53 protein-coding genes and 1 tRNA gene (2 of these 54 cut by a window edge) are annotated in these 55652 nt (G+C 66.5%); 30 read left to right on the top strand and 24 right to left on the bottom strand.

Annotated elements, in window-relative coordinates; translation table 11 throughout:
* On the top strand, window positions 1-766 hold the 3' portion of the coding sequence (locus tag ACYQOP_RS03230; protein ID WP_461221118.1) for a 3-hydroxybutyrate dehydrogenase. Its footprint begins 20 nt before the window's first position; the window shows 766 of its 786 coding nt (coding positions 21-786); its start codon lies off the left edge, out of view; its stop codon occupies window positions 764-766.
* A 64-nt stretch (window positions 767-830) separates the two neighbouring features.
* Here the strand turns inward: ACYQOP_RS03230 and ACYQOP_RS03225 are convergent, their stop codons facing one another.
* From ACYQOP_RS03225 to meaB, 3 genes are all read right to left on the bottom strand, one after another.
* On the bottom strand, window positions 831-1175 hold the full coding sequence (locus ACYQOP_RS03225) for a CsbD family protein (protein ID WP_056423612.1): 345 nt from the start codon (window positions 1173-1175) through the stop codon (window positions 831-833).
* A gap of 127 nt (window positions 1176-1302) precedes the next feature.
* Window positions 1303-1935, bottom strand: coding sequence for a pyroglutamyl-peptidase I (locus ACYQOP_RS03220; protein ID WP_461221117.1), 633 nt, complete (start codon window positions 1933-1935; stop codon window positions 1303-1305).
* Entirely contained in the window at window positions 1932-2924 is a 993-nt protein-coding gene (meaB, locus tag ACYQOP_RS03215; RefSeq protein WP_461221116.1) for a methylmalonyl Co-A mutase-associated GTPase MeaB, read from the bottom strand. Before meaB ends, ACYQOP_RS03220 begins: the two co-directional genes overlap by 4 nt.
* Window positions 2925-3142: 218 nt before the next feature.
* Here meaB and ACYQOP_RS03210 point away from each other — a divergent pair, with 218 nt between their 5' ends.
* The 3 genes from ACYQOP_RS03210 to ACYQOP_RS03200 all read left to right on the top strand — a co-directional run bounded on the left by ACYQOP_RS03210 (window position 3143) and on the right by ACYQOP_RS03200 (window position 5376).
* Window positions 3143-4195, top strand: coding sequence for an alpha/beta hydrolase (locus ACYQOP_RS03210; RefSeq protein ID WP_056423623.1), 1053 nt, complete (start codon window positions 3143-3145; stop codon window positions 4193-4195).
* 237 nt (window positions 4196-4432) lie between these two features.
* Entirely contained in the window at window positions 4433-4795 is a 363-nt protein-coding gene (locus ACYQOP_RS03205; protein ID WP_018045358.1) for a hypothetical protein, read from the top strand.
* 206 nt (window positions 4796-5001) lie between these two features.
* Window positions 5002-5376 (top strand): VOC family protein, encoded by a 375-nt coding sequence (locus tag ACYQOP_RS03200; RefSeq protein WP_461221115.1) that lies wholly within the window; start codon window positions 5002-5004, stop codon window positions 5374-5376.
* A gap of 5 nt (window positions 5377-5381) precedes the next feature.
* Here ACYQOP_RS03200 and ACYQOP_RS03195 read toward each other — a convergent pair whose 3' ends face one another.
* A complete protein-coding gene (locus tag ACYQOP_RS03195; RefSeq protein WP_461221114.1) occupies window positions 5382-6908 on the bottom strand; it encodes a L,D-transpeptidase family protein in 1527 nt (508 codons plus the stop codon).
* A gap of 144 nt (window positions 6909-7052) precedes the next feature.
* On the opposite strand from ACYQOP_RS03195, the gene ACYQOP_RS03190 reads away from it, so the two are divergent.
* The 3 genes from ACYQOP_RS03190 to ACYQOP_RS03180 all read left to right on the top strand — a co-directional run bounded on the left by ACYQOP_RS03190 (window position 7053) and on the right by ACYQOP_RS03180 (window position 10348).
* A complete protein-coding gene (locus ACYQOP_RS03190; RefSeq protein ID WP_461221113.1) occupies window positions 7053-7883 on the top strand; it encodes an SDR family NAD(P)-dependent oxidoreductase in 831 nt (276 codons plus the stop codon).
* 168 nt (window positions 7884-8051) lie between these two features.
* Window positions 8052-9530, top strand: a complete 1479-nt coding sequence (gene zwf / locus ACYQOP_RS03185) for a glucose-6-phosphate dehydrogenase (protein WP_056423632.1) — start codon at window positions 8052-8054, stop codon at window positions 9528-9530.
* Between the two features lie 143 nt (window positions 9531-9673).
* Window positions 9674-10348, top strand: a complete 675-nt coding sequence (locus tag ACYQOP_RS03180) for a GntR family transcriptional regulator (RefSeq protein ID WP_207410388.1) — start codon at window positions 9674-9676, stop codon at window positions 10346-10348.
* A gap of 105 nt (window positions 10349-10453) precedes the next feature.
* Here ACYQOP_RS03180 and ACYQOP_RS03175 read toward each other — a convergent pair whose 3' ends face one another.
* Together ACYQOP_RS03175 and ACYQOP_RS03170 are read right to left on the bottom strand one after the other, a co-directional pair.
* The gene (locus ACYQOP_RS03175) at window positions 10454-12130 is read right to left on the bottom strand and encodes a methyl-accepting chemotaxis protein (protein WP_461221112.1); all 1677 of its coding nucleotides are present in this window, start codon (window positions 12128-12130) and stop codon (window positions 10454-10456) included.
* 128 nt (window positions 12131-12258) lie between these two features.
* Window positions 12259-12915: a GntR family transcriptional regulator gene (locus ACYQOP_RS03170; protein WP_056423636.1), complete on the bottom strand. Its 657-nt coding sequence runs from the start codon at window positions 12913-12915 to the stop codon at window positions 12259-12261.
* A 166-nt stretch (window positions 12916-13081) separates the two neighbouring features.
* Here ACYQOP_RS03170 and dctP point away from each other — a divergent pair, with 166 nt between their 5' ends.
* The 5 genes from dctP (at window position 13082) to ACYQOP_RS03145 (ending at window position 16815) form a co-directional block, all read left to right on the top strand.
* Complete coding sequence (gene dctP, locus ACYQOP_RS03165; RefSeq protein WP_461221111.1) at window positions 13082-14101, top strand: TRAP transporter substrate-binding protein DctP; 1020 nt, start codon at window positions 13082-13084, stop codon at window positions 14099-14101.
* Complete coding sequence (locus ACYQOP_RS03160) at window positions 14098-14742, top strand: TRAP transporter small permease subunit (protein ID WP_207410042.1); 645 nt, start codon at window positions 14098-14100, stop codon at window positions 14740-14742. The genes dctP and ACYQOP_RS03160 overlap by 4 nt, the downstream gene beginning before the upstream one ends.
* Window positions 14739-16091 carry a TRAP transporter large permease gene (locus ACYQOP_RS03155; protein ID WP_056423642.1) on the top strand — a complete coding sequence of 451 codons (1353 nt, stop codon included), beginning with the start codon at window positions 14739-14741 and terminating at the stop codon, window positions 16089-16091. The genes ACYQOP_RS03160 and ACYQOP_RS03155 overlap by 4 nt, the downstream gene beginning before the upstream one ends.
* Window positions 16092-16225: 134 nt before the next feature.
* Complete coding sequence (locus ACYQOP_RS03150; RefSeq protein WP_461221109.1) at window positions 16226-16501, top strand: BrnT family toxin; 276 nt, start codon at window positions 16226-16228, stop codon at window positions 16499-16501.
* Window positions 16498-16815 (top strand): BrnA antitoxin family protein, encoded by a 318-nt coding sequence (locus ACYQOP_RS03145; RefSeq protein ID WP_461221107.1) that lies wholly within the window; start codon window positions 16498-16500, stop codon window positions 16813-16815. The genes ACYQOP_RS03150 and ACYQOP_RS03145 overlap by 4 nt, the downstream gene beginning before the upstream one ends.
* A 57-nt stretch (window positions 16816-16872) precedes the next feature.
* Here the strand turns inward: ACYQOP_RS03145 and ACYQOP_RS03140 are convergent, their stop codons facing one another.
* A complete protein-coding gene (locus ACYQOP_RS03140) occupies window positions 16873-17469 on the bottom strand; it encodes an LOG family protein (protein ID WP_461221106.1) in 597 nt (198 codons plus the stop codon).
* A 214-nt stretch (window positions 17470-17683) separates the two neighbouring features.
* On the opposite strand from ACYQOP_RS03140, the gene ACYQOP_RS03135 reads away from it, so the two are divergent.
* From ACYQOP_RS03135 to ACYQOP_RS03120, 4 genes are all read left to right on the top strand, one after another.
* The gene (locus ACYQOP_RS03135; RefSeq protein ID WP_461221105.1) at window positions 17684-19378 is read left to right on the top strand and encodes a LysM peptidoglycan-binding domain-containing protein; all 1695 of its coding nucleotides are present in this window, start codon (window positions 17684-17686) and stop codon (window positions 19376-19378) included.
* A 129-nt stretch (window positions 19379-19507) separates the two neighbouring features.
* Entirely contained in the window at window positions 19508-21475 is a 1968-nt protein-coding gene (locus ACYQOP_RS03130; RefSeq protein WP_461221104.1) for an ABCB family ABC transporter ATP-binding protein/permease, read from the top strand.
* Between the two features lie 36 nt (window positions 21476-21511).
* Window positions 21512-21757 carry an ADP-ribosylglycohydrolase family protein gene (locus ACYQOP_RS03125; RefSeq protein ID WP_461221103.1) on the top strand — a complete coding sequence of 82 codons (246 nt, stop codon included), beginning with the start codon at window positions 21512-21514 and terminating at the stop codon, window positions 21755-21757.
* A 103-nt stretch (window positions 21758-21860) separates the two neighbouring features.
* Window positions 21861-23036, top strand: coding sequence for an MFS transporter (locus ACYQOP_RS03120; protein WP_419952035.1), 1176 nt, complete (start codon window positions 21861-21863; stop codon window positions 23034-23036).
* A gap of 29 nt (window positions 23037-23065) precedes the next feature.
* Here ACYQOP_RS03120 and ACYQOP_RS03115 read toward each other — a convergent pair whose 3' ends face one another.
* The 4 genes from ACYQOP_RS03115 to ACYQOP_RS03100 form a co-directional block, all read right to left on the bottom strand.
* Window positions 23066-23386 (bottom strand): hypothetical protein, encoded by a 321-nt coding sequence (locus ACYQOP_RS03115; protein ID WP_461221101.1) that lies wholly within the window; start codon window positions 23384-23386, stop codon window positions 23066-23068.
* A gap of 67 nt (window positions 23387-23453) precedes the next feature.
* The gene (locus ACYQOP_RS03110) at window positions 23454-24227 is read right to left on the bottom strand and encodes an ABC transporter ATP-binding protein (protein ID WP_461221100.1); all 774 of its coding nucleotides are present in this window, start codon (window positions 24225-24227) and stop codon (window positions 23454-23456) included.
* Window positions 24224-25264, bottom strand: a complete 1041-nt coding sequence (locus ACYQOP_RS03105; RefSeq protein WP_461221099.1) for a FecCD family ABC transporter permease — start codon at window positions 25262-25264, stop codon at window positions 24224-24226. Before ACYQOP_RS03105 ends, ACYQOP_RS03110 begins: the two co-directional genes overlap by 4 nt.
* On the bottom strand, window positions 25261-26358 hold the full coding sequence (locus tag ACYQOP_RS03100) for an iron ABC transporter substrate-binding protein (protein WP_461221098.1): 1098 nt from the start codon (window positions 26356-26358) through the stop codon (window positions 25261-25263). The genes ACYQOP_RS03105 and ACYQOP_RS03100 overlap by 4 nt, the downstream gene beginning before the upstream one ends.
* Before the next feature lie 307 nt (window positions 26359-26665).
* On the opposite strand from ACYQOP_RS03100, the gene ACYQOP_RS03095 reads away from it, so the two are divergent.
* Window positions 26666-27982, top strand: coding sequence for a UDP-glucose dehydrogenase family protein (locus ACYQOP_RS03095; RefSeq protein WP_461221096.1), 1317 nt, complete (start codon window positions 26666-26668; stop codon window positions 27980-27982).
* Window positions 27983-27995: 13 nt separating this feature from the next.
* Here the strand turns inward: ACYQOP_RS03095 and ACYQOP_RS03090 are convergent, their stop codons facing one another.
* On the bottom strand, window positions 27996-28982 hold the full coding sequence (locus ACYQOP_RS03090) for a M10 family metallopeptidase C-terminal domain-containing protein (protein WP_461221095.1): 987 nt from the start codon (window positions 28980-28982) through the stop codon (window positions 27996-27998).
* Window positions 28983-29182: 200 nt separating this feature from the next.
* On the bottom strand, window positions 29183-31159 hold the full coding sequence (locus ACYQOP_RS03085) for an acyl CoA:acetate/3-ketoacid CoA transferase (protein ID WP_207410065.1): 1977 nt from the start codon (window positions 31157-31159) through the stop codon (window positions 29183-29185).
* Window positions 31160-31671: 512 nt separating this feature from the next.
* On the opposite strand from ACYQOP_RS03085, the gene ACYQOP_RS03080 reads away from it, so the two are divergent.
* Window positions 31672-32592, top strand: a complete 921-nt coding sequence (locus ACYQOP_RS03080; RefSeq protein ID WP_461221094.1) for a bestrophin family protein — start codon at window positions 31672-31674, stop codon at window positions 32590-32592.
* 23 nt (window positions 32593-32615) lie between these two features.
* Here ACYQOP_RS03080 and ACYQOP_RS03075 read toward each other — a convergent pair whose 3' ends face one another.
* A complete protein-coding gene (locus tag ACYQOP_RS03075) occupies window positions 32616-33761 on the bottom strand; it encodes a type II asparaginase (RefSeq protein ID WP_461221093.1) in 1146 nt (381 codons plus the stop codon).
* A 351-nt stretch (window positions 33762-34112) separates the two neighbouring features.
* Here ACYQOP_RS03075 and ACYQOP_RS03070 point away from each other — a divergent pair, with 351 nt between their 5' ends.
* The 4 genes from ACYQOP_RS03070 to ACYQOP_RS03055 all read left to right on the top strand — a co-directional run bounded on the left by ACYQOP_RS03070 (window position 34113) and on the right by ACYQOP_RS03055 (window position 36624).
* Window positions 34113-34580 carry a MarR family winged helix-turn-helix transcriptional regulator gene (locus ACYQOP_RS03070; protein WP_207410392.1) on the top strand — a complete coding sequence of 156 codons (468 nt, stop codon included), beginning with the start codon at window positions 34113-34115 and terminating at the stop codon, window positions 34578-34580.
* A gap of 397 nt (window positions 34581-34977) precedes the next feature.
* The gene (locus tag ACYQOP_RS03065) at window positions 34978-35466 is read left to right on the top strand and encodes an NUDIX hydrolase (protein ID WP_461221091.1); all 489 of its coding nucleotides are present in this window, start codon (window positions 34978-34980) and stop codon (window positions 35464-35466) included.
* Window positions 35467-35526: 60 nt separating this feature from the next.
* A tRNA-Thr gene (locus tag ACYQOP_RS03060) sits at window positions 35527-35601 on the top strand.
* A gap of 363 nt (window positions 35602-35964) precedes the next feature.
* Window positions 35965-36624, top strand: coding sequence for a hypothetical protein (locus ACYQOP_RS03055; protein WP_461221090.1), 660 nt, complete (start codon window positions 35965-35967; stop codon window positions 36622-36624).
* 75 nt (window positions 36625-36699) lie between these two features.
* On the opposite strand, the gene argB is transcribed toward ACYQOP_RS03055, so the two are convergent.
* Complete coding sequence (argB, locus tag ACYQOP_RS03050) at window positions 36700-37611, bottom strand: acetylglutamate kinase (protein WP_056431748.1); 912 nt, start codon at window positions 37609-37611, stop codon at window positions 36700-36702.
* A 224-nt stretch (window positions 37612-37835) separates the two neighbouring features.
* Between argB and ACYQOP_RS03045 the strand changes: the two genes are divergently transcribed.
* Window positions 37836-38099, top strand: coding sequence for a hypothetical protein (locus tag ACYQOP_RS03045; protein ID WP_461221089.1), 264 nt, complete (start codon window positions 37836-37838; stop codon window positions 38097-38099).
* Window positions 38100-38295: 196 nt separating this feature from the next.
* A complete protein-coding gene (locus ACYQOP_RS03040; protein WP_056431754.1) occupies window positions 38296-38571 on the top strand; it encodes a hypothetical protein in 276 nt (91 codons plus the stop codon).
* Between the two features lie 30 nt (window positions 38572-38601).
* Here the strand turns inward: ACYQOP_RS03040 and ACYQOP_RS03035 are convergent, their stop codons facing one another.
* A complete protein-coding gene (locus tag ACYQOP_RS03035) occupies window positions 38602-39408 on the bottom strand; it encodes an MOSC domain-containing protein (RefSeq protein ID WP_461221088.1) in 807 nt (268 codons plus the stop codon).
* Window positions 39409-39609: 201 nt separating this feature from the next.
* Between ACYQOP_RS03035 and clpB the strand changes: the two genes are divergently transcribed.
* Window positions 39610-42240 (top strand): ATP-dependent chaperone ClpB, encoded by a 2631-nt coding sequence (gene clpB / locus ACYQOP_RS03030; protein ID WP_056431759.1) that lies wholly within the window; start codon window positions 39610-39612, stop codon window positions 42238-42240.
* Window positions 42241-42368: 128 nt separating this feature from the next.
* Here clpB and ACYQOP_RS03025 read toward each other — a convergent pair whose 3' ends face one another.
* Window positions 42369-42725: a hypothetical protein gene (locus ACYQOP_RS03025; RefSeq protein WP_461221086.1), complete on the bottom strand. Its 357-nt coding sequence runs from the start codon at window positions 42723-42725 to the stop codon at window positions 42369-42371.
* Window positions 42726-42914: 189 nt separating this feature from the next.
* Between ACYQOP_RS03025 and ACYQOP_RS03020 the strand changes: the two genes are divergently transcribed.
* Window positions 42915-44396 carry a short-chain fatty acid transporter gene (locus tag ACYQOP_RS03020; protein ID WP_056452022.1) on the top strand — a complete coding sequence of 494 codons (1482 nt, stop codon included), beginning with the start codon at window positions 42915-42917 and terminating at the stop codon, window positions 44394-44396.
* A gap of 80 nt (window positions 44397-44476) precedes the next feature.
* On the opposite strand, the gene ACYQOP_RS03015 is transcribed toward ACYQOP_RS03020, so the two are convergent.
* On the bottom strand, window positions 44477-45064 hold the full coding sequence (locus ACYQOP_RS03015) for a hypothetical protein (protein ID WP_419951115.1): 588 nt from the start codon (window positions 45062-45064) through the stop codon (window positions 44477-44479).
* Window positions 45065-45593: 529 nt separating this feature from the next.
* Here ACYQOP_RS03015 and ACYQOP_RS03010 point away from each other — a divergent pair.
* On the top strand, window positions 45594-46601 hold the full coding sequence (locus tag ACYQOP_RS03010; protein ID WP_461221084.1) for a calcium-binding protein: 1008 nt from the start codon (window positions 45594-45596) through the stop codon (window positions 46599-46601).
* A gap of 147 nt (window positions 46602-46748) precedes the next feature.
* Here the strand turns inward: ACYQOP_RS03010 and ACYQOP_RS03005 are convergent, their stop codons facing one another.
* The 5 genes from ACYQOP_RS03005 to rpmH form a co-directional block, all read right to left on the bottom strand.
* Window positions 46749-47162 carry a DUF423 domain-containing protein gene (locus ACYQOP_RS03005; protein ID WP_461221082.1) on the bottom strand — a complete coding sequence of 138 codons (414 nt, stop codon included), beginning with the start codon at window positions 47160-47162 and terminating at the stop codon, window positions 46749-46751.
* Window positions 47159-47809 (bottom strand): ribosome biogenesis GTP-binding protein YihA/YsxC, encoded by a 651-nt coding sequence (yihA, locus tag ACYQOP_RS03000; protein ID WP_056432386.1) that lies wholly within the window; start codon window positions 47807-47809, stop codon window positions 47159-47161. Before yihA ends, ACYQOP_RS03005 begins: the two co-directional genes overlap by 4 nt.
* A gap of 192 nt (window positions 47810-48001) precedes the next feature.
* Window positions 48002-49846, bottom strand: coding sequence for a membrane protein insertase YidC (gene yidC / locus ACYQOP_RS02995; RefSeq protein ID WP_311274252.1), 1845 nt, complete (start codon window positions 49844-49846; stop codon window positions 48002-48004).
* The gene (gene rnpA, locus ACYQOP_RS02990; RefSeq protein WP_311274251.1) at window positions 49839-50483 is read right to left on the bottom strand and encodes a ribonuclease P protein component; all 645 of its coding nucleotides are present in this window, start codon (window positions 50481-50483) and stop codon (window positions 49839-49841) included. The genes yidC and rnpA overlap by 8 nt, the downstream gene beginning before the upstream one ends.
* Window positions 50484-50550: 67 nt before the next feature.
* On the bottom strand, window positions 50551-50685 hold the full coding sequence (gene rpmH, locus ACYQOP_RS02985; protein WP_018045311.1) for a 50S ribosomal protein L34: 135 nt from the start codon (window positions 50683-50685) through the stop codon (window positions 50551-50553).
* 538 nt (window positions 50686-51223) lie between these two features.
* On the opposite strand from rpmH, the gene rcdA reads away from it, so the two are divergent.
* Window positions 51224-51751, top strand: a complete 528-nt coding sequence (gene rcdA / locus ACYQOP_RS02980; RefSeq protein WP_056431783.1) for a protease adaptor protein RcdA — start codon at window positions 51224-51226, stop codon at window positions 51749-51751.
* Between the two features lie 120 nt (window positions 51752-51871).
* Here the strand turns inward: rcdA and rpmE are convergent, their stop codons facing one another.
* Entirely contained in the window at window positions 51872-52126 is a 255-nt protein-coding gene (rpmE, locus tag ACYQOP_RS02975; protein ID WP_018045309.1) for a 50S ribosomal protein L31, read from the bottom strand.
* 188 nt (window positions 52127-52314) lie between these two features.
* Between rpmE and ACYQOP_RS02970 the strand changes: the two genes are divergently transcribed.
* Together ACYQOP_RS02970 and dnaE are read left to right on the top strand one after the other, a co-directional pair.
* A complete protein-coding gene (locus ACYQOP_RS02970; protein WP_461221081.1) occupies window positions 52315-54177 on the top strand; it encodes an ABC transporter transmembrane domain-containing protein in 1863 nt (620 codons plus the stop codon).
* A 108-nt stretch (window positions 54178-54285) separates the two neighbouring features.
* Window positions 54286-55652, top strand: partial view of a DNA polymerase III subunit alpha gene (gene dnaE, locus ACYQOP_RS02965; protein ID WP_461221080.1) — the 5' end (the start) only. Its footprint extends 2143 nt past the window's final position; only the first 1367 of its 3510 coding nucleotides appear in the window; its start codon is at window positions 54286-54288; its stop codon lies beyond the right edge, outside the window.

Below are 55652 nucleotides of genomic sequence, written 5' to 3'. Positions count from 1 at the left end.
CGCCATCGTCACGGGGTCCACCAGCGGCATCGGCCTCGCCTATGCCCGCGCCTTCGCCAAGGAGGGCGCCAACGTCGTCATCAACGGCTTCGGCAAGCCCGAGGACATCGAGAAGGAGCGCGCCGGGATCGAGACCGATTTCGGCGTGAAGGCGGCCTATTCCCCGGCCGACCTGACGAAGCCCGGCGAGATCGAGGGATTGATCCGCCTTGGCGAGGAGACATTCGGCTCGGTCGACGTGCTCGTGAACAATGCCGGCGTCCAGTTCGTCTCGCCGATCGAGGATTTCCCGCCGGAGAAGTGGGAGCAGATCATCGCGCTCAACCTCTCCTCGGCCTTCTACACCATGCGATACGCCATCCCCGGAATGAAGGCGCGGGGATGGGGCCGCATCATCAATACCGCTTCGGCCCATTCCCTCGTGGCCTCACCGTTCAAGTCGGCCTACGTTTCGGCCAAGCACGGCATCGCCGGCCTGACCAAGACCGCCGCCCTCGAACTCGCCACCCATGGCATCACCGTGAACTGTATCTCGCCAGGCTATGTTTGGACGCCGCTGGTGGAGGCGCAGATCCCCGACACGATGAAGGCACGGGGCATGACCAAGGAGCAGGTCATGAACGACGTGCTGCTGGCGGCCCAGCCGACCAAGCAGTTCGTCACGGTGGAGCAGGTGGCGGCCCTCGCCGTGTTCCTGTGCGGCGACGGTGCGAGCCAGATCACCGGCGCCAATATCCCCATGGATGGCGGTTGGACCGCGCAGTAGCGCGCAGCGAAAAGCCCGCCCCGTCGGCACGACGGGACGGGCTCGTTTCAAGCGGATATGGTGTTCAGCGGCGGCCGTGCAGGAGCAGGGCGAGGCCGTATCCGACGGCTCCGGCGATCACGAGGGCGATGAGCGGGTTCTCTTCGACACGGCTCTCCACGGCGCGGGCGCCATCGCGAACGTAGCTGCCGCCGCGGTCATAGGCGTCGCCGGCATAGTCGGAGACGTTGCCCGCCACGTCGCGAAGGGTGTCCTTGGCCTGACCGTAGACCTCCTGGGCGCGACCCTCCGCCTCGCGGTAGCGGCCTTCCGCCGAGGTCCGCGACGATCCGACGGCATCGCCGACGGCGCTCTGCACGCGGCCGCCGAGGTCCTTGGCCGTCCCGACGACTCGATCCGTATCAACCATGGGTCAACTCCTTCAGAATCGCAGATGCGTGAGCGGCGCTCCCAAGGCGGCGCCCGCATCCGATGGTCACAGAACGTGCGAACCGGCCAAGCGCACCATCGCAAGACAACTTTCTTGAGCGAGCGGTTTACGGGGTGTGTCGCTCCCGTGCTTCGATGAACAGCAGACGCCCCACCTCGGATACCGCCCTGGGAAGGACCGCCAGGGGATCGCGCCGTTTTCGCGCGGGCGACGCGGATCGCCGCCATGCCGCCCGGACGGGTGGGATGTGGAGGAACAGAACCGGGCAGGGCTCGGCCAGCGCCTGGAAGTAACTGGCGTTGCAAAGGTAGCGGCCAGCATTCCGGGATGGGATCGCCGAAATCCCCTGCCGTTTCAGGCAGACGAGGGCGCGGGCCGCGATGGGGGCTTCGCGCTGCGCTGGTCCCTGACGGTCGAGCCGCAGGGTGGTCGGAATCCGCCCCGATGCATCGGGAAACAGCCGGCTTGCCCGATTGAGGGCGCGAGCCTCGACGCGAACCCGTTTGGCGCGGCCAGCGACGCCGATCATCAGCACGGCGGCCGGGCTCTGGGCGAGGGCCGGCTTCAACGACTCGGAAAGAGCCGCATAGGCGGTGCGCAGGATGAGCGTGCGCACCGGGAACCCGGCGATGCCATGCCGGCCGAGATGTCCGACCTGCCGAGCGAGCGTTTCGCTCGGGTTGCGCGGCATGCCGGGGAAAGGGCCGAACCCGGTGACGAGGAGATGCCCCCCCGTCACAGCCCGATCAGCGTCGCGATGGCCTCCGCGCCGGCGGCCGGGGAGGATTCGCCTCGCGCCACGCCGGCTTCCGCCTCGGCCGTCTGCTTGCGCACTTCCGGCGAACCGACGAGCCGCTGGTGCAGGCGTTCGTGGACGAGGGCCCACATCCACTTCACGTCCTGCGCGCGGCGCTTCTTGGCGATTTCGCCTGTGGCGGTGAGCTTGTTGCGGTGGTCGACCACCTTGTCCCACATGGCGTCGAGACGCTTGTTCTTGAGGCCGGAAATGGTCACCACCGGCGGGGTCCAGGTCGAACTCGGAGCACTGAGGATATGGAGCGCCGCCCGGTATTCGCCGGCTGCCGCGTTGGCCCTGCGCTCGCCCTCGCCATCGTCGGCCTTGTTGACCGCGATCATGTCGGCAAGTTCGAGAATGCCCTTCTTGATCCCCTGCAACTCGTCGCCGGCGCCGGGCAGCATCAGCACGAGGAAGAAGTCGGTGAGGTCGGCCACCGCCGTCTCCGACTGGCCGACGCCCACCGTCTCCACCAGGATCACGTCGAATCCCGCGGCTTCGCAAAGAAGCATGGTCTCGCGGGTCTTGGCCGCGACGCCGCCGAGGGTGCCCGATGAGGGGGAGGGGCGGATGAAGGCGTTCGGGTCGAGCGCCAGCTGGGCCATTCGGGTCTTGTCGCCGAGGATCGACCCACCGGTGCGGCTGGAAGAGGGGTCGACCGCCAGCACCGCCACCTTGTGGCCGGCGGCGGTGAGATTGGCGCCGAGATTGTCGATCGTGGTGGACTTGCCGACCCCTGGCACCCCGGTGATGCCGACCCGGATCGCGGTGCCGGTCTGGGGAAGCACCGAATCGATGAGGCTGCGCGCTGCGGCGCGATGATCGGCCCGTTTCGATTCCGCCAGCGTGATCGCGCGTGCCAGGGCCGCGCGGTCGCCCGCGAGCAGCCGTTCGCGCAGGGAGTCGATGTCGAGAGAGGGAGGAAGCGCCATGAGCCCTTCATGCCGGGCCGGCTCGGTTTCGTCGAGGGGGGCACGTGTCCTCAGCACCGGACGGCCTGTACCCGACCGGCCACAGGCCGGCCTCTGCCCGCTATTCACATCGGCCCCCGCCACGCTCATGCCCTGCCATGGTCACGATCGTCACCGACACGGTAGGAGGAGGGGCCGGGACTTGAAGCGCCGGGCCGTCACGAGGCCGTCAGTACGCCATGATCCGAAACCACCTTGTTGGGGCATCCCTGCCGACCCGCCGCTCGCTGTTCCGCGCCGCCGCGCTCATGGGCGCTGCTAGCCTGACGCCGGGCCTCGCCGGCTGCGTCGCCGACGGGCTCGTCACCGGTGGGACCGGACCCGAGCGCCAGTCGAATCTCGACGTCAGCCCGATCCTATTGGTGGCGACGACGCGCAAGCCCGTGGGCAACCCGCCCAAGAGCCCGTATTTCAGTTCCGAGCGCGGCCGCGGCCTGAGCTTTGCCGAGGTGCGCCTCTCAGCACCGGACCGGTCGCTCATCGGCAAGGTCTCCTCCGTGGTGTCTGGCGATTGGGCGGTGACCGCCGTGCCGCAGGTGGAGACCGGGGCGGGCGCGGCGGCGGCTTTCACCCAGGCGGCCTTCGGGCGCGACGTGCTGATTTATGTCCACGGCTACCGAGAGAGCTTCGCCTCGGCGGCGGTCAGCGCAGCCCGGCTCTCCGACGGCATTCATTTCAGGGGCGCATCGGGCCTTTTCACCTGGCCGTCGGCGGCCGCCACCTTCGATTACGGCTACGACCGCGAGAGCGCGCTGTGGTCACGCGACGCGTTCGAGGACCTGCTGAAGTCGCTGGCGAGTTCGCCGAGCGGCGGGCGCATCAACATCGTTGCCCATTCCATGGGAACTCTCCTGACCCTGGAGACCATCCGCATGCTGCGTGCCGAGGCCGGCGAGGCGGCGATGGCGCGGATCGGTGCCATCGTCCTCGCGGCGCCTGATATCGACATCGACCTGTTCACCGGCGCGGTGGAGCGAATGGGGCCGGACGTCTCGAAGATCACGGTGATCTCTTCGACCAACGACCGCGCACTGGAACTCTCCGGTGCCATCGCGGGCGGCGTCGTCCGTGCGGGCGCGGCCGACCGCGAGCGGCTGGAGGCCCTGGGCGTGAGGGTGGCGGATGCGTCCGATTACGGCGGCGGCCTCATCAACCACGACTTGTTCCTGTCGAATCCCGAGGTCCAGGGCGTGGTCAAGCGCGCGATCGGCCGGGCGGCCGGTGGAGCCTGAGCGCAGCACCGCACCGGACAACGCGAGAGGTCTTGGTGTGAGGTCTTGGCTTGAGGTCTTGGCTTGAGGTCTTGGCTTGAGGTCTTGGCTTGAGGTCTTGGCTTGAGGTCTTGGCTTGAGGTCTTGGCTTGAGGTCTTGGCCTCGGCCCCGTTCGCCCCTACACGAGCGGCTGTCGGGCTGACGATTCCCACACCGACGCGGCCGCCTTCCGGCGCGCCCAGAACGAGGATTGTGCGATGTTCACTCTCGATATCGATGGCGTGGCCATCGCGGTCATCAACGGGACCGAGGAAACCGCTCGCGACCTGTTCACCTGCGACGGCTTCAAGGAAGACATCCAGGCGATGAAGAGCGACGGCAAGGTGCTGTGGAACGGCACGTCCGAGCTCAAGATCCGCCCCGCCACTGAGGATGAGATCGAAATCTTCGAGGATGCTCTGGCCGAGGACGATTCGGAGGAAGACGCTCCGTTCGAGCCCGACATGCGTCATGCCAAGAGCGCCGAAGAGCCCGATGAGGACGAAGACGAGGACGGCGAAGACGACGCCGACATCGTGTTCCTCGTGGATATCGACGAGGATGCCGGCCTCGATTCCTAAGGCCTGATCCCGCAGGATCATCTCACGCCGATCGCCTCGCCCGGACACGGGCGGGGCCTTGTATCGCGATCTCCCCTGCCAGCTGTTGACGGCGGCTTCTGCGAGCTATCCCTGATCCACTGGGGCATCTGCCGGGATCGGGCAAGGTCTCGAACACGGCGTGGGCTCGATGCCTGCGACGAGTCCCGGCACAGAGCGAGGACCGCATGACTTTCCGCTTCGAACACCTCCATCTTCGCAGTCAGGACGCCGTGACGGCGGCTGGTTTCTACGTGGAGACCTTCGGCGCCCGCGAGCTCACCCGTGACGGCGGCGCCACCGTGACCCGCGTCGTCCTCGACCTCGGTGGGCTCACCCTGTTCATCGAGCATGCACCGGAAGCCGGCCCTTCTGCCACGCCGCCTAACCGGGGCATCGAGCATATCGGCCTGGCGGTCGACGACCTCGACGGCACGGTCGCCGATCTGAAGCGTCGCGGCGTCGCCTTCGTCATCGACATCACCGATGTCCGCCCCGGGCTTCGCACCGCCTTCCTCAATGGGCCGGACGGGGTTCGGATCGAGCTGCTGCAGCGCGGCTGATCCGATCAGTTCGCGGCCGGTCGCGCCGCCTTGGCGGGTATCCTGCCGGGCGGGACCGGCGCGTCGCCCATGGCCTTGGCGGGTGCCACCGGCGCCGTCTTCTTCGGCGTGATGGAGCCCGTGATGACCGCATCCCGCATCGGTACCGCCGGCGAATCGATGCCGTAGATGTCGTCGCGGAAATGGGCGCGACCATCCGGCGTGGCGTAGCCGGTGAGATACACGAAGGTCACCGGGATCTGTTTCGGCAGCTTGATGTCGACCCGCTCGTTGGTGGCGATGTTGGCCTCGATCTCCATCGGTCCCCAGGTCGAGCCGGGGCCGTTGGGGCCGGGCGTACCCTCCAGCAGCCAGCCCGCCAGTTCCTTCACCTGAGCCACCCGCACGCAGCCATGCGAGTGGAACCGTACCTCCCGTGCGAACAGCGATTTCGACGGCGTGTCGTGCATGTAGACCGCCTGCTTGTTCGGCATGTCGATGCGGACCTGACCGAGGGAATTATCGAGGCCCGAATCCTGGCGAAGCGTGTAATTCGCCGCCTTCTCGCCCGCCCAGTCGATCGTCGTCGGATCGACCTCGACGCCGCCAGGGCCGAGGATGCGGATCCGCTCGCGGGCGAGATAGCCCGGATCCTCCCGCATCTTGGGGATGATCTCCTTCTTGATGATGGAGACCGGCAGGGTCCATGTCGGGTTGAGGTTCACGTCGGTGATGCGCGCCTCGATCCGCGGCGTCGCCTTGTCGGGCTTGCCGACCACGGCCACGTAGCGGCGCACGACGACGCCATTCTCCACCGCCTCCACGGCGGCGGAGGGAATGTTCACCACCACGTAACGGTCGCCATAGGGAAAGTTGGAGCCGATTTGCCGCGCGGCCGAGGCCGAGAGCTGGCGCTGGCGGGTCGCCGCCGGCACGTTGAGGGCGGTCACTGTCTGGCGGCCGATCATGCCGGTCTCGGGCAGGCCGTGGCGGGCCTGGAACGCCTTGACCGCCGAAACGAGGACGGGGTCGAGCAAGTCCGAACTCGGCACGCCGGCCGGCAGGTCCCCGGTGAGCACGAGGTGCTGTCGGAGTGCAGGGATGTTCGGGTCGCGGCCACCCGGCTTGATCGTCAGATCGGCGGGCAGCGTACCCCAGCCGCCGGCATCGACGATGGCCTGATAGCGCTCCGCCATGCGGAACGTGTCGAGGAAGGTCGAGGGGGCAAGCGTCGGCACCGGATCGTCGGAGACCCGCGCCACCACGAGGGGAGGGAGTTCCCGGGATTTCTTCGGCGCCGCCGGAGCCGGCTCCGCTCCCTGAGCCAGCGGGGCGGATTGCGGGGCCGCGTTCCCCGATGTTTGTGCGGATTTCGGGGCCGCGTCGGTTTTCGGGCTGGGCTCGGCCCTGGGAGCTGGCTTGGCGGTGGCGGGCGGGGCCTCCGGAAGGGATGGAGCCGGTTCGGCTCGAACTCCTGTGAGGCACAGCATCAGCGCGAGCGGCGACAGGCCGGCACGCAGGATCGACGGGAACACGACGCAACGCGACGACACAGGCAACCCTCGTGAGCAGAGAGGTCCGGATCATGCGGGCCGGATGGTTACCAAGTTCCCACCCATTCCCATCCGCAGGCCCTGACAAATCGGGACGCCTCGCCCTACCTCCAGCCCAATCCGAAACGTCGAGGAGGTCAGGCCATGATTCATCATCCCGCGATCCGGAGTGGCGGCACGGCCGTCGTGACGGGGGCCGCGAGCGGCATCGGCCTCGCCGCCGCCAAGCGGTTCGCCGCCTCGGGCATGAGGATCGTCCTCGCCGACCTGCCCGGCGAGACGCTGGAGACGGCGCGTGCGGAGATTGCGGCGACGGGCGCGCAGGTTGTGGCGTGCCCCACCGATGTCGGCCGGCGCGAGGACGTGGAGGCCTTGCGCGAGGCGGCGGGCGGGCCACCCGCCATCGTCATGCTCAATGCCGGCATCGAAGCGGGCGGCCGCCACTTCTCGGACGAGGCGACGTGGCGGCGCATCCTCGACACCAACCTCTGGGGCGTCGTCAACGGTATCCAGGCCTTTGCGCCCGCCATGGCCGAGGCGAGCGCACCCGGCGCGATCATCGTCACCGGCTCGAAACAGGGGATCACCACGCCGCCGGGCAACACGCCCTACAATGTCTCGAAGGCGGGCGTGAAAGTGGTCGCCGAGGCCCTGGCTCACGACCTGCGCGGGCGCGACGGGGCCAAGGTCAGCGTGCATCTCCTGATTCCAGGCTTCGTCTATACCGGCCTCACCAGGGCGCGGGGCGTGGCCGAGAAGCCCGACGGCGCCTGGACACCGGAGCAGACGGTGGAGTTCATGATCGAAGCGATGGGGCACGGGGACTTCTACATCCTCTGCCCCGACAACGAGACCACCCGCGCCCAGGATGAACGTCGCATCGCCTGGGCGGCGGGCGATGTGATCGAGAACCGGCCCGCTCTCTCGCGCTGGCACCCCGATTACGCGGATGCCTTCAAGCGCCATATGGGCTGAGCGGGGGCTCGGCCCTTTTATCGGCCGATTGGCCTGTTGAAGCTTGGGCGTGCGCTTGGTCCCGGCTATGGCGGGTGCCTTGCATGGTACGGGACGGATGTCGGTCCTCACGAACGCGATCCACGGCAACAGCCCCGTCATCGGGGATATCAGAACGGGAGCCGCCCTTTGGCCACCATCATCCCAGTCGCTTCCTTCGATTGCGTCGTGTTCGGCGCCACCGGCGATCTGACCACGCGCAAGCTGTTGCCGGCCCTGTACTACCGCTACAAGGACGGCCAGATCCCCGGCACCAGCCGCATCATCGGCGCATCGCGCTCGGAGATGAGCGCCGATGCCTTTCGCGAGCGCGCACGCGATGCGCTCAAGCGCTTCGTCCCGGCCCGAGATCTCGTCGAGGACAAGCTCGGCGCCTTCCTCGATCACCTCGATTACGTGGCCGTGGACGGGGCCGGCGACGACGGCTGGGAGGATCTCGCCGCCAAGCTCGCGGAGCGGCCGGACCAGGTCCGGCCCTATTATCTCGCCACTTCGCCCGACCTCTACGGCTCCATCTGCCGTAACCTGTCGGTCCACGGGCTCATCGGCGAGAAATCGCGGGTCGTGCTGGAAAAGCCGATCGGCAAGGATCTGAAGTCCGCCCGCGCGATCAATGACGCGGTCGGCGAGGTCTTCCCCGAAGAGCAGATCTTCCGCATCGATCATTACCTCGGCAAGGAGACGGTGCAGAACCTATTGGCCCTGCGCTTCGCCAACACGATTTTCGAACGTCTCTGGACGGCGGACGTCATCGATCACGTGCAGATCACCGTGGGCGAGACGGTGGGTGTCGAGGGCCGGGCCGGCTATTACGACACGTCGGGCGCGTTGCGCGACATGGTGCAGAACCACCTGCTCCAGCTTCTCTGCCTGATGGCGATGGAGAGCCCGCTCACACTCGATGCCAATTCGGTACGGGACGAGAAGCTGAAAGTGCTGCGTGCGCTGAAGCCGATTACGCCCCACGATGTCCAGTCCGTCACCGTGCGCGGCCAGTACGCGGCCGGCGCAGTGGACGGCAAGCCGGTCCAGGGTTACCGCGCCGATCTCGGCGGTGAGACGGAGAGCCGTACGGAGACCTTCGTCGCTCTGAAGCTGGAGGTGCAGTCCTGGCGCTGGGCCGGCGTGCCGTTCTACATCCGCACGGGCAAGCGCCTGCCCCAGAAGCTCTCCGAAATCGTGGTGCAGTTCCGCGCCTCTCCCTTCTCGATCTTCCCGGCCGAATCGTTCGGGCGCGAGCCCAACCGTCTCGTCATCCGGCTCCAGCCTGAGGAAGGGATCAAGCTCGAAGTGATGACGAAGGACCCCGGTCCGGGCGGCATGCGGCTGCGCCCCACCAACCTCGACATCTCGTTCGAAGAGACCTTCAAGCAGCGCTATCCCGATGCCTACGAGCGCCTCTTGATGGACGTGGTGCGCGGCAACGCCACCCTGTTCATGCGCCGCGACGAGGTGGAGGTGGCCTGGGCCTGGGCCGATTCGCTGCTGAAGGCCTGGGCCGACAGGCCCGAGCCGCCCCGCGCCTATCCGGCCGGAAGCTGGGGGCCAACCGCTGCCATCGCCCTGATCGAGCGGGATGGACGGACCTGGCACGAGGAGGTGCACTGACCGGAGGGAGGCTGCACACAGGAGAGAAGTTATTTGTGTGAGGCTAATAAAAACAACTAATCGGGCACTCCCTCGACAGGCCGTTGCCCGACGCCTACACGTCTGGAGAGTATCGCCCCTCCAACATCAAGACCTACGCCCCCATGGAAAAGCTCGACTCGGCGATCGGGATCAATCGTCGCTACCTCCATGACGAAGTCGTGGACCGGATGCGGGATCTGATTCAGTCGGGAGAGCTCGAACCGCGCGCGCGGGTGAATGAAAGCGAGCTTACCGAGCGGTTCGGCATCTCGCGCACACCGCTTCGCGAAGCGATCAAGATCCTCGCCACCGAGGGGCTGCTCGAATTGCTGCCGAACCGGGGCGCCCGGGTGGCCAGCCTGTCTCAGGCCGAAATCGAGGAGATGATCGAGGTCATCGCCGGACTCGAGGCGACGGCCGCCGATCTCGCCTGCCGCACGATCGGCGACGACGAGATCGCCGCCATCGAGCAGGACCATCACGACATGGTCAGGGCCTGGAAGGACGGCGAGGAAGCCACGTATTTCCGGCTCAACCGCGCGATCCACGAGGCGATCATGGCGGCCAGCCGCAACTCGGTGCTGGGCACCATCTATGCGAGCCTGTCCGGCCGCATTCAGCGATCGCGCTACGCTGTCCACCAAACCGCCGAGCAATGGAGCCGGGCCGTCTCCGAGCATGAGCGGATGATCGCGCTGCTCCACGCCCGTGATGGCGAGGCGCTGGCCACGGTCATGCGTGACCATATCCGCTCGAAGACCCCGGTCATCGCCGAGAATTTCGGCGCCGGCGAGTGAAGGACCGGGACTTGGTATCACCCCGGCATTCCGTGATCGGCAATCCCGAAGCTCCGCTATCCGGGCCCCGGGACGCCGTGGCGTAACGACGTTGGGCGGTGCTGCTCAGGCCGCGCGGATCGTTGCGAGGAACTGAGCCACTTCCGCGTTGAGATGCTCCGATTCGCGTGAGAGCTCGGAGGCCGAAGCTAGGACCTGGGAGGCTGCGGCGCCCGTCTCCTCGGCGGCCCCCGCCACGCTCGCGATGGTGGTCGTCACCTCGCCGGTCCCCTCCGCGGCCTGGTTGATGTTGCGCACGATTTCCTGCGTCGCCGCACCCTGCTCCTCGACTGCCGCAGCGATCGACGTCGCAACGGTGCTGATCTCGCGGATGCGGGCCGTGATGGTCTCGATGGCCGTGACGGCTTGACCGGTGGAGCCCTGGATCCGGCTGATCTGGCTGCCGATCTCGTCTGTCGCCCGCGCGGTCTGGTTGGCGAGTTCCTTGACCTCCGCCGCCACGACGGCGAAGCCCCGGCCCGCCTCACCGGCGCGCGCGGCCTCGATGGTGGCGTTCAACGCGAGGAGGTTGGTCTGGCCCGCGATGGTGGCGATCATCGCGACGACGTCGCCGATCTTTGCGGCCGCATCGCTCAGATCCTTCATCTGCGCACCTGTCCGCGTCGCATCCTCCACCGCACGGTGAGCCAAGCTAGTGGAGCCATCGACCTGACGGCCGATCTCCATGACGGACGAGCCGAGCTCCTCGGCCGCCGCCGCCACCATGGTGACGTTGGTGCCCGCCTGCTCCGCCGCTGCCGCCACGGAGACCGATTGCTGCGCGGTCTGCGTCGCCGTGCCCGACATGCTCTGTGAGGTCGCGCGCAACTGGGTCGCCGCCGCCGAGACGCGGGTCAGGATATCGCCGACCGCATTCTCGAAACCATCGGCCAATGCGAGGGCGGCGATCTTGCGCTGGGTCTCTGAATCGGCACGGGCCTGCGCGGTTTCGGCTTCCAGGATACGGGTCCGCACCAGATTGTCCCGGAACGTGTCGAGGGTGCCGGCCATCGCGCCGATCTCGTCGGTCCGCCCGATACCGGGGATCGCCACATCGGTCTCGCCGGAGGCCAGCCGGCGCATCGCCGCCGTGATCCGCTCGATGGGACGCGACACGCCGAGGAGAGCGAACGCCATGGCGGCCAGCGCCATGGCGACGGAAATGGCGAGCATCGTCCGTGTGGTGAGGACCGCCTCAGCCTGTTCTTCGCGCGCCGCCACGCTCGCGGCGGTCCCGGCCTGCCCATTGAGCTCTACGAGCTTGCGCGCGGCGGCGGTCGCGGCGAGGTACTCGGCATTCATCGGGCCGCGAAAGCGCTCGGTCAGCGACGCGCGCTGGCTGGTATCGATCTCGAGCAGGGCGTTCCAACCCTTCTGCAGGACCTGCCATTTGGCGGAGAAATCATCGAACAACGCCTGTTCCGAGGGCGAGCTGATGAGGGGAAGATAGGCTGCTCTGCCCTTCTCGGCGTTTTGAATCATGTCGCCGACGTTCTTGATGCTCAGGGCACGCTCGGCCTCGTCATCCGCCATCAGATACCGGAACTGCCAAAGGCGGGTCCGCATGACCAGCGCGCTCAGGCTATGGGCCGCATCGACGGAGGGGAGCGCGTTCGAGGCCAGCAATTCGATACGGCCACCGATGGCGTCGAGCTTCCGCAAGGCAACCACACCCTGCACCGTCGTAATGATGGCGAGCGCGGTGAAGAGGCCGATGAGCGTTGTCTTGATGGAGGGGCGCATGAAACGATCCAGGGTAACGAGCGAGTCTGTGCAAGAGCGCCGTAACCATGGGGGGCAATCCCTAATGATTATTTTGCCCCCGCCCGAAAGCCTCATGAGAGACATCAACTGTTGTCATCAGGCCGATCTCACGCTGCGTTGTTGATCGAGCGCAGATTGACCACCAGATCGGAAAAGCGGTCACCCTGCACGATAACGTGGGCACGCAGTCGGTCCGCCGCTGCGATCTCGTCGCCGGCGACGATGGCGGCGACGATAGCTTCGTGCTCGGCGAGGGATTGCCCGAGCCTGTGGCGCGCTCGCAACTGCATCCGGCGGAACGGGGTCAGGCGCCGGTGCAGGAGCCGCGCCTGCTCGCACAGGAAGTCGTTGCGGCAGGCCCGATAAATCACCGTATGGAAGACGTAGTTCTCTTGGTAGTAGGTCTCGGGGTCGCCATCCGCCGCCGCTACGGCACAGGCTGCGAGAGCCTGTTTCAGGGCCTTCTCGTCGGCTGGAATCAGCCGGCGCGCGGCGAGCCGGCCGCATGAGGCCTCGATTTCTGCCATCGTCTCGAACATGGCGATGAGCAACTCAGGATCGGGGGCGCTCACGATGGCACCCCGGCGCGGCTTGATCTCCACGAGGCCGGTCATCGCGAGTTGCAGCAGAGCCTCACGGATCGGTGTGCGCGAGACTCCGAAGCGCTCGGCAAGCTCGGTCTCATCGAGGCGGGAGCCGAGGGCCAACCGGCCATCCACGATCTCCGTCTCGATCGTCTGCCGGAGGCTGAGCGATCGGCTCATAGCGATTCCACCCTTGTGTTTCCAATCGAAATTCGCATTCGCTATTATTCATGGGCGTTGACAAAATATACAAGACATAGTTCGCTGGTATATCGAATGGGCGTTGCAGTATAAATGTTGCGCCGCAATACAGCGAGACCGCAAAGGTCCGCATGGGAGAGACGCCATGACGTTGACACGCCGCGCCCTCGTCGCATCCGGCCTCGCCGCCCCCGCCATCCTGTCGATGGGGTTGAAGGCACAGGCGGCCACCACACTGAAGCTCTCCCACCAGTTTCCCGGCGGCACGATCGATGAGGGTGATTTCCGCGATCGCATGTGCCGGAAGTTCGCCGCCATGTTGGCCGAGCGGTCGAAGGGCGCTCTTGAGGTGCAGGTCTATCCGGGCTCGTCCCTGATGAAGACGAACGCCCAGTTCGGTGCCATGCGCAAAGGCGCTCTGGACCTGTCGCTCTACCCGTCACCTTACGCGGGCGGCGAGGTGGCCGAGATGAATATCGGCCTGATGCCGGCGCTGGTGAGTTCCTACGAGCAGGCCATCGCCTGGAAGAAGGCGCCGGTGGGCCGGAAGATCACCGAGATCCTCGATTCGAAGGGCATCCTCCTCGTGTCGTGGGTCTGGCAATCTGGTGGCGTCGCCAGCCGTGAGCGTCCCCTCTACGCCCCGGCGGATGCCAAGGGCCTCAAGGTGCGCGGCGGCTCGCGTGAGATGGACCTGATGATGAAGCAGGCGGGTGCGGCCACCCTGTCGATCCCGTCGAGCGAGTCCTACGCCGCCATGCAGACCGGCGCCTGCGATGCGGTGATCACTTCCTCCACCAGCCTGATCTCGTTCCGCCTGGAGGAACTGTCGAAGTCTCTCACCTCGGGTCGCGAGCGCTCCTACTGGTTCATGCTCGAGCCGATCATGATGTCGAAGATCGCGTTCGACCGCCTGCCCAAGGACCAGCAGGACCTCATCATGGCGATCGGCGCCGAACTCGAACCCTTCGGGCAGGCCGGCGCCAAGGCGGACGACACCAAGGTCGAGGAGATCTTCTCAAAGGCCGGGGCCAAGGTTCAGAACCTCGACGAGAAGACCCTCGGTCAGTGGCGCGACATCGCCCGCGAGACCGCCTGGAAGGACTTCGCGGGTAAGTCGGCCAGCTGCGCCGAGCTCCTCAAGCTGGCGGAGCAGGTCTCGTGAGCCACGCTTTCGACGCGGCCTCGGCCGCTTCAGAGACCGCCACGGCCGCGCCCGAACCCCGGATTCCCGGTGTGCTCGGGCATCTCGACCGGGGCATGAAGGCGATCAACCGGGTGATCATGCTGCTCGGCGGCATTGCCCTGGTCTGTGCCTGCCTCGTGCTCAGCTACAGCGTGGTCGTGCGCTACGCCCTGCACGAGCCCACCGACTGGCAGGACGAGATGGCGGTGTTCCTCATCGTGGGGGCCACCTTCTTCTCCGCCGCCGCCGTGCAGGCCAAGCGCGGCCACGTGGCGATCGAGGCCCTGAGCGGTCTGCTCTCGCCCCGTGTGAACCGCGCCCGCCTGTTGATGGCCGACATCATCAGCATCGTGTTCGTCACGTTCTTCGCCTGGAAGAGCTGGACCCTGCTGCACGAGGCCTGGGTGGACGGCCAAGTTTCGCAATCCTCCTGGGGCCCGCCCCTGTGGATTCCCTACGCGCTGATGGCGGTGGGAATGACCTTCCTCGGCCTGCAATTCCTGCTGCAGATCATCGAGGCGCTGACCTACGGCCCGCGCGCGGCCGGCTGGGCCAATCCGAAGGTCGGCCTCGGCGCCGATCTCAATGCACCTTCCCTCAAGACGGGCACCCACCCATGAGCGTCGCGGCCATCGGCTTCCTCTATGCGGGCGCCACGCTCAGCGCGATGCTCGCCGGCATTCCCATCGCCTTCGCGCTCGGCTTCGTGGCGCTGGCGTTCATGTTCTTCTTCATGCCCGGCGCCTCCCTCGATACGGTGGCGCAGAACGTCTACGAGGAGATGGCCTCCATCACCCTCCTGTCGATCCCGCTCTTCATCCTGAAGGGCGCAGCCATCGGCCGTAGCCGGGCGGGCCAGGACCTCTACTCGGCCATGCATGCCTGGATGCACAAGATTCCGGGCGGCCTCGGCATCGCCAACGTCTTCGCCTGCGCGCTCTTCGCCGCCATGGCGGGATCCTCGCCCGCCACCTGCTCGGCCATCGGCTCGGCGGGCATCCCGGAGATGAGGAAGCGCGGCTACTCGCCGGGCTTCGCCGCCGGCATCATCGCGGCGGGCGGTACCCTCGGCATCCTGCTGCCGCCCTCCATCACCATGATCCTCTACGCGGTCGCCGCCGAGCAGTCGCTCGGACGCCTGTTCCTCGCCGGCATCGGGCCGGGCATGCTGCTGGTCGGGCTGTTCGCCGCCTGGTCGGTCTATCGCTTCCGCTCGGAATACGCCGCTGCGAAAGACGCCTACGAGCGTCACGGCACCGCCTCGGCCATCCTGGCCGAGGACACCTACAGCATGCGCCAGCGCTTCTCGACGCTGCCGCGCGTGCTGCCCTTCGTGATCCTGCTCACCGGCGTGATGGTGGCGCTCTATGGCGGCTACGCCACGCCCTCCGAGACGGCGGGCCTCGGTGGCCTGCTGGCCCTTGGGCTCATCGCCATCATCTACGGCGTCTGGCGCCCGAAAGACGTGAATCCGATCCTAGCCGCGACCCTGCGGGAATCGACCATGCTGATGCTCATCATCGGCATGTCGCTCCTCTACGCCTACGTGATGAGCTACCTGCACATCTCCCAATCGGCGGCGGCCGCCATCGTGGCGATGCAGCTGTCCAAATGGGTGCTGTTGGTGACGATCCTCGGCCTCGTGATCCTGCTCGGCTTCTTCCTGCCGCCGGTCTCGATCATCCTGATGACCGCGCCGATCATCCTGCCGCCGCTGAAGGCCGCCGGGTTCGACCTCGTCTGGTTCGGCGTGGTGATGACCATCACCATGGAGATGGGGCTGATCCACCCGCCGGTGGGCCTCAACATCTTCGTCATCAAGAACATCGCCCCCGACATCCCGCTGAAAGACATCATCTGGGGCACGCTGCCCTTCGTGATCCTGATGGCCGTGGCGATCCTGATCCTCTGCCTCGTCCCCGGGATCGCCATGTGGCTCCCGAACTGGCTGTTGCCGACGACGCGGTAGGAATTCAGAGCGGTCGGCGACGGGCGGTTCGGACCCTAACAGTCCGGACCGCCTTTCGGCGTCCGGAACAGGCTGGTTCATCTCGACCTGACGCCTCGATGTAATTACAATAGTGTCGTTACACCGAGGCGGTGATGCTGCGTTTCATCTGGGACCCGGTCAAAGCCGCGAGCAATCTCAGAAAGCACCGCGTCACCTTCGCGATCGCCACGCGCGTCTTCGCCGATCCATACGCGCTCATGGAGCAGGATCGGATCGAAGGCGGTGAGCGCCGCTGGTTGACGGTCGGTCTCGTCGACGGATTGCTGGTTCTGGCGGTCGCACACCGTCACGGACGAGGAGGACGGTTCGGAGTCGATCCGGATCATCTCGGCCCGGGTGGCGGATCGACGGGAACGGAGGTTCTATGAGCAAGAACGATCACGTCGGATATGAATTCAATCCTCATCATCCGCCGGCTCTCACCGCTGCGGAGAGAGCCGAAATCGAAGCGCTGGCCGCCTTGCCGGATGACGATATCGACCGGTCTGATATCCCACCGCTCACGGAGACCTTCTTCGCGGGTGCCGTCCGCAACCCGTTCTACCGACCGCTTAAAATGCAGCTCACCACACGGGTCGATGCCGACGTCCTGGCTTGGCTGAAAGCCGGCGGCCGCGGCTATCAGACCAAGCTCAATGCGATCCTGCGGCAGGCGATGCTGCGCGAAGCCGCCAAGGATTAGAACCTCGAGCCGAAATGCCGATTTGGATCAAGGCCCCCGACCTGCGTGGCTCAGCCGTCAGAACCGCTCGGTCACGAAGGCCTCCGCCTCCGGCGAGGTCTCCGTCGATTCGGTGCGCAGCAAGGCGATGACCTCGGCGGCGTCTTTGGCCACGAGGTAGTTCAGCTCCAGCCCCTCGCGGATGAAGCCCTGGTCGCGCATGTGGTCAAGGAGCGTCAGCAGCGGCGTCCAGAAATCGGCGATCGAGAGTAGCAGGATCGGCTTCTTGTGCCGGCCGAGCTGCGCCCAGGTCAGCTGTTCCACGAGTTCCTCGAGGGTTCCGATGCCGCCCGGCAGCGCCACGAAGGCGTCCGACCGCTCGAACATCAGTCGCTTGCGGGTATGCATGTCGCCGACGACGATCGTCTCCTGGATGTCGTCGAGCATCCGCTCGCGCGATTTCAGGAAGTCGGGGATGATGCCGGTGACATGGCCGCCGGCATCTAGCACTGCCTGCGCGACTGTGCCCATCAGCCCGACATTGCCGCCGCCATAGACGAGGCCGAGCCCGGCATCCGCCAGGGCGCGGCCAAGCGTCGCCGCGGCCTCGGCGAAGGCCGGATCGCCGCCGAAGCCCGAGCCGCAATATACGCAGACATTCTTCACCGCGGCCATGCCGAGCCTCCCACGGTGAGGGGCAGACAGGCACCGCCCAGGGGCCAAACTGCTGATTTCGTGAATGATCCCGCCTTTCGGGGGGAAGCGCGATTTGGTGTTGAGATCATGTCGGCTAGTATGTCGCCATCAATCGACGCTTTGTCGACAGCCAGAGTCGAAACCCGGCGATGTTATCTGCCGCAAAGTCGATGGATTTGAGGAGAGCGGTGCCATGACGGCGGAATGGCGGCGAGGCCTGATTCTCGCGGGCGGCGGCCTGCTGGCCGGATTCGCCCTGGTCGTCGTGCTGTTCGGCGCGGGCGAGATGGTCAAGCGTGTTCAGGGCGACAAGCAGCCCGTGGCCGCGGCGGCGCTGCCCCGGTCGAATGAGACCAGCACGCCGGAATCGCGAGCGGCCGAATCGCCCGCGGCCGCCGGCTCGCCGGTGACTCCGCCCGTGCGCCGCGAGGAGGGGGCTTCGACGACGCCGGGAAAGTCGCCGTCCGGGGGGCGGGGCGCCACCGGACAGACGGGCAATCCATCCGCCGCGCAGGACCAGGCGCAGGCCCCGACCTTCGATATCATTCGCGTCGAGCCGACAGGCGAGACCGTGATCGCCGGTCGCGGAACGCCCAACACCACCGTCGAGATGCTGCGCGACAACCATCCGATTGCCCGTGCGCTCATCGACCCGTCCGGCCAGTTTGCCATCGTCCCGCCTGCGCTCCCCGCCGGTAGCAGCGAGATCACGCTGAGTTCGATCGGGGCCGACGGACAAGGTCGTCAGGCGCGGGAAACCGTCATGGTTGTGGTGTCCGCCGACCGTACCACCAAACCGCTCATCGCTCTGACTTCGCCCGACAAACCTACCGTCGTCCTGTCGCAGCCGGATCGTCCGACGGATGCGGCTGCGGCCAAGGTGGCGGGGAACGTACGGAAGGACACCGATCCGGCCCCGGCCGGCGCTGCGGGCCGGGCTTCCGTCGATGCCGCGAAGGGTAGCGTCGGCAAGGCTCTCGCGGGCCGAACCGATAGCGCCAAGTCTGGGAGTGGTAAGTCTGACAGTGGCAAGCCTGACGCTGGCAAGCCTGAGGATGCCAGGTCTGAAACGGCCAAGCCGGATGCCGTGCCGGTCAAAGTCGTCAGCGTCGATGCGGAGGAGGGCGGCCGCCTTTTCTTGACCGGACAAGCGCCGGCCGGTGCCACCGTGCGCCTCTACATCAACGACACGCTGATCGCCCCCGGCAGTGTCAGCGCCGACGGGCGTGTCTCGTTCACGATCGGGCGCGGCGTCGCCCCCGGGGATTACCGGATCCGCATCGATCAGGTCGATCCGGTCTCCGGCAAGGTGAAGAACCGGTCCGAGGTCGGCTTCGCCATGCCGAACCCGGCAAAGCCCGCTCTCGGCATCCGGCAGGAGGCGCCGGCCAACGGCGTGGCGGCCCTGACGCCACCCGCTCTTCCGAACAAGCCCTTGCCAAGCGCGGCGCTGGCGGCGAGGACGCATGCCAAGTTCGCCGGAGCCCAGGGATACGGGACCCTTCCATCCCCGTCCGAGCGTCCGGCTCAGGGGGCGCCGCAGGATGCCACGCCGAGCGCGCCTGCGTCTCCGATGACGATCGGCCGGTCGCAGCCGGGACCCACCACCGGCGAGGCTGGCGCGACATCCGCTCAGGCCCCGGCGGGCCAGCCCTCGGCCGCGCCGCAGAATGTGTTCGTGCCGGAGATCAACACGGCTCGGATCACGCGCGGCGACAGCCTCTGGCAGATCAGTCGGCGCGTCTATGGAAGGGGGACCCGGTACACGGTGATCTTCGACGCCAACCAGCCGCAGATCCGCAATCCAGACCTGATCTATCCCGGCCAGATCTTCGTCGTGCCGTCCGAAACCGCGTCGACTCTGCCCGAGGACAAGCGTCGTAGCTGAGACGAGGCCCGGTACCGCTCAGTCTGCAGCCCGGCCCTGCGCCGCCGGGTGCCTGTCTGGAACGGTTCGAGAGACTATATCGGGGGCTGAATTCGTCCACTCCTGGTTCATCCTCCCGAGTCTGTCTGAATGAGCACCGATCCCACTGCCGTGGCGAACGGCGGCACGCCGCCGCCCGAGCGTCCCGGCCTGTTCGCCACGTATCGGCGCCTGTGGCCCTATCTCTGGCCCCATACCCGGCCGGACCTGCAGCGGCGCGTCTTCCTCGCCTTTGGCCTCCTCCTCGTCGCGAAATTCGTGACGATGCTGACGCCCTTCACCTTCAAATGGGCGACCGACGCCCTCGTGGCGGCAGTGGGGGACAAGGACGGCCTCGGCGCCACGCTCCCCACGGGCCTGTTCGCGGCGCCGATGCTGATGATCGGGCTCTACGGCCTGTCACGCGTGATCATGGCCTTGCTCACCCAGGTGCGCGACGGGCTCTTCGCCAAGGTGGCGATGCATGCGGTGCGTCGCCTCGCGCTCCAGACCTTCGAGCACATGCACCGGCTCTCCCTGCGCTTCCATCTGGAGCGCAAGACCGGGGGCCTCACCCGAGTGCTCGAACGCGGCCGCGGCGGCATCGAAGAGCTTTCGCGCCTGATGGTGCTGACGTTGGTACCCACCATCGTCGAGTTCGTGCTGGTGATCGGCGTTCTCGCCTACGAGTTCGACTGGCTCTACTCGTTCGTCGTCTTCGTCATGGTGGCAGCCTACCTCGCCTTCACCTGGAAGGCGACGCAATGGCGGATCGAGATCCGCCGGCGGATGAACAACTCGGATACCGACGCCAACACCAAGGCGGTCGATTCGCTGCTCAATTTCGAGACCGTGAAGTATTTCGGTGCCGAACGCCGCGAGGCTGAACGCTACGATAGCTCCATGGCCAAATACGAGACAGCGTCGACCCAGACCTACGTTTCGCTCGCCGTGCTCAATGCCGGTCAGGCTTTGATCTTCACCATCGGCATGACGGTGGTGATGTGGCTCGCCGCGCGGGACATCATGGCCGGGCGAACCACGCTCGGCGGGTTCGTCCTCGTGAATACCATGCTGATCCAGCTCTCCATGCCGCTCAACTTCATGGGCATGATCTACCGCGAGATCAAACAGGCGTTGATCGACATCGACGACATGTTCCGGATCCTGCATCGCAACCCGGAAATCGCCGACAGGCCCGGCGCCAAACCTCTCGCGGTCTCGGCCGGTGTGGTCCGGTTCGAGGACGTGCGCTTCGCCTACGATCCGGCACGGCCGATCCTGCGCGGCGTCAGCTTCGAGGTGCCGGCCGGGCGTACGATTGCCATCGTCGGCCCGTCGGGGGCGGGCAAATCGACCCTGTCGCGCCTACTGTTCCGGTTCTACGAGCCGCAATCCGGCCGCATCCTCATCGACGGCCAGGACATTGCCTCCGTCGAGCAGGGCAGCCTGCGGGCCGCCATCGGCATGGTGCCGCAGGACACCGTGCTGTTCAACGACACGATCGGCTACAACATCCGCTACGGCCAGTGGGATGCGAGAGACGAGGCGGTGCGCGAGGCCGCCCGCCTCGCCCAGATCGACCGGTTCGTCTCCGCTTTGCCGGAAGGCTACGACACGCCGGTGGGCGAGCGCGGCCTGAAGCTCTCGGGCGGCGAGAAACAGCGCGTCGCCATCGCCCGCACGATCCTGAAGGGCCCGCCGATCCTCGTCCTCGACGAGGCGACTTCGGCCCTCGATTCCTTCACCGAGCGCGAGATCCAAGACGCCCTCGACAAGGTCAGCCGCGGTCGGACCACCCTGGTCATCGCCCACCGCCTGTCGACGGTCGTGAATGCCGACGAAATCATCGTTCTCGACCGGGGCGTCATCGTCGAGCGCGGCGACCACCCGACCCTGCTCGATCTCGGCGGGGTCTACGCTTCCCTCTGGAGCCGCCAGCGCGAAGCCGACGAGGCCCGAGAGATCCTCAAGCGCGCCGAGGAGGAGCGGGTCGATGACGACGTCCCGCCCTCGGTGGAGCGTGTGGCCCCTCAACCGAAAAGGCCCGTCGTACCCGAGCCGATGCCCGCCGAATAACGTATCGCAAGCGGCGGTACGTAATCATCTGTCGTCGTGTCCGGCTACATGATCCACACGCTGGAGGCGGCCTACTGGTCGGTCGGCACCACCCAGACCTTCGAGGACGTGCTGATCCTGACCGTCAATCTTGGCGAGGACGCGGATATGGTCGGTGCCGTCACCGGTCAGCTCGCGGGCGCCCTCTACGGCGCCTCGGCGATCCCCGAACGCTGGCTCCGGCCCCTCGCCTGGCGCGAGCGGATCGTCGATCTCGCCGATGCCTTGGCGGCGAAAGCCTGATACCGGGCGCATCGCGCGTTGCCGTCATGATCCGCGTATGGAAAACACCCGTGCGGACGCTCGTGCGAGGGTCGACCGGATCGTCCCCGTTTCGAGGGTATGAATGACCGTAGCGCCAACGGCCTTCTCGACCACGCGCCTGATCGTGATCCTGGCTTTCGCCGGCTTCGCCAGCACCTTTGCCGGACGGGCCATCGAGCCCCTCGTCGGCGTGCTCGCCCGCGATCTGCAGAGCGATCCGCATACAGTGGCGCTTCTCTCGACGGCTTTCGCGCTGCCCTATGCGCTAATCCAGCCGATCCTCGGGCCGGTCGGGGATTCGTTGGGCAAGGAACGGGTCATCGCGGTCTGTCTCGGCATCCTCACCCTGGCGCTCGCCGGATGCGCGGTCTCGGCCGATCTCACCGTGCTGTTCGGGCTCCGCATCCTGGCGGGCGCGGCGGCGGGCGGCGTCATTCCCCTGGCGCTCGCCCTGATGGGCGACCGTATCCCGCTGGAGCGCCGACAGGTCGCCATCGGCCGGTTCCTCGTCGCCGTCATCCTCGGCCAATTGTCCGGCTCGACCTTCGCCGGTCTCATCGAGGCCGATGTCGGTTGGAAGGGCGTCTTCGCCATCACGGCGGCGGTGGCGGCCCTCGGCTGTGCGGCTGCGATCCTCGGCTTCGAATGGGCGGCCGGCGCGGCACCCAAACGCTTCGCGCTGGGCGAAGCGGTGGCCCGCTACCGCACCATCGTCGCGATCCCCCGTGCGCGGGTCCTGTTCATCGCCGTCTTCGTGGAGGCCATCGCAGTCTTCGGCATCTTTCCCCATCTCGCGCCGTTGATCGAGGCGCGCGGGGAGGGCGGCCCCCGCGAGGCCGGGCTGGCACTGGCGGGCTTCGCCGCCGGTGGTTTGCTCTACTCGGCCTTCGTCGCCGTGCTCCTGCGCCTCCTCGGGATGCGGCGGATGCTGATCGGCGGAGGCGTAATCTGCGCCGGCGCCCTTCTGGTCATCGGCAGCGCGGCAAGCTGGCAGGTGGATTGCGCGGCCCTGGTGGCGTTGGGCCTCGGCTTCTACATGCTCCACAACACCTTTCAGGTGCAGGTCACCGAGGTGGCACCGACGGCCCGCGCCTCGGCGGTTTCGCTCCACGCCTTCTCGTTCTTCTGTGGCCAGGCTTTGGGAGTCGCGATCCTCGGCTCGGCGCTTCAGGGCCTCGGCCAGTTCACCGCCCTCGCGCTCTGCGCCCTCGTGATCCTGAGTGTCGGCACTGTCACCGGAAAGCTGCTTTCGCGGTAGGATCACGCGCCCATCGTCGGGGGAGGCTGCTACGCCTCTGCGAGCCCCGCATACCACTCGGCATAGGTCGTGTTTGCGACCATGCGGCGGTTCTGGTCGGGCGTGCCGTCCGTCCACCAAACGGGGCCGCGTTCGCCCAGACCGTGCTTGGCGGCGTCGACCGCCGCGCGGGCGCGCTTCATATCGGCCTCGTCGCCCGAGCGCTTGGCCTCCTTCACCGCGCGCCGGGCATCCATCAGCGCCTTGACGAGGTGCTCCCGCTTTTCTTCGCTCAGGTTCGGATTGGTGCGCCGCCAGAGGCGTCCCTTGACGACGATGTAGCGGCCGTCGGGGGTCTCCAGCACTGGCATCGGGAATCCGTCCCATCATCGCGGCAGGTCAGCACGGCAACGCGCGGGCGGGTGCCGGCGTGCCGCGTCAGCGGGGCAGGATCGGCGTGCAGACGAAGCGCCCGCCGCCCGGCAGGGGCACGATGGCGACGTCGACTCCGTAGAGGAGGCGCAGGGTCTCCGGCGTGACGGCTTCCTCCGGTCTGCCGAGCGCCAGGAGCCGGCCCTCGTGCAGGAGCGCCACCCGATCGCAGAGGAAGGCGTGGTCGGGGTCGTGCGTCGAGAGAACGATGCCCATGCCGCGTTCCTTCAAGCGCCGCACTTGGTCGAGGACGCGGGCCTGGTTGCCGAAATCGAGGCTGGCGGTGGGCTCGTCCATGACGAGGAAGCGCGGCTCCCCGGCGAGAGCCCTGGCGATGAGGACGAGCTGGCGCTCGCCACCGCTGATCTCCGTGTAACGCCGCTCGGACAGATGCCGGATACCGAGGGTTGCCAGGGCCTCGAGGGCGATCGCCGCGTCCGCTTTGCCGGGGGCCGCGAAGGCACCGAGGCGGCTCGCCCGCCCCATCAGCACCACGTCCTGAACGCGGAAGGGGAAGAAGGCGGCATGAGCCTGCGGAACGTAGGCGACGCTCCGCGCGAACCGCGCCCGCGACCACGTCGCCACATCTTCGCCGTCGAGGAGGATTCGCCCCGCCTTGGCCGGGATCAGGCCGAGGAGGGTCTTGAAGAGGGTAGTCTTGCCGCCGCCATTCGGGCCCAGAAGGCCGAGCACCTCGCCCGCTTCCAAGGTGAAGCCGATGCCCTCGCCGAGGGGCTTGGCGCCGTAGCCGAAAGCGAGGTTCTGGACCTGCAGGCTCACGCCCAGCCCCCCTTCGCGGTGGCCAGGAGCCAGAGGAAGAACGGTGCGCCGATGAGCGCGGTGAGGATGCCCAGCGGCACCTCGATGGGCGCGACGGTGCGGGCGACGAGATCCACCGCGAGGAGATAGCCCGCCCCCATCAGCAGGGAGGCCGGCAGCAGGCGGCGGAAATCCGGCCCGACGATCAGCCGCGCCACATGCGGGATGATGAGGCCGATCCAGCCGATCACGCCGGTGACCGAGACGGCGGCGGCGGTCACCAGCGTCGCGGCGGCGATGAAGAGCGGGCGCAGCAGGCGCGTCTCCACGCCCAGCGCACGGGCCTCCTCCTCGCCGAGACTCATCAGGTTCATCCGCCAGGCGAACAGGACGAGCGGCAGCAGGCCGAGCACCATGGCCGGCAGGATCGCTCCGACATCGCCGAGGCTGACGGAGGCGAGGCTGCCGAGCAGCCAGTAGGTGATGGCGGGGAGCTGGTTGTAGGGGTCGGCCAGCACCTTGAGCAGCGAGATCGCGGAGCCCAGCACCGCTCCGATGGTGACGCCGGCCAGCACCAGGGTGAGCACCGGATCGTGCCGCCGTACCGCGAGGCCCACCGCGTAGACCGCGCCCACCGCGAGCAATCCCCCGGCGAAGGCGAGGAGCTGGATCGCACCCACGGGGAGCGAGAGAAAGATGCCGAGCACGGCACCAAGGCTCGCCCCCGCCGAGACGCCGAGGATATCGGGCGAGATCAGGGGATTGCGAAACAGGCCCTGGTAGGTCGAGCCCGCGGCGGCGAGGGCAGCGCCGACGACGAGGCTCGCCGCCACGCGCGGCAGGCGCACCTGCAGCACGACGATCTGCGCGGTCGGATCGATGGAAGAGGTCAGCCCGAACAGTTTCGCCCAGAGGATGCGCGCCACATCGGCGACGGGCACGGAGTACTTGCCCGTCGCCAGCGACACCAGGACCAGCATCACCAGCGCGAGGAGCGGGAGTACGCCCGTCACCGCGAGGCGCAAGGCGGGCCGGGCTGCCAGGGAGGAGGCTGTCACGGGCGGGCCGCTCCTGCATCCTTCAGCAGGGTTTCCAGCTGCGCCGCGTCGAGGTCCACATGGTAAAAGCGCGTGTAGAAATCGCGCGTGATGCTCTCCATCGGCTCGGGGAAGAGGTCGGGATACAGCCGGCCCGCGAGCCAGCGCAGGCCGATCAGGCGGTTGATTCCCGGCGGCGAGTCGAACCAGCCGAAGGGCAGGCGCGGCGTCTGGTAGACCCGGCCGGCGCGAACGGCCCGTAGCGTGCTCCAGAGCGGATCGGTGGATATGGTCCGGTGGAAAGCCGGGTCGAGGGTGACGATGGCGTCGGGGTCCCAGGCCAGGACCTGTTCCGGCGAGATCGTCGTGAGCCCCGTGGCGCCCCCGCCCTCCGCGACGTTGTGGGCGCCGGCCAGGTCGAGGAGCTCGGTATTGATCGAGCCCGAAACCCCCGTCTCCAATCCGCGTGGCCCGCGAGCGTAGTAGACACGCGGTCGCCTGTCGGCAGGGATCGAGGTGATCCGGTCCTTCACCTCGGCGATCATCGCCTCCCCATGGGCGGCGAGATCCCTGGCCCGCTCTTGCACTCCCACCAGATCGCCGAGCTTGGCATAGGTCTCGCCCGTCCGGTCGATGCCGCCGTCGAGGAGAATGTAGGGGATGCCCGTCTGCGCCTGCACCCGGTCGGCGAGGGACGCATAGGTCGATGCCGTGCTGCCCACGTCGATGATGAGGTCCGGCTTCAGAGTGAGCACGGCCTCGACATTGGCGGTATTGCCCCGGCCGGTGAGCCGGCCATAAGCGGGCAGGCCACGCGTTTCCGGTGACAGGAAGGCGGCCTCGTCGGGGGAGGGGGCGCGGACCCAGCCGATCATGGTCTCGGGCGCCAGTGTGTAGAGCAGGACCGAGGCCGGCGGACCGGCGGCGAGGATGCGGCGCGCGCGCTCTGGCACCTCCACCGTGCGCCCGGCCGCATCGACGAAGGGGCGGGCAGCGCCTGCCTCTACGGTGAAGACGAGGCCCATCAGAGCCATCGCGGCGGCTGCGAGCACCTGCGTCGCGCGGGACGAAACCTGTCTGCGGCCGGCGGCCGGCGGGATGAAGCGAAGGATCATGGCCGATATCGTATCATGGCGGCGGGCGCCGCGCTCCGCGACGCACGCGCCGGGATCGGCCCGAGACCCGGAGTGACCGAACCGGCCTCTCGTTTGTCATCCGCGAGGGGCTGCTATACAGCCCCGGTCCATCGATCCGCCCGGCGGAGGTGAAGGCAGCGAGACCTGCCGACGTGATGGTCCGCCATCCTCCCGGTCCGGTGGGGCCGAGGGTGGCAAGCGCCCGATCCGTCATGGATCTGTCACCGCCGGCGGCGAGAGACGGTTGGTCGAGACGCCCGATCGAGGCGGCCGAGGAGAGAGCCTGATGAAGATCGCGATGATCGGCGCGGGGTATGTCGGCCTGGTCTCCGGTGCGTGCTTCGCCGATTTCGGCCACACGGTCTGTTGCGTCGACAACGATCCGGCCAAGATCGAGGCGCTCGAGCAGGGGCGTATCCCGATCTTCGAACCGGGCCTCAACACGCTGGTGGCCGACAATGTCCGCCAGAACCGGCTGACCTTCACCACCGACCTGACGAGCGCGGTCGCCGCCGCCGATACAGTGTTCATCGCGGTGGGTACGCCGTCCCGGCGGGGCGACGGCTTCGCCGATCTCTCTTACGTCTATGCGGCGGCCCGCGACATCGCCGCAGCGCTCACCGGCTATACCGTGGTGGTGACCAAATCCACGGTTCCCGTCGGCACCGGAGACGAGGTCGAGCGCATCATCCGCGAGGCGCGGCCCGATGCCGATTTCGCCGTGGTGTCGAACCCCGAATTCCTGCGCGAAGGCGCCGCGATCGGCGATTTCAAACGTCCGGACCGCATCGTGATCGGGGCCGATGATGCCCGCGCGGCCAGCGTCATGAACGAGGTCTACCGCCCGCTCTATCTCAACCAGGCGCCGATCCTAGTCACGGGCCGCCGCACGGCGGAACTGACGAAATACGCCGCCAACGCGTTCCTCGCGACCAAGATCACGTTCATCAACGAGATCGCCGATCTCTGCGAGCAGGTCGGCGCCAACGTCCAGGAGGTCGCGCGCGGCATCGGCCTCGACAATCGCATCGGCTCGAAATTCCTGCATGCGGGTCCGGGCTATGGCGGCTCCTGCTTCCCCAAGGATACGCTGGCGCTGGTGAAGACCGCGCAGGATTGCGGCACGCCGATCCGGCTCGTGGAAGCGGTGGTCGCCGTCAACGACCAGCGCAAGCGGGCGATGGCGCGCAAGATCGTCACCGCCTGCGGCGGCTCGGTGAGGGGCAAGACCATCGCGCTCCTCGGCCTCACCTTCAAACCGAATACCGACGACATGCGCGACGCGCCGTCCCTGTCCATCGTCGCCGGCCTGCAGGATGCCGGCGCCCGCATCCGCGCGCACGACCCGGAGGGGATGGAGGGCGCGAAGCACCTGATGCCCGACATCGCCTATGCAGACGACCCCTATTCCTGCGCCGAAGGGGCGGACGCCCTCGTCATCGTCACCGAGTGGAACGCCTTCCGCGCCCTCGATTGGGCGCTGCTCGCCGACAGCATGGCCGCCCGGGTGGTAGTGGACCTGCGCAACGTCTACCGGGGCGAGGACGTGGCCCGCCACGGCTTCCACTATGTCGGCATCGGCGTGCCGACGCCGGAGGCGTGAACCGCCCGCGGGATCAGAGGATGAAGTCGCTCGCCTGAAGGCCGCCGACGATGGCCTTCAGCAGGATCTGGAAATCGGCCCGTCCGTTCCCGTCGACATCGCCTTCGAGGAACGTGGAGCTTCCGGACACCCGCATATGCAGGTCTCCGGCTTGGGCGAGGGCGGCATCGCCGATGAAAGTGAAGCCCTGGTCGCCCTCGGCACCGGTCACCGCCTGGATCGCCGAGAGGTCGATCCGGTCCTGGCCCAAAGCAAAATCCGTGATCGTGTCGTAAGTCTTGCCGGCAAGGCTGTCCGAGATGGCCCGGAAGGCGAAGGTGTCGTTGCCGACGCCGCCCGTGAGCGTATCCTTCCCCACGCCGCCCACGAGGATGTCGCCGCCACCGCCACCCTTGAGCTTGTTCGCCGCATCGTTGCCGAGAAGCACGTTGTCGAGCGTGTTGCCGGTGCCGTTGATGGCCGCGTTCCCCATCAGGGTCAGGTTCTCGATGAACTGCTTACCGAGGGAGAAGGACATGGAGGCTTCGACGCGGTCGGTGCCCGCCATCGGACGCTCGAACACCCGGTCGCCGATATTGTCGACGATGTAGACGTCGTCGCCACCGCCACCGGTCATCGAATCCGCCCCGGCATAGCCATCGAGGAGATCGGCGTATTTCGATCCGGTGATGGTGTCGTCGCCCGAGAAAATCGCGGCCCGAACGCTCCCGGCATCCTGCTCGCGATAGATGAGAGCCTGATCAGCCGTGATCGCGAGACCCTGGATCTCCAGCAAGGTGCTGTCCCCGAAGTACAGGGTGACGCCGTTGGTCACGCCGGTGGCGGGGTAGGGGCCGGCCTCGTAGGAGAAACCGGAGCCGACGATGTCGAAGAAGATGTCCTCGCTCAGCGAGGCGCGAAAACCCGTCTCGACCTGATGGGAATAGCTGACCTGATCGTCATACGAATAAATGTCGATCGTATGCGCATCCAAGGGCAGCGAGGATTTGATCGTAACCACGGACGCGTTCTCCATCACCTTGCCCGCCCGTTCCCCGAGAGGAGCGGGCGGTGTCGATGATGTGATTGCAACCGAAACCTGAGAAAGGCTTAAGGCCGAGCATCCGCCCTGTGGGCGGAGCGGTCGGTCGCCGCAGCATGACGCTGCACTTCATCCCGAGCGGTACGCCGCCTCCGAGCCTTACCCGGAGGCGGCATTTCTCACGCCGCCGCGTCGATGGCCGTAGAGGCGCGCCGCACCTTGCGGTCCATGCCGTCGAGGAAGGCATGAGCGTCTTCCTTGCGCTCGAAGACGTGCGGGGCGAGGCCGCGATTGTTGAGCGCTTCTTCCATCTTGAGACGCAGGAAGGCGCTCGTCGCGTAGCGCGTGGTGGTGAGATAATAGTTCGCCGACAGGTATTGGATCATGCTGGCGTAATCGTCGTACAGGTTCTCGTTGATGCGGAACCCGTCATGGTTGACCACCGAGTTGACCCGCTGGCCGGCCTTCTTACAGGCATCGACCAAGACCTTGCGCAGGTCGTCGATGTCGCTCTTGATGCGGGCGTGCCAGCCTTCGAGGTTGAGGAAGAGGATGTTGCGCTCGGCGTCGTAGCTGACCCGTTCCGGCAGGTTGAGGTTGAGGAGATCCGAGAGCAGTTCCATCGGCTCGTCCCGGAACAGCCTCGCATCCATCTGCGCCGGGTGCTTGATGATCGGCATGAAGCCCATATGGGGCAGGATATCGCGCTCGATATCGATGCCGGGTGCCACCTCGATGAGTTCGAGTCCTTCGTCCGTCAGCTGGAAGACGCAGCGCTCGGTGACGTAGATCACCGGCTGAGAGCGCTTCTGTGCATAGGGGCCGCTGAAGGTGATCTGCTCCACCTGGGGCAGGAATTTCTGCGAGCGTCCCTCGGTGACGATTTTGAGCTTGCCGTCTTCGATCGTGGTCTCCAGGCCGCCCACGGTGAAGGTGCCGGCGAAGACCACGCTCCGCGCGTTCTGGCTGATGTTGATGAAGCCGCCGCAGCCGTTGAGCTTGCCGCCGAACGCACTGGTGTTGACGTTGCCGTGCTGGTCGCACTCGGCCATGCCGAGGCAGGTCATGTCGAGACCGCCGCCATCGTAGAAGTCGAACATCTGGTTCTGGTCGATGACGCAATCGGCATTCGTCGCCGCGCCGAAGCTCGACCCGGACGCGAGCACGCCGCCCACGGCCCCGGCCTCTGTGGTGAGGGTGATGTAGGGCGTCACCTTCTCCTCGTTGGCCACCGCCGAGATACCTTCGGGTGCGCCGACGCCGAGATTGACCACGCCGTTCGGCGGCAATTCGAAGGCCGCGCGGCGGGCGATGATCTTGCGGGCGTCGAGCTTCATCTTCTTCATGCCGCTCACCGGCACGCGGATCTGGCCGGCCAGCGCCGCGTCGTGCTGTACGCCGTAATTCATGCGGTGCATCTCGGGCTCGGCCAGCACCACGCAATCGACGAGGATGCCCGGCACCCGCACGTCCTTGGGCAGCAGGAAGCCGTCATCGACGATGCGCTCCACCTGCGCGATGACGATGCCGCCATTGTTTCGCGCGGCCATGGCCTGGGCCAGGCAGTCGAGGGTGAGAGCCTCCTTCTCGAAGGAGATGTTGCCGGCCGGGTCCGCCGAGGTGCCGCGGATGAAGGCGACGTCGATCTTGGTGGCGGTGTAGAACAGCCATTCCTCGCCATCGACCTCGACGAGCTTGACGATCTCGTCCGTCGTCACCTCGTTCACGCGGGCGCCGCCATGGCGCGGATCGACATAGGTATGCAGGCCGACCTTGGAGAAGAGGCCGGGCTGGCCGGCGGCGCAGGCGCGGTAGAGCTGCGAAATCACGCCCTGGGGCAGGTTGTAGCCGACGATCTTGTTGTCCTGGGCGGCCTTGGCCACTTTCGGCATGCGGCCGAAATTGGCGGCGATGACGCGCTTCAGCAGGCCCTCGTGGTGAAGGCGGCCGGTGCCGAGGCCTTTGCTGTCGCCGGCGCCGGCGGTCATGATCAGGGTCAGGCCGCGCGGGGCGCCCGTGTCGACGAAGCGCTTCTCCAGGGCGGCATGGAGCGCCTCCGGGATGCAGCTCTGGACGAACCCCGTCGTGGTGACGACGTCGTCATGCCGGATGAGGGCGATCGCCTCCTCGGCCGTGATCACCTTATTTTTCTTCATCGACCGGTCTATCCTCAGAGCGCCTCCCGCATCCCGGCCCTAACGCAAGTGATATTTTGCATAATGCCGTGGATGAGGAAGTCTTGTTTGGCGCAGGCAGCGTAAAGATACGGTCCAGTTTTCGCAAGGGTCCGGTCTAGCGCCAGTCGCGGCGTTCGCGTCTTGTTGCAGTGCAGCGTTAGCGCGAGTTTTCATGTCCGGACTGCCGGCATTTCCAGTGATCAGTGAGGATTGCGTCTAATCCTGAGGGCTCGCCGTCATTGGCTGAACACTTGTGCGGTGCGGGAAGGTCGAAAGTATTCAACATTTCGAATTTTGGTGGCGATTCGTTCCACCGTTGTCGGTCCCAACCTCGTTTCTGTCATTCGAACGCACGACGTTGGGGCGGTTCGTCGCTGGTCCGCGTTCGTCACGAGAGCTTGCCTTGCCGGGAGCCGCCGGGTGACGCAGGCTCGGGGATGCCGGTCCTTCGCCGCGACCGGTGATCCCCCCAACGAAACCATAAGTCGTCGATGATCGTCCGTTCGCGTCCCAATCTCATGGCGGTGCTGTTCACGCTCCAGGGCTCGATCCTGCCGCGGGTCGCGCTGAAGGTGAGTTTCATCACCCTGGCGGCCATCGTCGTCGTGGCTGTCGAGCGGGCTTGGCCCCATCCTTTCCCGATGAGCGCGGGGATCGGGCCTTTCACCCTGGTCGGGCTGGCTCTCTCGATCTTCCTGAGCTTCCGTAACGGCGCCTGCTACGACCGCTGGTGGGAGGCGCGCAAAGCCTGGGGAACGCTGATCCTCGAAGCGAGGGCGTTGGCCCGGCTCCTGACGGCGCTCCTGCCCGAGGAGCGGCACGACGCGTTGCGAAGCCGCGCACTGAAACGCGTGATGGGCTTTGCCAAGGCCCTCCACGCGCAGATGCGGCGCGAGGACGAGGTGGCGGCCGCAACCCCCTGGCTGTCCGAGGCGGAGGCCGCACCCCTTCGCGACCGCCCGAGCATCGCCGATGCCGTGCTCGTGCACCTCACGGCCGATCTCGGTCGGACGCAGCGGGCCGGTGCTCTGACCGACATCCAGTTCGGCTTCCTCGAGCAGAAGATCGCGGCTCTCGGCCAGGTCCAGATCGTGTGCGAGCGCATCCAGGGCACCCCGCTGCCCTTCGCCTATACCCTGCTTCTTTACCGGACGGCCTGGATCTATTGCCTGCTCCTGCCCTTCGGTCTGGCGGGCACGCTGGGCTGGGTGACGCCGCTCGTGACGGCACTCGTCGCCTACACGTTCTTCGGCCTCGATGCCCTCGGAGACGAGTTGGAGGACCCGTTCGGCACCGAGCCCAACGATCTCCCCCTCGACGCGCTGGTCCGCGTCGTGGAGGGGATCGTCCTCGACGCATTGGGGGAGCCCGCGCCGCCGCCTCTCGCGCCGGAGGGCTTCCTCCTGCGCTGAGGCGTGGCGCGAGCGGTGGGGGCTCAGTACTCCCAGAAGATCCGCTGAAGCTCCTTGGTGTCCTGCGTCTTCGTCAGGGCCACGGCGGCGAGGATCTTGGCCTTCTGCGGGTTGAGGTCGTGGGCGACGACCCAATCGTACTTGTCGTCCGGCTGCTCGGCATTGCGCAGGACGAAGCCGTCGCCGACGCGGGACGAACGGATGATCTGCACCCCCTTGGAGCGGATGTCCTTCAGGGTGTCGACGAGGTAGCCGGCCACCGAGCCGTTGCCGGTGCCCGCATGGATGATGGCCTTCGCGCCCGTGGCGACGGCGGAGGTGTAGGGCTCGGGATGCATGTTGCCCGAGCCGTAGACGATGGCGACGTCCGGCAGGCTATCGATGGAATCGATGTCGAACTCGGAGGTGGTGCCGTGGCGCTTCACCGGCGCGCGGAACCAATAGGTCTTGCCCTCCACCACCATGCCGAGGGGGCCCCACTGGCTGAAGAAGGCCGAGGGCTTGATGTTGACGCGCTTGGTGGTGTCGCGTCCGGCCTGGATCTCGTCGTTCATCGTGAGGAGCACGCCCTTGGCGCGGGCATCCTTCGCGCCAGCCACCACCACGGCATCGAGAAGGTTGAGCGCGCCATCGGCCGAGATCGCCGTGGAGGGCCGCATGGAGGCGACCATGACGATGGGCTTGTCGGTCTTCACCACGAGGTCGAGGAAATAGGCCGTCTCCTCCACGGTGTCGGTACCGTGGGTGATGACCACTCCATCCACGTCGTCGCGTTTGACCAGGGCGGAGACCTGCTTGGCGAGCTGAATCAACTGTGCGTTGGTGAAGCTCTCCGAGGCGATCTGGAACGCCTGCTCGCCGCGTACCTCAGCCACCTGTGCGATGGCCGGCACGGCGGCGATGAGCTTATCCACCGGAACCTTCGCCGCCTGATAGGTGGCGCTGTTGGCGGCATCCGCACCCGCGCCCGCGATCGTGCCGCCCGTGGCGACGATGACCACGCGGGGCTTTGTCGTCGCGGCCGGGGCCGCCGCTTCACCGGGTTTGGCCGGTGCCGGGCCTTCGAGAGCGATGGCTGGGAGCGGCGCGAGGGACAATCCGACGCTCAGAGCCAGGGCGAAGGCGATCGGACGACCGGTGGGCCGGTAAGCGGGAGGAACAAGCTGCATCGTGGTATCCTGTCACAGGCGGGAAGACTTCATTGTGGCCGCTCCCCCCGTTCACGCCCAGGCCAAAAAGGCGGCGGTCACAGGCTGTTCCGGCGTCATTCCTTCGACATCGTAACTGGAGGGGCGATCCTGCTGCCCGGCTCGGCCGATCCGGCGCATCCGCCGGCCGCGATCGAAGCATGGGTCCGCTTCACCGATCGGGTAAATGCTTGCAATCGGAATGAAATGGCGAGACTTTCGTGTTGTGGGCTGTCACGGCCCGGTACGACGTACGAGACCCAAGCGCGAGGAACCGATGACGCCGCTTGGGCATCGCGCCGGCCTGATCCGGGGATAGATCGCGTGGTGTATATGGTCGACGCTCCGGAGGAGCATACAGGCTCCACGACGGACCCTTTGCTGCTCGATAATCAGCTCTGTTACGCCCTCTACGCTGCCGCTCACCGGATCACCCGGTCCTACCGCCCGATGCTGGAGCGGATGGGGCTGACCTACCCGCAATATCTGGTCCTCCTCGTCCTCTGGGAGACCGACGGTGTCACGGTGTCGGATATCGGTCGCCGGCTGCGTCTCGATTCCGGAACCTTGACGCCCGTTCTCAAGCGGCTCGAAACCGCAGGTTTCCTGATCCGTCATCGGCGACAGAGCGACGAGCGCGAAGTCGAGATCCAACTGACCCAGCAGGGGCGCGACCTGCGGGCCGAGGCACGGCTCGTGCGGGAATCGGTGATGTGCCAGCTCAACATGTCGGAGCCGGAGGTGCAGGCGATGCGGGCCGACCTGAACGCCCTGATCGAGAACCTGAGCGTCACCGGCTGAAGGCCGTCTCCGGCATGGCCGAGACGCCGTTCGGTCGACCGCCCGTCGTGGTCGCACTGTCACAATCGCGCTGTACGCTCCGTTCCGATATCATCTTATTATCCTATGCTATCGATATGGTTTGCCGGATAAGTTTTACCTTGAGGTAAGCGTTCATTTACCGTTAAAGGCCGGCCACGTCCGGCATCGTGCCATGCGGCGCATCGGGTCTTCCCTTTCTCTCCGCCTGCCCGTTCCCGCGTGCCGGTCCTCACGCCACAGGGCAGGGGTGTTCGATGACCTGGTTGTCGAAAGTTCCGAGTTTGATCGTCGAGGCAGGGAAGCGGCGGGCCGCTGAACTCGAACCGATCACGCGCGGATCCATCGAACCCATGCGGCATCGCGGCGTTCCCCTTCCATGAGTTCAGCCCTGGTGGAGAGTGAGACGGAGCCCCGGCGTCAGGTCGGCGCCTTGCCGTTCCGGCGTCTGTCGGATGGTGGGTTCAAGATTCTCCTGATCACCTCACGGGAGAGCCGCCGCTGGGTGATCCCGAAGGGCTGGCCGATGAAGGGGCGCAAGCCCTACGAGGCCGCTGCGCGCGAGGCCTATGAGGAGGCCGGGCTTCTAGGCGAGATCGGCAAGAGGCCGCTCGGCTTCTACCTCTATGAGAAGCGGCTCAAGAGCCGTGATTTCGTACTCTGCCAGGTGAAGGTCTTCCCCCTGGAGGTCCGCAAGCAGCTGAAGCACTGGCCGGAACGGGGTGAGCGCGAGGATCGCTGGTTCACACCCTCCGACGCGGCCGAGGCTGTCGCCGAATCCGGCCTCGCCGGCATCATTCGCGCGGCGTGCAAAAGGGACACAGGGCTGCTCGTTTCGCCCGTAACGATCAAAGGCGGCGAGAAGTGATTGCCAAGCCGCCTTCGATCCGCTAACTCCCCGCTCGTCGCCGACGCGTCGCGACGATCGGCTGCTGTAGCTCAGTGGTAGAGCACCTCATTGGTAATGAGGAGGTCGACAGTTCAATCCTGTCCAGCAGCACCATTTTCCCGAAAAACCCAGCGTTCGTGCTGCGTCTCCCGCGACTAGGCTTCGTTGCTGGTTGAACGACTTTCGGGCGCGACAGCTTCATTTCTACCTACCGATTCACGTCTTCCAACAGCCTTCACGTGACCGTGCATAGCGCGGTGCCGGAGACGGCAGCATTCGCATCTTCGCCTTTGGTCACGCCTCGGCGAGGGGCATGTTTGAAAAAGGCAGGCGGTCCGACCACTCCTGGCGCTGCCTTGACGCTGTCGCGGCCCAGGGGATAGGGCTACGCCCCGTTGCGGCAGCCAAGCTGCTTGAGTGAAGGCTGAATGTGGTGTGCGGCGGTGCCGCGGGTTTCTCGACAGGGCGGCTTCGGACATGAAAGCGGCGGTGCGAACGGTCGCGCGCGCGGCGCCCCAGATCGATCGCGAGGGTTTCATTGTGAGCTTTGAGCCGGACCATAAGGCACTGGCGATTTCCGGCGCCGACGTTGCCAGCGAGCGGCCCCCGGCCGACGCGGATTCGATCATCGCCGCCTTGGAAAGGGCAGCCGTTGCAGCCTCCGTGTCCCCGCCGTCGCGCAAGATGGTGGGCATGGCCAAGCGTCTCCTCGTCGAACTGCGCGCCTCTTGCCGGGGTCGGGCCGATGCCAAGCCTATGATCCTGCGTGGCCGCGCCGCTCTCAAGGAGGTTGAGGCTGCGTACCGGCCCGACGAGGCGGATGTGACGAAGGATACGGTATCCGCCGAACGTCGCGCCGCGAAGGCCGAAACAGCGAGCCGCCGCGTGGCTGAAGGCGAGGAGGTCTTCGCTCAGAATGCCGAACGCATGCGCAAGATCGTCGGCGCGTTGATCGCTGCCTCCAAGACCGAGGATCCCAGCCGCTTCACGGTCCAGGCCACCTTGTGCCAGCAGATCTGGGACGAGATTGGTCCGGCGGGCGCGGAAGGACCTGCCCTCACCAAGGCTTATCGTAAGGCGACGGCCGCGTTCTGGGCCAAGGCCGGTGTGCCGGATCCCGGCAAGGCCGAGGAATGATGACGTTCTGAGGACCCGGCGGTCGCTATGATGCCGCGCCCCGGGACGTAGGGGTTACGTCCCGGGGCTTTGTGCTCAGGCCCGGCGGATCAGCGTACCGGCGCCGTGGTCGGTGAAGAGTTCGAGCAGCACGGCATGGCTCACCTTGCCGTCGAGGATCACGACCGCCTCGACGCCCTGTTCCAGCGCGTAGATACAGGTCTCGATCTTCGGGATCATCCCGCCCGTAATGGTGCCGTCGGCGATGAGGCGGCGGCAATCCTCCAGGGTGAGGTCGGTGAGGAGCTTCTTGTCCTTGTCGAGTACTCCCGGCACGTCGGTGAGGAGCAGCAGGCGCTTGGCCCGCAGGGCTCCGGCGATGGCCCCGGCGAACGTATCGGCATTGACGTTGTAGGTCTGGCCGTCGGCGCCGAAGGCGACCGGGGCGAGGACCGGGATCAGTTCCGCCTTCAACACCGCGTCGAGGACGCCGCGTTCCACATGCTCCGGCTCGCCTACGAGGCCGAGATCGATCTCCTTCTCGGTCTGGCTCTCCGGGTCGATCACGGTGCGCGTCGCCTTGCGGGCGCGGACCATGTTGCCGTCCTTGCCGCAGAGGCCGATGGCGCGACCGCCCTCGGCCGAGATCCAGCCGACGATCTGTTTGTTGATCGAGCCGGCGAGCACCATTTCGACCACCTCGACGGTCGCCTCGTCGGTGACGCGCAGGCCTCCGCGGAACTCCGACTCGATGCCGAGCCGTCCGAGCATGCGCCCGATCTGCGGGCCGCCGCCATGAACCACGATGGGCTTCAGGCCGGATTGCTCGAGGAGCACGATATCCTCGGCGAAATCTTCCGCCGCGGCGCGGTCGCCCATGGCGTGGCCGCCATACTTGATGACGACGATCTCCTGATCGTAGCGCTGCATGTGGGGCAGGGCCTGGACCAGAACTTCCGCGCGCACATGCACGTTCGGGAGGGCGTCTTTTGCCAGAGATTCTTTCATCGTGAGGCACTGTCCTCGCTACGGCGCCGGATCGGGATGCGCGACGACGCGCTTCTAGCGCAGCGATGTCGCACTGCGAAGCGCCATAGCCGCCAAAGCTCGGAAAAATGGTCCCGTCGTGAAAGGCGGATCGGTGGTGAGGACGGCCAGCACCAAGGGGGGCATAACCGTGCGTTAACCCTGTCCTGTGATCCTTTGGAAGATTGCACAGGACGCTCCCTCCGATGCTTGCCGCGGATACCACCCTCGCCCGTCCGACCCTCACCGGCCTTCGGAATCTGACTGCCGCCCTCGCCCAGATCGGGAAGGACACCGCCTCTCCCGCAGAAGTCTGGCGCAGACTGACCGACAGCTACGTCGTCGATCTCGATGCCGTCGCCAGCATCCTGCCCCGCGCCGAGCCCGAGCCGACCTGGCTCGTACCTCGTAACGAGGACCGCCTCGTCACCCGCCGATCGCGGGCCGACAATGTATCGCTTCGCGCATGAAGCCGAAGTCTTCGCGCCGTGCATGAGAGCCATGTTCGGCCGGGGCCGAGGCCACCTTGCGACAGGTTTGGCATCTGTCATGCTAGACCAAGTCCAATGAAAAACGACGAGGAACGCTCAGGCAACAATCACGCGGCCGCTCGACGCCTGAGCAACACCGCGGACCTTATTCGCCGAACCGAAAAAGGGGTCCGTCATGTCAGAATTGTTAGCCGTCGCCCTCGTTTGCTCCAGCATGATCGCGGCGCAGGATTGCTCCCGCACCACCGCCCTCGACATCATCGTGTCACCTGCGCACACGCCGATGGAATGCATGATCCACGGCCAGACCATGGCGGCTTCCACCTGGAGTGAGGAGGGTGAGAAGCGCTACGTCAGGGTGACCTGCGAGCGGCGCCATGCCGATCTTCGCGGCCTACGCCGGGCGGGCTACGCCGCAGCCATCGTGCTCGTCCCGCGCCACCCGATCTGACCTTGCCCAGCGGCGCGAACCCAGGTGCGATTATGGCCTGACTTCGCACGGCTCGAGCAGGAGCGTCTCGCCCTGTTCGAGGCGGCCGCCGCTGAGCACCTCGGCATAGACACCGCAATCGGTATGGCCGAGTTGCGTCGAGAGGGCCTTTGGGATCGCGAGGTCGCGGAGTCCGGTCGCCGGGTCGACATTCGTCGCCGCACAGCGCTCCGTCCGCTTCGAGACTTGCAGGCGGACGCCGCCTTTTGACGCCAGGACGCGACCGACCAGATCCAGTTCGGCGAACGGCGCGAGCCCGGAAAGGTGAAGGTTCGCGCGGAAGCGCAACGGATCGACGGGCGCTCCCACCATGTCCTCGGTCGCCGCCACGCTGGCTAGATTGAGGAGCGAGACGAAGCCGCGCGCCGAATCCGTGAAGCGGAAGCCTTCCGGCGCGGTGAGCAATTTCGGCGGCCCGCGCAGGGCGTCGGCGAATTCCCTTGCGAAGAACGCTTCCACCGCCTCGCGCCCCTCTGGAACCGACAGGTCCGCCTCGACGGCGCAGCGCCCGTCTTGAGAGATTGTCAGGATCGAACGGTCCGCGTCGTAGCGCGTTGCGAGACGCGCCAGGGCCTCGTTGCGCATCAGCATCAGAAACTTGATCTTGGGCTGGTGCTTGGGAGCCGCCGGATCGAACCCTGACGGCCCGTTCTCGATGGCGAAGAGCCGATCGCCGGGAAAATAGGCTCCGGCCCGTAGCGTCGCCGCGTCCAGACGCTCTGGCGACAGACCCTTCACCGGATAGCGATGAAGCGCCTCGAGGTGCAGTTCGCTTGGGGGCGTCGGCTGGACATTCATCGCGCCAGCTTCGCCCGAAGCTTTCCTGAAGCGCAAGTCCGTGACCGGGTCTTGTGGTGCTCATATGCAACACTACATCGTGAACATCGGCGGCCCTCGCGGCGCCGGTGTTCCCCGGACCATTCGGTCGGGGAGCGACGTCTCGACGGGGCCGCGCCGCTTGGCGGGCGGTGGATCGTCGGCACGGGGGAGAGGAAAGACATGAATTTCGAGATCTATACCGAACGCGCCCGCGGCTTCGTCCAGGCCGCGCAATCCCTGGCCCTTCGCGAAGGCCACCCGCAATTGCAGCCCGGCCACCTCCTGAAGGTGCTCCTCGACGATCCCGAGGGGCTTTGCGCAGGCCTTATCGACCGCGCCGGCGGACAGTCCCGCGTGGCGCTCGCCCAGGTCGAGCAATGGTTGGCCAAGCAGCCCAAGGTTTCGGGCAATTCCGCGCAGCCCCAGGCGACGCGCGAACTCGTGCGCCTGTTCGACACCGCCGAGAAGGCCGCCCAGAAGGCGGGTGATTCCTACGTCACCGTCGAGCGCCTGCTGCTCGCCCTCGCCGTGGAGAAGGACACCGAATCCGGCCGTGCGCTCGCCGCCGCCGGCGTCACCGCCGCGTCGCTGAACGCCGCCATCAACGCGCTCCGCAAGGGCCGCACGGCCGACAATGCCACGGCCGAGAATGCCTACGACGCCCTCAAGAAATACGCCCGCGACCTCACCGAGGCCGCCCGGGAGGGCAAGCTCGACCCGGTGATCGGTCGCGACGAGGAGATCCGCCGCACTATCCAGGTCCTGTCCCGGCGCACCAAGAACAACCCGGTTCTGATCGGCGAGCCCGGCGTCGGCAAGACCGCCATCGTCGAAGGATTGGCCCTTCGCATCGTCGATGGCGACGTGCCGGAGAGCTTGAAGGACAAGAGCCTGCTCGCCCTCGACATGGGTGCGCTGATCGCCGGCGCGAAATATCGCGGCGAGTTCGAGGAGCGGCTGAAGGGCGTGCTCTCCGAGGTCACCTCGGCCGCCGGCGGCATCATCCTGTTCATCGACGAGATGCACACGCTGGTGGGAGCCGGGAAGGCGGACGGGGCGATGGACGCCTCGAATCTGCTCAAGCCCGCTCTGGCACGCGGCGAGCTGCATTGCGTCGGCGCGACCACGCTCGACGAATACCGCAAGCATGTGGAGAAGGACGCGGCCTTGGCCCGCCGCTTCCAGCCCGTCTTCGTGTCCGAGCCCACCGTCGAGGACACGGTCTCGATCCTGCGCGGCATCAAGGAGAAGTACGAGCAGCATCACGGCGTGCGCATTCAGGACGCGGCCCTCGTGGCGGCCGCGACTCTGTCGAACCGCTACATCACCGACCGCTTCCTGCCCGATAAAGCCATCGACCTGATGGACGAGGCCGGGTCGCGCCTACGCATGCAGGTGGATTCGAAGCCGGAGGAGCTCGACAACATCGACCGTGAGGTAGTCCGCCTCAAGATCGAGGGCGAGGCGCTGAAGAAAGAGACCGATTCCGCCTCCCGCGACCGTCTGGTGCGACTGGAGAAGGAGCTGGCCGATCTCGAAGAGCAATCGGCCGCGATCACCTCCCGCTGGAAGGCCGAGAAGGACAAGTTGGGTGCGGCGGCCGAGCTCAAGAAGAAGCTCGACGAGGCGCGCAACGAACTCGCCTCGGCCCAGCGCCAGGGCCAGTACCAGCGCGCGGGCGAACTCGCCTACGGCGTGATCCCTGGGTTGGAGCGGGAGCTCGCCGAGAACGAGGCGGCCGCCGAAAGCGCTGTCGCCCGCGACGGCATGGTGGAGGAGGCGGTGACGCCGGCCCATATCGCGGGCGTCGTCTCGCGCTGGACCGGCGTGCCCGTGGACAAGATGCTGGAGGGCGAGCGCGAGAAGCTCCTCGGCATGGAGGCCGAACTGGGCAAGCGCGTCATCGGCCAGCGGGAAGCCGTCGAGGCGGTGGCCACCGCCGTGCGGCGTGCCCGCGCCGGCCTGCAGGATCCGAACCGGCCGATCGGCTCGTTCATGTTCCTCGGACCGACGGGCGTCGGCAAGACCGAGTTGACCAAGGCGCTGGCCGGCTTCCTGTTCGACGACGACACGGCCCTCGTGCGCATCGACATGTCGGAATACATGGAGAAGCACTCGGTCGCCCGGCTGATTGGCGCGCCTCCGGGCTATGTCGGCTACGAGGAGGGCGGTGCGCTCACCGAGGCTGTGCGGCGCCGGCCGTATCAGGTCGTGCTGTTCGACGAGATCGAGAAGGCGCATCCGGACGTGTTCAACGTCCTGTTGCAGGTTCTCGACGACGGACGCCTGACGGACGGGCAGGGGCGCACGGTGGATTTCCGCAATACGCTGCTGATCATGACCTCGAATCTCGGGTCGGAATATTTGGTGGCTCAGACGGAAGGGCAGGATACGGATGAGGTCCGCGAGGAGGTGATGGGTGTGGTCCGCCATCATTTCCGGCCGGAATTCCTCAACCGCATCGACGAGATCATCCTGTTCCACCGTCTCCGGCGGTCCGAGATGGGGGCGATCGTCGATATCCAGCTCGGGCGCCTCCAGACCCTCCTCGACGAGCGCAAGATCGCCCTCGACGTGGAGCCCGATGCCCGCGACTGGCTGGCCGACAAGGGCTACGACCCGGCCTACGGGGCGCGTCCGCTCAAGCGCGTCATCCAGAAGGCGGTGCAGGACCGGCTGGCCGAGCAACTGCTCGCGGGCCGGATCCATGACGGCGAGGCGGTGCCGGTCCGGCTCGGCCCGTCCGGCCTGATGATCGGCGACGATCCCGCTTTACCGGAGCGGCGTCCGGCGAGCGCCACGCTCAACTGAGGCGAGGTTCGCTTCCATGCTTCCGGCGGGGACCGCCTCCGCCGGAAGCCGATCTTATGGCAGTCGCCGCCACCTCTCGGATAACTTCTGAATAGACGGGGTTCCTGGCACGGGAAAGAAAGCGCAGTTCAGCGACCCGAGCCGCGCAGTGCCAGCTTCACGCGCTGTTCGAGCAGGTTCCACCGCGTCGAAACCTCACTTGCTACGCAGCCACCATAGGTCTGTCCTACGAAGAAGCCCTGTTCGGCCCGGTTTCGGCAGTCGAACACAGGTGGCGCCGCCAGGACGACGAGCACAACACCGGCAATCGCCGCGACGCTGGCAACGAGGCCGAACAGCCAGGCCAGTTGCGAGCCGTGGGTTCTCCTTAACCTGTCAGCAGGGCCGGTTTCCGTTCCATCGGTGAGATCGTGGAACGGCGCATCCGCATTCGGGCGACGGTCGCGAATGATCTCCTGGACGGATTTGCTCGCTGGCCGTGTCACACGTCATCCCCTGGAAGGATCGCGGCGCATAGTGAGATGCGCGGTACTGAAGGAAGGTTGAAGGCGACCCATCCCCGCCGACTTTAGCTTGGTGACAAGCCAAAAAGCCGGGCTTGAGCCCGCTCCATGTTTGGGCAACATGCACGGCATCGGCTTGGTGGACCAGGCCGGATCACGGCGGGATTTCAGATGTCGGCACCCAGTCCAGAATCCCGCGATCCGGTTCCGTCCAAACCGGGAACCGGCCGCCCCGTCGGCGAAGTCGCCACCGATGGTGCCCTGTCCCGCCTCGGCATCCGCTTCACCGTCTGGGCCGAGCGCTGGTTTCCCGACGCGTTCATCTTCGTGGCCATCGCGGTGGTCATCGTGGCCCTCGGGGCGCTGGCCAACGGCGCGCCTGCGATGACGGTGGCCAAGAGCTTCGGTGACGGGTTCTGGAGCCTGATCCCCTTCACCATGCAGATGGCCTTCGTCACCATCGGCGGCTACGTGGTGGCGACGGCGCCGCCGGTGCAGCGGCTGATCGACCGGCTCGCCCTCGTGCCGAAGACCGGCCGGGGCGCGGTCGGCTTCGTGGCGGCGGCGACGATGCTGTCGTCGTTCCTGAGCTGGGGCCTCAGCCTGATCTTCGGCGGCCTTCTCGCCCGCGCGCTCGCCCGCCGCACCGAACTTCGCATGGATTACCGGGCCGCCGGTGCCGCGGCCTATCTCGGGCTCGGCGCCACCTGGGCCATGGGGCTCAGCTCATCGGCCGCCCAGCTCCAGGCCAATCCGAAGAGCTTGCCGCCGAGCCTGCTGCCGATCACCGGCGTGATCCCGTTCAGCGAGACGATCTTCCTCTGGCAGTCGATGCTGATCGCCCTGATCCTCTTCGTGATCTCGATCATCATCGCCTATGTCTCGGCGCCGCAGCCCGCCACCGCCGTGACGGCCGACGATCTCGGCCTCGACGTCTCGCGCGACAAGCCGGACGAGTCCCGGCCGCAGCAGCCTTCGGAATGGCTGGAGCATTCGCCGATCCTGACCCTGCTCCTCGTCATCATCGCCGCCGGCTGGCTCTACCAGGAATTCGCGCGCCAATCCTGGATCACCGCGATCTCCAACCTCAACACCTACAACCTGCTCTTCCTCACCCTCGGCCTGCTGCTGCATTGGCGGCCGCGGAACTTCCTCGCCTCCGTGGCGAAGGCGGTGCCGGCCACCGCCGGTGTGCTGATCCAGTTCCCCCTCTACGCGGCGATCAGCGCCATGCTGACCAACGCGAAGAACGCGGGCGGTACCTCGGTCTCGGATGTCATCACTCACGCGTTCGTGGCGCTGAACACCACGGGCAGCTTCCCGATTTCCATGGGCGTCTATTCGGCGGTGCTCGGCTTCTTCGTGCCGTCGGGCGGCGGCAAATGGCTGCTGGAAGCGCCCTACGTGATGCAGGCGGCCAACGAGCTGCAGGTCCATCTCGGCTGGGCGGTGATGATCTACAACGCCGCCGAGGCGCTGCCGAACCTGATCAACCCGTTCTGGATGTTGCCGCTTCTCGGCATCCTCGGCCTCAAGGCCCGCGACATCGTAGGGTTCAGCTTCCTTCAGCTCATCATCCATCTGCCGGTGGTGCTGTTCCTGCTCTGGGCGCTGGCCTTCACGCTCACCTACCACCCTCCAGTGATGCCGTAGGGGCCGGCCTGTTTCTCGGGCCTGACCCGACTATGTGGCGCGAGCCCGCCGATCTACCGCATAGGACGAGGGGCGGGCTTTCAAGGGCGTCCCTGCGGCGGACCGCCCATGGCGATCACGCCGGCATCGGCGAGGCCCCCGGCCTCGTCGGCGGCCGAGGCCACGAGCGAGAAACTGACCGGCCGCAGCGGACCGCTGCCATGGCCGGTTTCGCCCTCGGACCAGGAGCTGACGGATATCGGCGTGAACGCATCCGCCATACCGCTGCTCGTCAGACCCTCGGCGCGGGCGCGCGCATCGACGCGTTGCAGGAAGCCATCGCTCGGTACGCCAAGGCGCATGGGCCGGGCGTCCGGCTCGGCCTGCCAGACCGTACGGATGAGGCAATGCCGGCCGTGTCCGTCCTGCCCCCAGGATGCGACGTAGCGCGGCGATAAAAGCTCCACTGCCTTCTCCCGGTCCGGCGCCAGGCGCGGGATGGTGTCGATCGCCTCGCGCGAGGCGGGCCGCGTCGCGAGCCCCTGGAACGGCGTGCGGCCGTGGCGGATATAACCGAGGCAATCCTCGAAGATGATCCGCATCACCAACGGCTCGTTCTCCTCGATCGGCGCGGCGCGGACGGGGATGGCCGCGAGGCAGGCGGCGAACAGAATCCAGGGTTTCAGCAAGCGATCCTCCCTCCGGCGCGGGGGGTGAGAGAGCGTATACCATCACCCCCGCAGGCCGATGGCGACGGTGATCTAGAAGGCGGTCACGGCGAACCGGTGCGTCAGCGGCGCTCCCTGATCAGGGCGGTGGTAGCGCGGGTGAACGGGATCTCGCTGTAGCCTGTGTCGTCTCGATCCATTCGGATGCCCGGCCGATGGCGTGGAGCATTCAATATTGCCGACTTCACCCTGCCGGTGATGACTGATCCTCTCGTCTGAGCGCCGAGATTTCATGCCCCGCCTATCGGGGTTGGGCACTCCCAAAGGATGATTCCGCGCCGTCCCCTCATTGGGCGAACACCTCGATCCCGTGAAGGAGGCCATTAGGGATGAGGCGTCGAGGGCGTTGAAAACTGCAGGCAAAGACCAGAGTTCTAGTTAATACTCATATAAATCAAGTATATATTTCTTGATTGCCTGTCTGCCTGCAAATGTTTAGGCTAGTCATGCAACTCGATCCTCGTTGGAGAATGCGAAGGAAAGGAACGTCATGGCGTATGTAATGGGCACTGGTCAGGCAGATCTCATAGATTACAGCACGGGTGTGACTGACGAGAAAGACTATATTCTCGGCTACAGTGGCAACGATGTGATCTACGGTCGAGGCGGGGATGATACCATTTTTGGCGACTCCGATTCGGCGACGAATTATATCGGCAGCGACACCCTCTATGGCGGCGGTGGCAACGATCTGCTGATCGGAGATAACGGCGTCGATACGCTCTACGGCGGATCCGGCGATGACCGGTTCGTCATGCGCTACGACTTGTTCGTCGACGACGTCTACGGCCAGTCGGGTACCGATACTCTCGCGTTCTTTGCTTTCGACCGAGCCGCCAACGTCAATCTGAGCCAGAAGTCTTATTTCATCGTCGGGGGTGAAGAAGGCAAGCAAACCGTCTCCGGCGTCGAGAACGTGAGTGGGACCGACCAAAACGATAAACTTACGGGTGATGCCGCCAACAATCTCCTGAGCGGCAACATCGGGGACGACCAACTCAACGGTGGTGCCGGCAACGACACGCTTCAGGGCGGAGACGGGGTGGACCGGGTCGTGGGCGCCAGCGGCGACGATGTCCTTTCGGGGGATGGCTCGTCGGACAAGCTGTTCGGGGGCGAGGGGAAGGACGTACTGAACGGCGGGTCAAGCGCCGACATCCTGTTCGGCGACGCCGGCAACGACTCGCTCCGAGGCGATGACGGCAATGACATGCTGATCGGCGGGACCGGCAACGACAGACTGACCGGCGGCGCCGGCCGCGATACCTTCGTTTTCGATCGGCTCACCGGCAAGGACGTCATCACCGACTTCAGCCCCGGATCGGGCTCGCCCGACGTCATTCGCCTGGAGAAGGATGTGCTGGGCTCCTTTGCCGCCGTGGTCTCTCACGCCGAGAACACCAGCGCCGGCGTCGTCATTCAGTATGACGAGGGCAGCATCAGGCTCGCCGGCCTGCAGGTCGCGGATCTGCACGCGACCGATTTCCTGTTCGCCTGAGTCCCACCCGTAGAACTTCCGTTTTGCTCTTGGGTTCGGAACGAGAGCCGTGTGTGAACCGGAACTTTCTCGAGGCACTGCAAGGACCGGGTGCCACTCCGATCCGCCCCTCGACCTTGGACGAACGCGCCCAGGGTCGAGGTGTCGCTAGGATCGAATTGCGGGCGGGTGCTGGCCAAGTGGACCCTGTCGGGTCCGCGCCGGAACGAAAGCGGCCAATGCCGCGACCAGCCAGCCGGCCATGAGGATGACGCCGCCGGTCGGCGCGGCCATCGGAAAGAGGGGAATGCCCTTCAGGGCGCGCAAGGACAGATCACCGGAGAACAGCGCGAGTCCGATCACCAGGGCGGCAGCGGCGACCCGGGTCGTGAGGCGGTGAGTGAGCCCGGTGGCCGTCAGGGCCACGAGTGCGATGATGGCGGGCGCGTGGAACAGCAGAAACTGCGCCGCCGTCTTCAGGCTGTCGGCTCCGGGGATATGGGCCGCGGCCGCGCTAGCGGCGACGCCGAGCAGGCCGGCGAGCGCGCCGAGAGCAAGGAGGGCACGGTCGAAGCCGGTCATGCGCCGCGCTCGGCCAGGATCCGGGCGACGCTCGCCCGTAGTTCCGGCACGCCACGGTCGTCGCGGCTGGATGTGATCAGGATCTCAGGGTAGGCCGCCGGGCGCTTGGCGATGGCGGAGCGGATGCCGGCAATGCGCGCATCGACTTCGGCCTTCTTCAGGGCATCGCCCTTGGTCAGGACGATCTGATAGCTCACGGCGGCCTTGTCGAGCCCGTCGAGCACGTCGGTATCGATGCTCTTCAATCCGTGGCGGGAATCGATCAGCATGAAGACGCGGGCGAGATTGGCGCGACCCTTGAGGTAGTCGTGGATCAGGTCGGTCCAGGCCTCGACCTTGGTCTTTTCCACGGCGGCGTAGCCGTAGCCGGGCATGTCCACCAGGGTCAGTCGCCCGCCGATATCGAAGAAGTTGAGTTGCTGCGTCCGGCCCGGCGTATGCGACGTCCGCGCCAGGGTGTTGCGGCCGGTCAGTGCGTTGACGAGGCTCGACTTGCCGACATTGGAGCGCCCGGCAAAGGCGATCTCGACGCCCTTCATCGGCGGCAGCGCGGCGACGTTCGGCGCGGAGGACAGGAAATCGGCCACTCCCGCGAACAGCAGGCGGCCGGATTCGAGGAGGGCTGCGTCGGCTTCGGGCTCGGTCATCATGGTCTCCGGCTGAGAGAGGGAAACGTGACGTGTCCCACCATCGACCTCATCCTGAGGTGCCGCGAAGCGGCCTCGAAGGAGGCGTCCAGAAACCGCGTCGGGTCCTGGAGGCCTCTTTCGAGGCCTCCGCTTCGCTCCGGCGTCTCGGGATGAGGAGCCGGGGTGGTCTCGTTGAGAAGAACGCGAAGCCTAGCTCTTGGCCGGTGCGTTCTTGTCGGCGGGCTTCTTCTTGAACATCCCGCCGAGGTTGTCCCACAACTCCACCTTCACGCCGTTGCGGCGCATGATGACGTATTGCTGGATCACCGAGAGGGTGTTGTTCCAGGCCCAGTAGATCACCAGACCGGCCGGGAACGAGCCGAGCATGAAGGTGAACACGATGGGCATGAAGGTGAAGATCTGCGCCTGGACCGGGTCCGGCGGCGCGGGGTTCATCTTCATCTGAATGAACATCGTGATGCCCATCACGATCGGCCAGATGCCGAGATGGATGAAGTCCGGGGCGGCGAAAGGCAGGAGCCCGAACAGGTTCAGGATGTTCGTCGGATCGGGAGCGGCGAGATCCTGGATCCAGCCGAAGAACGGCGCATGCCGCATCTCGATGGTGATGAACAGGACCTTGTAGAGCGCGAAGAAGACCGGGATCTGGATCAGCACCGGCCAGCAGCCGGCAACCGGGTTGATCTTCTCCTTCTTGTACAGCTCCATCATCGCCTGTTGCTGCTTCATCTTGTCGTCGCCGTAGCGCTCGCGGATCGAGGCCATCTCCGGCTGCACGGCCTTCATCTTGGCCATGGACTGGTACGACTTGTTGGCGATCGGCAGGAACAGCAGCTTAAGGCAGAACGTCACCACCAGGATCGACACGCCGAAATTGCCGAACAGGTGGAAGAAGAAGTCCAACGCGCGGAACATTGGCTTGGTGATGAAGTGGAACCAGCCCCAGTCGATCATCAGATCGAACTGCTTGATGCCGAGATCCTTCTGGTAGCCGTTGATCGTGTTGACTTCCTTGGCACCGGCGAAGAGCTGCTGGGTCGACGTCACGGTCGCGCCCGGCTCGACGCTGCGGCCATCGCCGCGCACGCTGGCCTGATAGACCTTGGTGGCGCCGTCGGTGCGTTCGGTGAAGCTGCCGGTATAGGGCGTGGCCTGGTCCGGGATCGTGGCCGCGGCCCAGTACTTGTCGGTGATGCCGACGAAGCCGCCGCTCACGTTCGCCCATGCCTTGCCCTTGGTGCCGGCATTGCCGAGCGCCGGCTCCTTGGCAACGTGATCGTAGGTGTATTCCTGCAGGCCATCGGCGCCGAGGACGCCGATCATGCCCTCATGCAGCACGTAATAGCCCTGCGTCGTCGGCTTGCCCCAGCGCGAGACCAGCCCATACGGATACAGCGTGACGGCGCTCGCCCCCTTGTTCTCGACCTCGTCGCGGATCGTGAACATGAACTTGTCGTCGACGGCGATGACGCGCTTGAACAGCAGGCCTGCGCCGTTGTCGTAGGTGAGGGTCAGAGGCTTTGCCGGCGTCAGCGCGGCGGCATCGGCGGTCCACACCGTGTCGCCCGTGGGGAGGGGGCCTGTGTTCTGACCGACCCAGCCGAATTCCGCGTAATACGGGTTCGCGCTACCGGTGGGCGAGAGCAGCACGATGCGCGGGCTCGAATCGCTCACGGTCTCGTGGTAGCCCTTGAGCGAGACGTCATCGACGCGGCCACCCTTCAGGGCGATCGAACCGGCCAGGGCCGGGGTGTCGATGGCCACGCGCGGGGAACGGGCCAGGGCTGCCTCGCGGCTCTCCACCGATACGGCCGCGTTCGGCAGGGTGCCCGGAACGGGAGCCGAGGGACCGCCTTCCGCCGGGCTCGCCGAGGGAGCGCCGGTCGGGTTGGCAGCCTGGGCAGCAGCCTTGTTCTGCAACTCGGCCTGACGCTGCTGCTCCACGCGGGGGGCGGCGATGAAGTAGTTCCACCCGAGCAGGACCGCCAGCGACAAGGCGATCGCGACGATCATGTTCGTCTTGTCATTACCCATCGAGAGATCCGTCGCGTGTGTTCGAAGGAGGGGAGGCGTCGAAGGCTCCGCTCGCCGCGCGAGGCATCGACGGCGCCTCGTGCTGCAGGGGCGCATCGGCCGCATGATGGCAGGATGGTGTCGGGTCGCCGCGAACCGGGCCTTTCACGGCATCGGCCGGGTTGGCCGCGCCGGAGCGACCTTTCCCACGTCCGGGGCGGTTCTTCTGGCCCTGCTGCCTGCCGTCACTCGGCTTGATCACCGCGCCAACGGAACGGCGCAGATCGGCGACCAGCGTGTCGAAAGGCGCATGCAGAGCCGGGCGACGGGCCACGAGCACGATATCGGCCTCGGCGGACGGCAACTCGGCTGCTGCGCGCTTCACGGCATCGCGCAATCGGCGGCGGATGCGGTTGCGCTCCGTCGCGTGACCGACCCGCTTGGTGATCGTGAAGCCGATGCGAAGTCCATCGACCGCTGCGCTCTCCGAGGTGGCAGGCACAGGCGTGCCGGCCGCATGACGCAGCCGGCCTTGGGCACTCATGAGCTCGGTGTGAAAACGGCGCCCTCCCGCAGCAGCGAGAAAGTCCGGTCTCCGCTTCAGCCGTCCGATCGTCGACACTGCCGGTTCGATCCTGCGGCCAAGGGGCGAGGTCATCGCTTGGGCAAGCCTCGGGTTGATCAAGGCCTACCCCAGCGGACTACGCCGCCGGGGCGCCTAGAAATCAGGCCGAGAGCTTCTTGCGACCGTGCGAGCGGCGGGCAGCGATGACCTTGCGGCCGCCGGCCGTCGCCATGCGAGCGCGGAAGCCGTGACGACGCTTACGCACGAGCTTGCTGGGCTGATAGGTTCTCTTCATGGCGCGATCTCCGATGGCCGAGGATCGATCCGGCTGGCTGCAGGAGCCCCACCGACATCTTCACTCGCCCTGAAATGTGTCTGCAAGCGCGAAGAGCGCCCACATGGGGCGCGGCAACGCGATGGCGCGGCTTATGGCGGAGAGGGGGGGCGAAGTCAATTCTGGCGCGGGCATTTCCCAGCGCCCGTTCTGTCGCCGGACCGTGTCCGCCCTTAGTCGGGCGTTAACCTTTTCAGCTTATGAAGAAATCATATCCGGTTTTCCGGATGTGGGGCAGATTTCGGTCTGCCGCTGTTTTGATGCCTCTGTCGACTTCACCAAAGCCGCCCCTCCGGGCGGCTTTTTTTTCGTTCCGCCGATTCGCGGAACGACGTCGCCAAATGCGGTTTCATCGGCACCAGTCCGGCCCATTAACGTTAATCTCCGGTCAACGGCGCGGGGCGGCACGTTCGGCGCTAGTGTTGCGCCTCTGGTCGCGAACGCACTGATCGTGTCTCAGATCGGGACAAAGCGGTCCGGTAGCGGCACAGGAGGCAGGATGAACGAGTTGGATGTCACCTTTCGCGACGAGCGGGACTGGGTCAACTTCGGCGACACGTATGTGAATTCCGAGGCCTTTCGCGTCCTGTTCCGCGAAGGCATGACCATGGTCGAAGAGGCCGCGGCCTATCTCGATGGCGATGGGCGCGAGGAATCGCGTCTGCTGTCGCGCGACAGCACCCTGTCCTATGCCAGCGAGAGCATGCGCCTCACCACCCGGCTGATGCAGATCGCGTCGTGGCTTCTGGTGCAGCGTGCCGTGTCGGAGGGCGAGATCACCCCCGCCCAGGCCCTCCAGGAGAAGACCCGCGTCCGTCTCGCGACACCGGAGACCTTCCGCGCCGAGACCTTCGTCACTCTCCCGGCTCGCCTTCAGGACCTCACCGTCCGCTCGCGCCGGCTCCACGCCCGCATCCTGCATCTCGACGGCCTCATCTCCGACGACCGCCCGACCCCGGTCTTCGGGGAAAGCCCCGTCGCCGCGCAGCAGGGTCTGCTGCGGAGCGCCTTCGGTACCGCCCACTGAAACAGGGTTGGGCTTCGATGGCCTGAAACGCGAAAGGGCGGCGCCTCGATGGCGCCGCCCTTTCGCGTTTCAAGAACCCTCCGCCGCCACCAACCGGTCGCGGCGGTCAGTTCGCTCGAATCACTTCTTGCCGAAGGACAGGGCGCCGAAGCGCGAGTTGAACCGAGAAACACGGCCGCCGCGATCGAGCATCTTCTGCTCGCCGCCAGTCCAGGCCGGGTGCGTATTCGGGTCGATGTCGAGGTTGAGGGTGTCGCCCTCCTTGCCGTAGGTCGACCGGGTCATGTAGTCGGACCCATCGGTCATCACGACCTTGATGAAATGGTAGTCGGGATGTTCGGTACCCTTGGCCTTGTCGGCCGCACTCTTTGCCATGACGAAATCCTTGAATAGCCACGCCGACCGGCCCGCCTGGCGGCCCGCGGCCTTAGATCACGCGCAATCGGATGAAGGCGGGCCTATACCCCACGTGCTTCTTCCGAACAAGCGGTCGGGCGCGGGAGATCGCCGGGACCGCTATTTTCTTGAAACCGATTCTGTGTCGGGGATGATGACGAGGCACGATGGCTCGCGGGCGTAAAAAGAATTCACAGGGCGAAGGCCCGGGCGGCAACGGTCGCGGCAAAGCTCCTCTCGGGTCGCTGAGGCCGCTGATTCCCTTCGCCTTGGTTTATCGCGGTCGCATCCTCGCGGCGTTCCTGTCGCTGCTTTCGGCCTCGGTTGCGACCCTCGTGGTGCCGATCGCCCTGCGCCGGGTGATCGACCACGGCTTCTCGCCCGAAGGCCACAGCGTCATCGACGCTTACTTCATGGCTCTGATCGGCGTGGTGTCGGTGCTCGCCCTGTCGAGTGCCGCCCGGTACTACACCGTGGTGACGCTGGGTGAGCGCGTGGTCGCGGACCTGCGCAGCGCGGTCTTCGCCCGCCTCACCATCCTCGATCCCGCTTTCTTCGACCGCACGCAATCGGGCGAGATCGTCTCCCGGCTCACCGCCGACGCGACCCAGGTCAAGGCCGTGTTCGGGGTCTCCATCTCGATCCTGCTGCGAAACGCCTTCCTGTTCGTCGGCGCGGTGGTGATGATGGTCATCACCAGTCCCAAACTGTCGATCCTGGTTCTCGTGGCGATCCCGCTCATCGTGTTCCCGCTGATCCTGTCCGGACGCGGCGTGCGGCGGCGTTCCCGCGCCGCGCAGGACCGGCTGGCCGACGCCTCGGCCTATGCGGCGGAGGCGATCGGGGCGATTCGCACCATGCAGGCCTTCGGCATGGGTCGCGCCACGGCGGAGCATTTCGGGCAGGCTTCCGAGAATGCCTATTCGGCCGCCCGTGACTCGGTGAAGGCGCGCGCCCTGCTCACCGGCGTCGCGATCTTCCTCATCTCCGCCAGCGTCGTCGGGGTGATGTGGTACGGCGCCCAAGGGGTGCTGGCCGGCACGATGACGGCGGGCCAGCTCTCGCAATTCGTGCTCTACGCGGTATTCGGCGCCAGCGCCCTGGGGCAGCTTTCAGAGGTCTACGGCGAACTCGCGCAGGCCGCCGGCGCCGCCGAGCGCCTTGGCGAGATTCTGGCCGCCGAGCCCGCGATCCGCGCACCCGCCGAGCCGAAACTCCTGCCGGTGCCGCCGCGCGGCGAGGTGGCCTTCGAATCGGTCCGCCTGACCTATCCGACCCGGCCGGAGTATCCCTCCCTCGACGGGATCAGCTTCCAGGTGGCGCATGGGGAGCGCGTCGCCCTCGTGGGCCCTTCGGGTGCGGGCAAGACCACGGTGCTGCAGGCGCTGCTGCGCTTCTACGATCCGCAATCCGGCATCGTGCGCGTCGATGGAATCGACATCGCCAGCGTCGATCCGGATGCCCTGCGCGAGCGCATGTCCCTCGTGCCGCAGGATCCCACTGTCTTCTCCGGCTCGGTGATCGAGAATATCCGCTACGGTCGCCCACGGGCGAGCGAGGCCGAGGTTCATCGCGCGGCGGAACTCGCCCATGCGGACGGCTTCATCCGCGCCCTGCCGCAGGGCTACGACACGCAGGTCGGCGAGCGCGGCGTCACGCTGTCCGGCGGTCAGCGCCAGCGTGTCGCCATTGCCCGCGCCATTCTCAAGGACGCGCCGATCCTGCTCCTCGACGAAGCGACCTCGGCCCTCGATGCCGAGAGCGAGCGCGCGGTGCAGACCGCGCTCGATACGCTCATGCGGGGGCGCACGACCCTGGTCATCGCCCATCGGCTGGCCACGATCCGCGCTGCCGACCGCATCCTCGTCCTCGACGGCGGCAGGATCGTCGAGACTGGAACGCATGAGAGCTTGCTGGCGCAGGGGGCGCTCTACGCGCAGCTGGCCGCCCTGCAATTCACCGACGCCCTCGATGAGACGGCGCGCGGGAAAGAACCGAAGACGAAGCGGTTCGCCCTGCCGGCCGAATAGGCGGCAACGGGGGAGGGGGCGTTGCGGGAAAGGCCCTCTCCACAGGCAAATGCGCCGGATGTGGTAATGGTAATAGACCGTGAACCGCGACTCGGGATGGGTTGAGTCATGGCGCGCATCCTCAAAGATCCCGGTTTCGTCCACCTCCATGTCCACTCGTCCTTCTCGCTGCTCGAAGGGGCGCTGAAGGTCGGCGACATCGTCAAGGCGGCCGCCGCCGACCGGCAGCCGGCGCTGGCGCTCACCGACACCAACAACCTGTTCGGGGCGCTGGAATTTTCCGAGAAGGCCGCCGGAACGGGCATCCAGCCCATCGCCGGAATGCAACTCTCGGTGGTTTTCGAGGCGCCGGACCCGATGGCGCGGCTGTCGCAGATCACCACCTCCAACGTCGTCGTGCTGGCGCAGAGCGAGGCCGGCTACGGCAACCTCCTGCGTCTGGCGAGCCGTGCCTATTTCGACGGCCCCCTGGGCGATGCGCCCCGTCTCACCGTAGAGGCACTGGCGGAGAACGCGGAAGGCCTCATCGCTCTGACGGGTGGCACCACCGGCCCCCTCGATACGGCCCTGCGCGGCGGACGTGTCGAGCTCGCCGCCGCCCGTCTCGCCCAGCTGAAACAGGCTTTCGGCGAGGACCGGCTCTACGTGGAGATCCTGCGCCACGGGCTCGATGACGAGCGCATGGTGGAGCGCGAGCTGATCCGGCTCGCCGATTCCAACGGCCTCTCGATCGTGGCCACCAACGAACCGTTCTTCGCCAAGCCTGACGATTACGACGCCCACGACGCGTTGCTCGCCATCGCCGAGGGGCGCCTCGTCTCGGACGAGCGCCGCCGCAAGCTCACTCCGCGCCACGGCTTCAAGACCCGCGCCGAAATGGCCAAGCTCTTCCACGACCTGCCGGATGCCCTGTCCGCCACCGTGGAAATCGCCATGCGCTGCACCTATCGGGTGCGCACCCGCAAGCCGATCCTGCCGAATTTCGGCGTCGTTGCCGCTCTCGACGCGCTGCCCGTAGAGGCGGTCTCGCCGGATGTCGCCGAGGAGATCGCCCTCGACGAGCCGTCCGAACTGCGCCGCCAGGCCGAGGCCGGGCTGGAACTGCGCCTTGCCCAGCACGGCCCATGCGAGGGCATGACCGAACAGGTCTATCGCGATCGTCTCGCCTTCGAGCTCGACGTCATCGTGAAGATGAAGTTCCCCGGCTACTTCCTCATCGTGTCGGACTTCATCAAATGGGCCAAGGACCACGACATCCCGGTGGGGCCGGGCCGTGGTTCGGGTGCCGGCTCCCTCGTCGCCTACGCGCTCCTGATCACCGATCTCGATCCGCTGCGCTTCGGTCTGCTGTTCGAGCGCTTCCTCAACCCCGAGCGCGTCTCGATGCCGGATTTCGACATCGATTTCTGCGTCGATGGTCGTGAGCGCGTGATCCAGTACGTGCAGGAACGCTACGGCCACGAGCAGGTCGCGCA

It is taken from the genome of Methylobacterium sp. CM6247 (assembly GCF_054817925.1).
The sequence above is the reverse complement of the archived record's forward strand: the minus strand, read 5'-3'. Positions and strand labels throughout refer to the sequence as shown.

Bases quoted from the DNA above. Each gene is read 5' to 3' on its own strand.
- ACYQOP_RS03115 (WP_461221101.1), bottom strand. From the start codon at position 23,386: ATGCCAGTGCTGGAGACCCCCGACGGCCGCTACATCGTCGTCAAGGGA.
- ACYQOP_RS03180 (WP_207410388.1), top strand. From the start codon at position 9,674: ATGGAAAAGCTCGACTCGGCGATCGGGATCAATCGTCGCTACCTCCAT.
- ACYQOP_RS03190 (WP_461221113.1), top strand. From the start codon at position 7,053: ATGATTCATCATCCCGCGATCCGGAGTGGCGGCACGGCCGTCGTGACG.
- clpB (WP_056431759.1), top strand. From the start codon at position 39,610: ATGAATTTCGAGATCTATACCGAACGCGCCCGCGGCTTCGTCCAGGCC.
- ACYQOP_RS03070 (WP_207410392.1), top strand. From the start codon at position 34,113: ATGGTCGACGCTCCGGAGGAGCATACAGGCTCCACGACGGACCCTTTG.
- ACYQOP_RS03175 (WP_461221112.1), bottom strand. From the start codon at position 12,130: ATGCGCCCCTCCATCAAGACAACGCTCATCGGCCTCTTCACCGCGCTC.
- ACYQOP_RS03045 (WP_461221089.1), top strand. From the start codon at position 37,836: ATGCTTGCCGCGGATACCACCCTCGCCCGTCCGACCCTCACCGGCCTT.
- ACYQOP_RS03225 (WP_056423612.1), bottom strand. From the start codon at position 1,175: ATGGTTGATACGGATCGAGTCGTCGGGACGGCCAAGGACCTCGGCGGC.
- ACYQOP_RS03100 (WP_461221098.1), bottom strand. From the start codon at position 26,358: ATGATCCTTCGCTTCATCCCGCCGGCCGCCGGCCGCAGACAGGTTTCG.
- rcdA (WP_056431783.1), top strand. From the start codon at position 51,224: ATGAACGAGTTGGATGTCACCTTTCGCGACGAGCGGGACTGGGTCAAC.
- ACYQOP_RS03135 (WP_461221105.1), top strand. From the start codon at position 17,684: ATGACGGCGGAATGGCGGCGAGGCCTGATTCTCGCGGGCGGCGGCCTG.
- ACYQOP_RS03095 (WP_461221096.1), top strand. From the start codon at position 26,666: ATGAAGATCGCGATGATCGGCGCGGGGTATGTCGGCCTGGTCTCCGGT.
- ACYQOP_RS03155 (WP_056423642.1), top strand. From the start codon at position 14,739: ATGAGCGTCGCGGCCATCGGCTTCCTCTATGCGGGCGCCACGCTCAGC.
- ACYQOP_RS03210 (WP_056423623.1), top strand. From the start codon at position 3,143: ATGATCCGAAACCACCTTGTTGGGGCATCCCTGCCGACCCGCCGCTCG.
- ACYQOP_RS03170 (WP_056423636.1), bottom strand. From the start codon at position 12,915: ATGAGCCGATCGCTCAGCCTCCGGCAGACGATCGAGACGGAGATCGTG.
- ACYQOP_RS03075 (WP_461221093.1), bottom strand. From the start codon at position 33,761: ATGCAGCTTGTTCCTCCCGCTTACCGGCCCACCGGTCGTCCGATCGCC.
- ACYQOP_RS03120 (WP_419952035.1), top strand. From the start codon at position 21,861: ATGACCGTAGCGCCAACGGCCTTCTCGACCACGCGCCTGATCGTGATC.
- ACYQOP_RS03150 (WP_461221109.1), top strand. From the start codon at position 16,226: ATGCTGCGTTTCATCTGGGACCCGGTCAAAGCCGCGAGCAATCTCAGA.
- argB (WP_056431748.1), bottom strand. From the start codon at position 37,611: ATGAAAGAATCTCTGGCAAAAGACGCCCTCCCGAACGTGCATGTGCGC.
- ACYQOP_RS03085 (WP_207410065.1), bottom strand. From the start codon at position 31,159: ATGAAGAAAAATAAGGTGATCACGGCCGAGGAGGCGATCGCCCTCATC.
- ACYQOP_RS03005 (WP_461221082.1), bottom strand. From the start codon at position 47,162: ATGACCGGCTTCGACCGTGCCCTCCTTGCTCTCGGCGCGCTCGCCGGC.
- ACYQOP_RS03130 (WP_461221104.1), top strand. From the start codon at position 19,508: ATGAGCACCGATCCCACTGCCGTGGCGAACGGCGGCACGCCGCCGCCC.
- ACYQOP_RS03200 (WP_461221115.1), top strand. From the start codon at position 5,002: ATGACTTTCCGCTTCGAACACCTCCATCTTCGCAGTCAGGACGCCGTG.
- rpmE (WP_018045309.1), bottom strand. From the start codon at position 52,126: ATGGCAAAGAGTGCGGCCGACAAGGCCAAGGGTACCGAACATCCCGAC.
- ACYQOP_RS03145 (WP_461221107.1), top strand. From the start codon at position 16,498: ATGAGCAAGAACGATCACGTCGGATATGAATTCAATCCTCATCATCCG.
- yihA (WP_056432386.1), bottom strand. From the start codon at position 47,809: ATGACCGAGCCCGAAGCCGACGCAGCCCTCCTCGAATCCGGCCGCCTG.
- ACYQOP_RS03080 (WP_461221094.1), top strand. From the start codon at position 31,672: ATGATCGTCCGTTCGCGTCCCAATCTCATGGCGGTGCTGTTCACGCTC.
- rpmH (WP_018045311.1), bottom strand. From the start codon at position 50,685: ATGAAGAGAACCTATCAGCCCAGCAAGCTCGTGCGTAAGCGTCGTCAC.
- rnpA (WP_311274251.1), bottom strand. From the start codon at position 50,483: ATGACCTCGCCCCTTGGCCGCAGGATCGAACCGGCAGTGTCGACGATC.
- ACYQOP_RS03065 (WP_461221091.1), top strand. From the start codon at position 34,978: ATGAGTTCAGCCCTGGTGGAGAGTGAGACGGAGCCCCGGCGTCAGGTC.
- ACYQOP_RS03010 (WP_461221084.1), top strand. From the start codon at position 45,594: ATGGCGTATGTAATGGGCACTGGTCAGGCAGATCTCATAGATTACAGC.
- ACYQOP_RS03040 (WP_056431754.1), top strand. From the start codon at position 38,296: ATGTCAGAATTGTTAGCCGTCGCCCTCGTTTGCTCCAGCATGATCGCG.
- ACYQOP_RS03055 (WP_461221090.1), top strand. From the start codon at position 35,965: ATGAAAGCGGCGGTGCGAACGGTCGCGCGCGCGGCGCCCCAGATCGAT.
- ACYQOP_RS03205 (WP_018045358.1), top strand. From the start codon at position 4,433: ATGTTCACTCTCGATATCGATGGCGTGGCCATCGCGGTCATCAACGGG.
- yidC (WP_311274252.1), bottom strand. From the start codon at position 49,846: ATGGGTAATGACAAGACGAACATGATCGTCGCGATCGCCTTGTCGCTG.
- meaB (WP_461221116.1), bottom strand. From the start codon at position 2,924: ATGGCGCTTCCTCCCTCTCTCGACATCGACTCCCTGCGCGAACGGCTG.
- ACYQOP_RS02970 (WP_461221081.1), top strand. From the start codon at position 52,315: ATGGCTCGCGGGCGTAAAAAGAATTCACAGGGCGAAGGCCCGGGCGGC.
- dctP (WP_461221111.1), top strand. From the start codon at position 13,082: ATGACGTTGACACGCCGCGCCCTCGTCGCATCCGGCCTCGCCGCCCCC.
- ACYQOP_RS03035 (WP_461221088.1), bottom strand. From the start codon at position 39,408: ATGAATGTCCAGCCGACGCCCCCAAGCGAACTGCACCTCGAGGCGCTT.
- ACYQOP_RS03140 (WP_461221106.1), bottom strand. From the start codon at position 17,469: ATGGCCGCGGTGAAGAATGTCTGCGTATATTGCGGCTCGGGCTTCGGC.
- ACYQOP_RS03020 (WP_056452022.1), top strand. From the start codon at position 42,915: ATGTCGGCACCCAGTCCAGAATCCCGCGATCCGGTTCCGTCCAAACCG.